This is a genomic window from Microcoleus sp. CAWBG27, assembly GCF_020883145.1.
GTDB lineage: Bacteria > Cyanobacteriota > Cyanobacteriia > Cyanobacteriales > Microcoleaceae > Microcoleus.
On record NZ_JAHREU010000006.1, the window covers coordinates 84,007 to 141,677 of the forward strand.

42 protein-coding genes, 1 tRNA gene and 1 pseudogene (2 of these 44 only partly in view) are annotated in these 57,671 nt (G+C 45.9%); 18 read left to right on the plus strand and 26 right to left on the minus strand.

Annotated elements, in window-relative coordinates; all coding sequences use genetic code 11:
* The 4 genes from QZ938_RS05650 to QZ938_RS05665 all read right to left on the minus strand — a co-directional run.
* Positions 1-544, minus strand: partial view of a hypothetical protein gene (locus QZ938_RS05650; protein WP_293347447.1) — the 5' portion only. The gene continues 17 nt to the left of window position 1, outside the view; only the first 544 of its 561 coding nucleotides appear in the window; the start codon lies at positions 542-544; its stop codon lies off the left edge, out of view.
* On the minus strand, positions 541-870 hold the full coding sequence (locus tag QZ938_RS05655) for a hypothetical protein (RefSeq protein ID WP_293347445.1): 330 nt from the start codon (positions 868-870) through the stop codon (positions 541-543). Before QZ938_RS05655 ends, QZ938_RS05650 begins: the two co-directional genes overlap by 4 nt.
* A gap of 306 nt (positions 871-1,176) precedes the next feature.
* Positions 1,177-1,602 carry a photosystem I reaction center subunit II PsaD gene (locus QZ938_RS05660; RefSeq protein WP_293182871.1) on the minus strand — a complete coding sequence of 142 codons (426 nt, stop codon included), beginning with the start codon at positions 1,600-1,602 and terminating at the stop codon, positions 1,177-1,179.
* Between the two features lie 312 nt (positions 1,603-1,914).
* Positions 1,915-2,415: a peptidoglycan-binding protein gene (locus QZ938_RS05665; protein WP_293341937.1), complete on the minus strand. Its 501-nt coding sequence runs from the start codon at positions 2,413-2,415 to the stop codon at positions 1,915-1,917.
* 967 nt (positions 2,416-3,382) lie between these two features.
* Between QZ938_RS05665 and QZ938_RS05670 the strand changes: the two genes are divergently transcribed.
* Positions 3,383-9,265 carry an AAA family ATPase gene (locus tag QZ938_RS05670; RefSeq protein ID WP_293347443.1) on the plus strand — a complete coding sequence of 1,961 codons (5,883 nt, stop codon included), beginning with the start codon at positions 3,383-3,385 and terminating at the stop codon, positions 9,263-9,265.
* A 185-nt stretch (positions 9,266-9,450) separates the two neighbouring features.
* On the opposite strand, the gene QZ938_RS05675 is transcribed toward QZ938_RS05670, so the two are convergent.
* From QZ938_RS05675 to QZ938_RS05685, 3 genes are all read right to left on the minus strand, one after another.
* The gene (locus tag QZ938_RS05675; RefSeq protein ID WP_293341931.1) at positions 9,451-11,445 is read right to left on the minus strand and encodes a DICT sensory domain-containing protein; all 1,995 of its coding nucleotides are present in this window, start codon (positions 11,443-11,445) and stop codon (positions 9,451-9,453) included.
* 181 nt (positions 11,446-11,626) lie between these two features.
* Positions 11,627-11,938, minus strand: a complete 312-nt coding sequence (locus tag QZ938_RS05680; protein WP_293148252.1) for a DUF2973 domain-containing protein — start codon at positions 11,936-11,938, stop codon at positions 11,627-11,629.
* Positions 11,939-12,096: 158 nt separating this feature from the next.
* Positions 12,097-12,426: a DUF2605 domain-containing protein gene (locus tag QZ938_RS05685; protein ID WP_293148249.1), complete on the minus strand. Its 330-nt coding sequence runs from the start codon at positions 12,424-12,426 to the stop codon at positions 12,097-12,099.
* A gap of 536 nt (positions 12,427-12,962) precedes the next feature.
* Between QZ938_RS05685 and thrS the strand changes: the two genes are divergently transcribed.
* From thrS to QZ938_RS05730, 9 genes are all read left to right on the plus strand, one after another.
* Positions 12,963-14,789 carry a threonine--tRNA ligase gene (gene thrS, locus QZ938_RS05690; RefSeq protein WP_293347441.1) on the plus strand — a complete coding sequence of 609 codons (1,827 nt, stop codon included), beginning with the start codon at positions 12,963-12,965 and terminating at the stop codon, positions 14,787-14,789.
* Between the two features lie 251 nt (positions 14,790-15,040).
* Positions 15,041-15,829 (plus strand): DUF4058 family protein, encoded by a 789-nt coding sequence (locus tag QZ938_RS05695; protein ID WP_293347439.1) that lies wholly within the window; start codon positions 15,041-15,043, stop codon positions 15,827-15,829.
* Positions 15,830-15,970: 141 nt separating this feature from the next.
* A complete protein-coding gene (locus QZ938_RS05700) occupies positions 15,971-16,768 on the plus strand; it encodes a DUF4058 family protein (RefSeq protein ID WP_293347436.1) in 798 nt (265 codons plus the stop codon).
* A 91-nt stretch (positions 16,769-16,859) separates the two neighbouring features.
* A complete protein-coding gene (locus QZ938_RS05705) occupies positions 16,860-17,078 on the plus strand; it encodes a DUF3285 domain-containing protein (protein WP_293148240.1) in 219 nt (72 codons plus the stop codon).
* Between the two features lie 222 nt (positions 17,079-17,300).
* Positions 17,301-17,825, plus strand: coding sequence for an rRNA maturation RNase YbeY (ybeY, locus tag QZ938_RS05710; protein ID WP_293347433.1), 525 nt, complete (start codon positions 17,301-17,303; stop codon positions 17,823-17,825).
* A gap of 161 nt (positions 17,826-17,986) precedes the next feature.
* Positions 17,987-18,496 carry a diacylglycerol kinase family protein gene (locus QZ938_RS05715; protein ID WP_293148236.1) on the plus strand — a complete coding sequence of 170 codons (510 nt, stop codon included), beginning with the start codon at positions 17,987-17,989 and terminating at the stop codon, positions 18,494-18,496.
* Between the two features lie 179 nt (positions 18,497-18,675).
* On the plus strand, positions 18,676-19,263 hold the full coding sequence (locus tag QZ938_RS05720) for an aminodeoxychorismate/anthranilate synthase component II (protein WP_293347430.1): 588 nt from the start codon (positions 18,676-18,678) through the stop codon (positions 19,261-19,263).
* Positions 19,264-19,715: 452 nt separating this feature from the next.
* On the plus strand, positions 19,716-20,498 hold the full coding sequence (locus tag QZ938_RS05725) for an MBL fold metallo-hydrolase (protein ID WP_293148232.1): 783 nt from the start codon (positions 19,716-19,718) through the stop codon (positions 20,496-20,498).
* Between the two features lie 169 nt (positions 20,499-20,667).
* A complete protein-coding gene (locus QZ938_RS05730; RefSeq protein WP_293148230.1) occupies positions 20,668-21,312 on the plus strand; it encodes a fasciclin domain-containing protein in 645 nt (214 codons plus the stop codon).
* A gap of 313 nt (positions 21,313-21,625) precedes the next feature.
* Here the strand turns inward: QZ938_RS05730 and QZ938_RS05735 are convergent, their stop codons facing one another.
* From QZ938_RS05735 to ribBA, 6 genes are all read right to left on the minus strand, one after another.
* The gene (locus QZ938_RS05735; protein WP_293148228.1) at positions 21,626-24,169 is read right to left on the minus strand and encodes a CHASE4 domain-containing protein; all 2,544 of its coding nucleotides are present in this window, start codon (positions 24,167-24,169) and stop codon (positions 21,626-21,628) included.
* Positions 24,170-24,650: 481 nt separating this feature from the next.
* On the minus strand, positions 24,651-25,202 hold the full coding sequence (locus QZ938_RS05740) for a hypothetical protein (RefSeq protein ID WP_293347427.1): 552 nt from the start codon (positions 25,200-25,202) through the stop codon (positions 24,651-24,653).
* 488 nt (positions 25,203-25,690) lie between these two features.
* Complete coding sequence (locus tag QZ938_RS05745; protein ID WP_293148224.1) at positions 25,691-26,695, minus strand: RNA polymerase sigma factor, RpoD/SigA family; 1,005 nt, start codon at positions 26,693-26,695, stop codon at positions 25,691-25,693.
* Positions 26,696-27,647: 952 nt separating this feature from the next.
* Positions 27,648-29,384: an ATP-binding protein gene (locus tag QZ938_RS05750; RefSeq protein WP_293347424.1), complete on the minus strand. Its 1,737-nt coding sequence runs from the start codon at positions 29,382-29,384 to the stop codon at positions 27,648-27,650.
* Positions 29,385-29,801: 417 nt separating this feature from the next.
* Positions 29,802-31,241, minus strand: coding sequence for a pentapeptide repeat-containing protein (locus QZ938_RS05755; RefSeq protein WP_293347421.1), 1,440 nt, complete (start codon positions 31,239-31,241; stop codon positions 29,802-29,804).
* A gap of 171 nt (positions 31,242-31,412) precedes the next feature.
* Positions 31,413-33,173, minus strand: coding sequence for a bifunctional 3,4-dihydroxy-2-butanone-4-phosphate synthase/GTP cyclohydrolase II (gene ribBA / locus QZ938_RS05760; protein ID WP_293148218.1), 1,761 nt, complete (start codon positions 33,171-33,173; stop codon positions 31,413-31,415).
* A gap of 421 nt (positions 33,174-33,594) precedes the next feature.
* Here ribBA and QZ938_RS05765 point away from each other — a divergent pair, with 421 nt between their 5' ends.
* The 3 genes from QZ938_RS05765 (at position 33,595) to QZ938_RS05775 (ending at position 36,048) form a co-directional block, all read left to right on the plus strand.
* Positions 33,595-33,873, plus strand: a complete 279-nt coding sequence (locus QZ938_RS05765; RefSeq protein ID WP_293347418.1) for a type II toxin-antitoxin system ParD family antitoxin — start codon at positions 33,595-33,597, stop codon at positions 33,871-33,873.
* 247 nt (positions 33,874-34,120) lie between these two features.
* A complete protein-coding gene (locus QZ938_RS05770; RefSeq protein WP_293347415.1) occupies positions 34,121-34,750 on the plus strand; it encodes a DUF4339 domain-containing protein in 630 nt (209 codons plus the stop codon).
* A 50-nt stretch (positions 34,751-34,800) separates the two neighbouring features.
* Positions 34,801-36,048 (plus strand): transposase, encoded by a 1,248-nt coding sequence (locus QZ938_RS05775; protein ID WP_293347412.1) that lies wholly within the window; start codon positions 34,801-34,803, stop codon positions 36,046-36,048.
* 81 nt (positions 36,049-36,129) lie between these two features.
* On the opposite strand, the gene QZ938_RS05780 is transcribed toward QZ938_RS05775, so the two are convergent.
* A tRNA-Phe gene (locus QZ938_RS05780) sits at positions 36,130-36,202 on the minus strand.
* 134 nt (positions 36,203-36,336) lie between these two features.
* Between QZ938_RS05780 and QZ938_RS05785 the strand changes: the two genes are divergently transcribed.
* Positions 36,337-38,997, plus strand: coding sequence for a glycosyltransferase family 39 protein (locus QZ938_RS05785; RefSeq protein ID WP_293347409.1), 2,661 nt, complete (start codon positions 36,337-36,339; stop codon positions 38,995-38,997).
* 228 nt (positions 38,998-39,225) lie between these two features.
* On the opposite strand, the gene cobO is transcribed toward QZ938_RS05785, so the two are convergent.
* The 3 genes from cobO to QZ938_RS05800 form a co-directional block, all read right to left on the minus strand.
* Positions 39,226-39,861, minus strand: a complete 636-nt coding sequence (gene cobO / locus QZ938_RS05790; RefSeq protein WP_293148198.1) for a cob(I)yrinic acid a,c-diamide adenosyltransferase — start codon at positions 39,859-39,861, stop codon at positions 39,226-39,228.
* Positions 39,862-40,204: 343 nt separating this feature from the next.
* Positions 40,205-40,783 carry a Uma2 family endonuclease gene (locus QZ938_RS05795; RefSeq protein WP_293148196.1) on the minus strand — a complete coding sequence of 193 codons (579 nt, stop codon included), beginning with the start codon at positions 40,781-40,783 and terminating at the stop codon, positions 40,205-40,207.
* Between the two features lie 325 nt (positions 40,784-41,108).
* Entirely contained in the window at positions 41,109-41,732 is a 624-nt protein-coding gene (locus tag QZ938_RS05800) for a hypothetical protein (protein WP_293347406.1), read from the minus strand.
* A gap of 112 nt (positions 41,733-41,844) precedes the next feature.
* Here QZ938_RS05800 and glp point away from each other — a divergent pair, with 112 nt between their 5' ends.
* The 3 genes from glp to rimM all read left to right on the plus strand — a co-directional run bounded on the left by glp (position 41,845) and on the right by rimM (position 45,118).
* Complete coding sequence (gene glp / locus QZ938_RS05805) at positions 41,845-43,119, plus strand: gephyrin-like molybdotransferase Glp (RefSeq protein WP_293347403.1); 1,275 nt, start codon at positions 41,845-41,847, stop codon at positions 43,117-43,119.
* A 231-nt stretch (positions 43,120-43,350) separates the two neighbouring features.
* Complete coding sequence (locus tag QZ938_RS05810) at positions 43,351-43,983, plus strand: response regulator transcription factor (RefSeq protein ID WP_293148190.1); 633 nt, start codon at positions 43,351-43,353, stop codon at positions 43,981-43,983.
* A 487-nt stretch (positions 43,984-44,470) separates the two neighbouring features.
* Entirely contained in the window at positions 44,471-45,118 is a 648-nt protein-coding gene (gene rimM / locus QZ938_RS05815; RefSeq protein ID WP_293347400.1) for a ribosome maturation factor RimM, read from the plus strand.
* Positions 45,119-45,306: 188 nt separating this feature from the next.
* Here the strand turns inward: rimM and QZ938_RS05820 are convergent, their stop codons facing one another.
* Together QZ938_RS05820 and QZ938_RS05825 are read right to left on the minus strand one after the other, a co-directional pair.
* Positions 45,307-45,768: a phosphate-starvation-inducible PsiE family protein gene (locus QZ938_RS05820; RefSeq protein ID WP_293148184.1), complete on the minus strand. Its 462-nt coding sequence runs from the start codon at positions 45,766-45,768 to the stop codon at positions 45,307-45,309.
* A gap of 358 nt (positions 45,769-46,126) precedes the next feature.
* The gene (locus tag QZ938_RS05825) at positions 46,127-46,432 is read right to left on the minus strand and encodes an RNA-binding protein (protein ID WP_293148182.1); all 306 of its coding nucleotides are present in this window, start codon (positions 46,430-46,432) and stop codon (positions 46,127-46,129) included.
* A gap of 369 nt (positions 46,433-46,801) precedes the next feature.
* Here QZ938_RS05825 and QZ938_RS05830 point away from each other — a divergent pair, with 369 nt between their 5' ends.
* Entirely contained in the window at positions 46,802-46,945 is a 144-nt protein-coding gene (locus tag QZ938_RS05830) for a hypothetical protein (RefSeq protein WP_293148180.1), read from the plus strand.
* Between the two features lie 236 nt (positions 46,946-47,181).
* Here QZ938_RS05830 and QZ938_RS05835 read toward each other — a convergent pair whose 3' ends face one another.
* From QZ938_RS05835 to QZ938_RS05860, 7 genes and pseudogenes are all read right to left on the minus strand, one after another.
* Positions 47,182-49,353 (minus strand): molybdopterin oxidoreductase family protein, encoded by a 2,172-nt coding sequence (locus QZ938_RS05835; protein ID WP_293347397.1) that lies wholly within the window; start codon positions 49,351-49,353, stop codon positions 47,182-47,184.
* Between the two features lie 706 nt (positions 49,354-50,059).
* Positions 50,060-51,814 (minus strand): nitrate ABC transporter ATP-binding protein, encoded by a 1,755-nt coding sequence (locus QZ938_RS05840; protein WP_293347394.1) that lies wholly within the window; start codon positions 51,812-51,814, stop codon positions 50,060-50,062.
* Positions 51,815-51,919: 105 nt separating this feature from the next.
* The gene (locus QZ938_RS05845) at positions 51,920-53,950 is read right to left on the minus strand and encodes a nitrate ABC transporter ATP-binding protein (protein WP_293148172.1); all 2,031 of its coding nucleotides are present in this window, start codon (positions 53,948-53,950) and stop codon (positions 51,920-51,922) included.
* Between the two features lie 137 nt (positions 53,951-54,087).
* Positions 54,088-54,957 carry a nitrate ABC transporter permease gene (gene ntrB / locus QZ938_RS05850; protein WP_293148170.1) on the minus strand — a complete coding sequence of 290 codons (870 nt, stop codon included), beginning with the start codon at positions 54,955-54,957 and terminating at the stop codon, positions 54,088-54,090.
* 181 nt (positions 54,958-55,138) lie between these two features.
* Positions 55,139-56,467, minus strand: coding sequence for a CmpA/NrtA family ABC transporter substrate-binding protein (locus QZ938_RS05855; RefSeq protein ID WP_293347391.1), 1,329 nt, complete (start codon positions 56,465-56,467; stop codon positions 55,139-55,141).
* Positions 56,468-56,647: 180 nt separating this feature from the next.
* The gene (locus tag QZ938_RS32990; protein WP_363318769.1) at positions 56,648-56,920 is read right to left on the minus strand and encodes a 2Fe-2S iron-sulfur cluster binding domain-containing protein; all 273 of its coding nucleotides are present in this window, start codon (positions 56,918-56,920) and stop codon (positions 56,648-56,650) included.
* 75 nt (positions 56,921-56,995) lie between these two features.
* Positions 56,996-57,671 (minus strand): annotated as a pseudogene (locus QZ938_RS05860) (ferredoxin--nitrite reductase); its annotated part runs 851 nt beyond the window's last position; the annotation flags it as partial.

Genomic DNA, 57,671 nt, shown 5'->3' on the forward strand with positions numbered 1-57,671 from the left:
GAAACCAACATCCCTCCGGCGATTGGTACTCGCCAACAGCCATCACCGCCATCGGCTTGACGGCGCGCAGCCCTTGTTGCAAACACCAGCGAAACAGACTTCCATACCTCAGCGGTAAGTGAAAAGCTAGCACATCTTCGGGACTGTACGCAGCAGCCCCCAAGAGCAAAACCTGCATATCTGCCTCGGTTTCGGCGACGCTGTGACCCAAAGCAGACACCGCACAAGTATAGGCCACAATCCGACCTTGCTGGCACGCAACTAAGGGAGAATAGTTATTTAGGGCGTCTTCAATGTCGGAAGTTCGATCGCACCCACAGACTTTTTCGCACAAAGCCGCGCATTCGCCCACATCCTCACTAGCCATCGGCCGCACCTCAAACCCATACTGCGGCGGGCTGCGAAACTTCCCCTCCATTAACACGAAAGCTTCCTTCACCTCAAAGCCCAGAGAAGAGTACAGCGACAGCGAGCCCATGTTGAAAGATTCTTGCACCAAACGGATTCCTACAGCGTCCTGTCCCCGTTCCAGTAAAGCTTTCATGATTTCCCGCCCTGTGCCGCGGCCTTGAAAAGTACGATGGCTACGCCCCGGCTTGCGCCTACGACACTCACAGGCCCAATACCGCGAATCGGGTTCCCTTCGTCCATAAAACCGCAGCCGACAACCGCACCGTCACTCTCGGCTACTATGCCAAAAAACGACGGACTTTCGATCAAAAAGCCAATAATCTCAGTTGAAAACTCTAGCGTCGGAAAATCTGTGTGAGGGAAGCAGTGGCGATCGGAAATACCTTTAAAAGCTTCATAATTAATGCGAGCGCAAACATCGATATCAGAAATCTGCGATCGCCTGATTGCGACATTCATTTTTAATTTTAACGATTAATTCTTAATTAGATTGAAAGTTGGCAGTATAGCTGAGTCCTGCCCTTTGCTGCCCAATTAACCCTAAAAACCTTTGTTTTCTCGCTTTTATCCGAGTTTCGATCCCCCTCAATCCCCCTTAAGAAGGGGGAGGAAAGAGAATGCTCTTGTCCTATCCTTTTTTAAGAAGGAGACGAAAGAGAATGCTCCTGTCCCCCCCTTAAGAAGGGGGGCTAGGGGGGGATCAGTCTTAACTGAGTCCCAAATAAGCAATATTACTTATGTTTTGCTCAGCAATAGAGCGATCGCTTAAGGATCGTAGGTCTTCTTACCTGTGAACTTCACCTTGATCGGATTGGGATTGCTGCCAATATTGCGAGGAACACTACCATTAGCAACACGACCTTCGTTCACCTTCTCAGGGAACACGCCATCCTTGGGATGCAGGTACTCAGTAGAACCGTCAGGAAAAACGCGGTAAATTTTGTAGTTCGAGATTTTGAATTTCGCCCGCAGTTGCTGGCCGCCCAAAGCGATACACTGCTCCTTCCGGGGCAGATACAGCAAGTTGTCGCCTTGACGCATAATCGCAGCGCCACCTGTAGGCATTTCAAACACTTGTTCCTTGGGGCTAGTCCAAGTGATAGCATACTTCTCTTCAACTAGCGCCTTGGTCAGCAAGCCGCCGGTGCTGCCGCCGAAGATGGGGGGTTGTCCAGTCAGTTCTTCTGCCATAGATATATCCAAAGGATTTTTACGGCATCCTATCATCGCCACTGTACCCTGTTCTCGAAATTGTAAGGAAAGTTAACAGTTTTTTGGCGATCGATCTTTTCTGATAATTGGGAATTAGTAATTAATAATTGATAATTTGTAATTTATACCAAACTTATAAAACAGAACTCTCTCTGCACAAATCCCGAAAAAATACCTCAAAAAAATGTAATGCTTTGGGTGCTGGTCGCGCACCCGAAGCATCGCACATTGCCCAATTCCTCACACGCGATCGCACAGATCTGCCCATATATTACCGAGCAGCACCTAACCCTAAGTCAAGAACCAATTAGGGTCATAGCCACGCGGAATTTGACTCAAAGCAGTCCAAGTTTCTTGGTTGACAATCCCGTCGGCATCGATCCCAAAGCTTTTTTGAAATGCGCTAACAGCCCGATCCGTCAAAGTGGCAAATTGACCGTCAATAGAGCCGCGATAGTGCTGGGAAATGGTCAGAACTTCTTGAACAGTAGTGACTGCTTCCCCAGAACTGCCGAATTTAAGTACCGGCATATTCACAGGAGCTTCAGTATAAAGCGCCTCCCAAGTCAGCGGCCCGACAATGCCGTCCGGCGACAAGAAAACCCGATACTGAAACAGTTTCACCGCAAATTCAACTGATGAGTTAAAAATTCCTTTTACAGGCTGCCGGTAAACCCGCAACTTGGTTAACATTTGTTCTAGTTCCAATACCGCTTGACCTTGAGAACCTAATTGCAGTTGTGGCTTAGTAATAGCTTGTTGGGTAGATTTCATCTTGGTTGTAAATGACATATTGATTTTCCTCTAGGTTTGAGTATTCCGATCGCAAAAAAGTTTTTCCGGGCGAAATATGGGCATCCTCAACTTTTCACGAATCAACACTGACGCCCGCCCGTGTCTCAACAGATTCGATCGACTGCAAGCCCTCTCCAGACTTGTGGCCCTTCCGACTTAACGCTCCCAATATCCCGGTAGTGCTCTGCCGCCCAACCCTTTATTTTGCCTAAAAGCCGGGTTTAAGACGCAAGCACGTCCTGAATCTGCTTTGATACTTTCGATCCTAAGGCCCAACACCGCCTGGTTGCATCACCTGTAAAAGCTATCTCGCGGGGTGAGAGGGGTATAGCAGCGGAGGCGAGTTCTGCTTTGAAAACTTTGTAACTTTATTCCAGCCAGCGAACCAATATTTTCTTTAAAAACCGAGTTTTTACGCAAGTTTTGTTGATCTACATTACTAACTGCCTACAAAAATAGTTTATAGCTAAGTAATATCCACAGCCTGTACGATCAAATGATATTAAAGTCCTCGGTAATGTCCACAATATGTACCTACAATCATATTGATTGTGCAAGTGTAAAAACCAAGTGTTTCTGTGATTCTTTGTTATGTCCAGAAATCTCCCAATCCTGCAATTGCTTTCCCCAACGACCCGCGACCAGCTATTTATCTACGCCCTAACTTTTATTATTAAAATTTAATAAAGTCATTTACAATGATGGTGGGATGCTGTATGATTTCATTTAAAGGCTGTAACACTTCCACAATAAAAAAATCAAGGGTTGCAATTTCTAGGTCGCTAGACCTCTTAAAACAAATACCTGCTAAATACGTAAGTAATTTTTAAATTGTGCGATCGTTCGATACATCGATCCAACCTGCGGGTTTGTAAAGTAGCGATCGCCCGCCATTCATCAGAGTTTCGTATGTGCCATGCTCTAATTAGGCATTGATTATAAAATCAACTGGGAAATATGTACTATGCTGCCAGCTTCAGGAATTTCTGGTTACAACTTACAAGAGCTGATTCACCAAGGAACTAACACAGTTATTTATCGAGCCATATCGACAGCAGAAAAACAATTAGTCATTCTCAAAGTCTTAAACACCGACTGCCCGACCCTAGAACAGAGCGCCAGTTTAAAACACGAATATCAAATCACAAAACATATCGACTCAGAGTATGTCATCAAAGTCTATCGACTCGAAATCCATCCTTTTTGCTTAGTGTTAGTATTAGAAGATATCGGAGGGGTATCCCTGAAATATTGGATCGAAAACTTAGAACATCAACCAGAATTAGCCGAGTCCGAAACCGACAATCTAGAGGCGAATGCCACGCATTACCAATTATCGATTGCCGATTTTTTAAATATAGCCGTATCCTTGGCAAAAGCTTTAGTATTGCTGCATCAAAATCAAATCATACATAAAGACATTAAACCGGATAATATTATCATAAATCCCCAAACAAAGCAAGTAAAACTTACTGATTTTAGCATCGCTTCGCGGTTGAGAAAAGAACAAACACACTCAAAAAATTCCGATCGCCTAGAAGGAACCCTGGCATATATGTCCCCCGAACAAACCGGGCGCATGAACCGTTCCATCGACTACCGCAGCGATTTCTACTCTCTCGGCGTCACCTTTTACGAATTGCTGACAGGACAATTACCATTTACCAGCAGTGACCCGTTAGAAATGGTACACTGTCACATAGCCAAACCACCAGTTCCCCTGCAACAACTCAACCCAGAAATTCCCATAGTGTTGACCCAAATTGTGGCAAAACTCATGGCAAAAAATGCCGAACTTAGATATCAAACTGCCACAGGATTATTGGCAGATTTAGAACGCTGCCAAAATCAAATAAAGAATTCAGGGACAATTTGTAACTTTATTCCCGGACAACTAGATGCCCTGAGTCAGTTGTCAATTCCTCAGAAACTCTACGGACGAAACACAGAAATAGCGCAATTATTAGAAGTCTTCGATCGTGTCTGCAAAGGCAGCGGTGAAATTGTCCTAGTCAGTGGCTATTCCGGCATCGGTAAATCTGCATTAGTTCATGAGATTGTCCGTGATATAACGCAGCAGCGCGGCTATTTCATTTCCGGTAAATTCGACCAGTTTAAGCGGAATGTTCCCTACGCTTGTTTCACTCAAGCTATGGGTAACTTCGTGCAGCAAATTTTGATGGAAAGCCCAACTCAGCTAGTAGCATGGCGACAAAGACTACTCAACGCTTTGCAGAAAAATGCTCGAATTGCGATCGATGCTATCCCAGACTTACAATTGATTTTGGGCGAACAACCTCCCGTACCCGAACTCGGTGCTATTGAATCTCAAAACCGCTTCAACGGAGTGATGAAGAAGTTTGTCCAAGCAATTGCAACAGCCGAACATCCCTTGGTAATGTTTCTCGATGACTGTCAGTGGATGGATGCTGGAAGTGTTAATTTGTATCAACACAACTGCACCGAAGAAAATCCTTACTTCCTGCTTATTCTTGCTTATCGAAATAGCGAAGTAAGTCCGAGCCATCCCTTTATGTTGGCAAATGAGGCAATGAGGGCCACAGGAATTGCGATCGCCCATATTCACCTGGAACCCTTAGCAATTTATGAAGTAAATCGATTGGTTTCTGACAGCTTAAACTGTTCTCCTAGAAAGGTCGCATCCTTGGCACAATTGCTGCTCGAAAAAACTCACGGTAATCCTTTCTTTTTAAAGCAGTTATTGAAGTCATTGTCTCAAGAAAAATTTTTGATGTTTAATATAGAAATTGCCGAATGGGAATGGGATACCCAAGAAATTAAACAGCATAATATTTCGGAAAATGTGGTTGACTTAATGATTCATAAAATTCGACATTTGTCTGAACAAAGTCAGGCTATTTTACAATTAGCTGCTTGTATAAACAACGAATTTAGTCTGGATATATTATCTGTGGTGAGCGAACAATCTTTGACTAAAACAGCACAATATTTGTGGGAAGCGCTAGAAGTAGGGTTGATTTTGCCTGTAGATGACGCCTATCTAGTACCACAAGTATTTGAGCAATGGGAATTAGAAAAGTTGGCTCCAATAATTGGCAAAGTGCGCTACAAGTTTTTGCACGATCGGGTTCAACAAGCCGCTTATGTGATGATTCCTGAGTCGCAAAAACAATCCGTTCACTGGAAGCTGGGACGTTTTTTGTTGGAGGGGAGCAATGAAGCTGAACGTCAAGAACAGATTTTTGATATTGTCAATCATTTGAACTTTGCTCGCGAATTCATTGCTAATCCTGAAGAACTTTCTGAATTAGCACAATTAAATTTACAAGCAGGTAAAACTGCTAAAGCTGCTTCGGCTTTTGAAGATGCGCTTACTTTTTTCCAAGCTGGGTGCGACTGTTTGCCTGTCTCAAGTTGGCAAGATAATTATAGCTTGAGTTTCGCGCTAAATTTAGAGCTGGGTGAAGCAGAATATTTAAATAGCAACAATGATGCAGCTCTAGCAGTTTTTGACCAGATTCTGACCAAAACTCATACTTTGTTGGAACAGTGTGCGATCGCAGAATTGCAAATAACTTGTCTGCGGATGAAGAATGACTTATCTGCCGCTTATCAGTTAGGGATTGAAACGTTAAATTGTTTGGGGGTTGAGATTGAACCTTACCCGGATGATGAATTTCTAGCCCGAGAATTAGCAGAGACGAAGAGGATGATCGGGCGATCGATCGATATATTAGCAGATTTACCAGAACTTACCGATCCGCTAAAACTGGCCGCTCATCGAATTTTAAAAGAACTTTTCCCGATCGCCTATTTTACCAGTCCCAACGCTCAATATCTCTGCGCGATGAAGTTTGTACAAACGAGCATTATGTACGGAAATTCACCATTTTCCGCCTTTGGTTATACTTTGTACGCCTTTACTTTGGTCAACAAATATCGCGAAATCAAGGCGGGCTGCGCCGCCGGAGAACTCTCGCTCAATCTCTACGAACGCTGTGACAATAAAGAGTTAGGTACTTGTATTTTTCATATGTGGGGGGCTTTAACTTTACATTATATGAAATATATCGATGAGTGCAAGCCTTTTATGCTAAAAGCTTTCAAGAGCGGTTTAGAAACAGGTAGTTATCAATGGTCGGGATATGCTTCGATTAATTATCTATGGGTCTGCTTTTTTGGCAACGAGTCTTTGATCAAAGCTACAGAAATTGCCGATCAATTTATTCCAGCGCTCTCAAAGGTCGATCGCAATATGCTAGCTTATCACTTGCTGACCAAAAATGCGATCGCCCAACTGACTAGCTCACCAGAAACCTACCCAGAGCCGGAAACCTTCATCGACGAACACCAGCTTTTAGAATTTGCCAAATCCTCAGCCGATCTTACCACTACTTTTGTCATCTATCTTTACAAGCTCACCCATGCTAATTGGTTTGGCGAAATCGATCGCGCCTTAGAATATGCTCTCTTCGGCGCGGAATTTTTGAAAGGCGGTGCCGGTCATTTTGTCAACCCGGTTTTTCGGTTCCATCACGCGATCGCCCTAGCTGCTGGTTGCACAAACGCCAATAATACAGACTACAAACTATACCGAAAACAGCTCAATATTAGTCTGGAGAATTTTCGAGATTTGGCAGAACACTGTCCTGCAAATTATCTGCACAAATATTCATTAATTCAGGCAGAAATCGCGAGGTTGTCAGGAGACAGCCATACAGCAGCACAACATTATGATTGGGCGATCGCCTCCGCCCTCAAAAATGGCTTCGTCCAAAATGCTGCCCTAGCCAATGAATTAGCTGCCAGATTTTACATAACACAAAATCGTGCCAATCTCGCCAAAATTTATCTCAATGATGCCCGTTTTTGCTATGTCGAGTGGGGTGCAACCGCCAAAGTTCATCAACTAGAACAATCTCATCCAGATTGGTTTAACAAAATCAGCGACGATCGGATCGCTATAAATACAACTGCGACTACCGCCACTGATGCCAATATTTTTGATTTGAAAACAGTAATCAAAGCTTCTCAGGCTATTTCTAGCGAAATCGTCTTAGAAAAATTGTTAAAAAAACTGCTGCATATTATTTTAGAAAATGCAGGCGCTCAAACCGGGTGTATTCTTTTGGAACGAGACGGATACTTGTTCGTTGAAGTGTCGGATAGCGACCCGCAGAATTATGCAATATTTGAAGAATTGCACCCAGTCAAAAATAACTACAAAGTCCCTCTTTCTATCGTCAATTATGTAGCAAGAACTCAGGAACCTCTGGTACTAATCGATGCAACTAAAGAAACACTTTACCAATTCGATACATACATTCAGCATCAGCAACCGAAGTCAGTTTTGTGCGCGCCAATTGTCTATCAAGGAAAGTCAATCGGTATAGTTTATCTAGAAAATAACTTGGTCGCTGGAGCCTTCACTGACGAAGGTTTGACACTTTTGGAAATGTTGACCGCACAAGCAGCAATTGCTATTGCAAATGCGCGTTCCTACGCTAGCGAACAAGATAAATCCCGCCAGTTAACTGAATCCCTACAAAACTTGCAACAATCTCAAGCCGAACTCGCTCAAAAAGAAGAGGAGTACCGCAGTATTTTTGAAAGTGTAGCAGACGGACTTATCTTAATAGATTTGGAGACTAGAAAATTTGTGGCAGCAAACCCGGTAGTGTGCGAAATGTACGGTTATTCTATGGAGGAATTCTTGAGCTTAAGTCCTTTAGAGATCCTGCACCCAAAGTGCCTACATTTATTCGATCAGTTTATGACAACCGTTAGCTTGCGCCAAGAATTTTATTGTGAAGCTGTCGTGCTGCGAAAAGACGGTACACAATTTGATATTGAGATCAGATCAAAGTTTTTTGAATACAGAGGGAAACCCCATGCTTTGTCAATTGGTCGCGATATCAGCCAGCGCAAAGTAGCGGAACAAGCTTTACAAACATCAGAAGCTCAACTGAGAGAGAAAGCTAAAAATTTAGAAGCCATATTGATCGAACTGCAACAAACTCAAGCACAATTAGTTCAAACTGAAAAAATCTCGCAACTCGGACAACTGGTAGCTGGAGTAGCCCACGAAGTTAACAATCCTATTGGCTTTATTTCTGGGAACTTGCACCACGTTCAACAATATATTGGTGATTTAATTAACTTGGTGAATATTTATCAAGAAAACTTTCCCGAACCGGGAGCAGAAATTGAACAGGAAATTGCATCGATCGATTTACAATATCTATTAGCCGACTTGCCCAAAACTACGGCGTCCATGAAGATGGGAATCGATCGCATCCGCGACATTATGCAATCTCTGCGGAACTATTCCCGTAGCGACAGTCAGGAAAAAAGAGCAGTTGACATCCACGAAGGCATTGAAACTACTTTAATGATTTTATCTCACCGCCTCAAGGCTAAGCACAACAGACCGGCAATTAAAATCATTAAACATTACGGTGAGTTGCCAACATTAAAATGCCATCCCGGGCAAATAAATCAAGTATTTATGAATTTGATTGCTAATGCGATCGATGCTGTGGAAGAATCCAATGCGGGCAAAACCTACGCAGAAATTGAACAAAATCCCAATATAATTATGATTTCTACAGTGGGTGTTTGCCAGCAAAAACTGGAAATCATCGATACAATTGTGATTCAGATTGCTGACAATGGAATGGGAATGCCGGAATCTGTCAGAGAAAAAATGTTTGCGCCATTTTTTACAACTAAAGCAGAAGGTAAAGGTACGGGATTGGGACTGTCTATTTGCCATCAGATAGTGACTGAAATACATGGGGGAACTTTGGAATGTTTGTCTTCGTTAGGAGGTGGAACAGAGTTTGTGATTAGTCTTCCGATTTAGGGGAGTCATGGGGCATGGGGCATGGGGCATGGGGCATGGGGCATGGGGCATGGGGCATGGGGCATGGGGCATGGGGCATTGGTCATTAGTCATTAGATCGGACGGCGGTTGAAACCGCGTCTACACAAACGAAACCTGCCTCCGCAGGTTGAAGAGCGGATGTAGGGTTTCAACCGCCCGGTCTTCTAAACAATTGGAATAGTAAAATGAAATTCGCTTCCTCGGTCTTTTCCTGGGGAATCTACCCAAATTTTACCGCCCCAGCCGGCAACAATTTGCTTGCAAATTGCTAATCCCAAACCGGTGCCGCCGGCGCTGCGCCGCAATGCTCCTTCTTCTTGATAAAATCGATCGAACACTACTTTCAAACTATTCGCCTCTATTCCCCGCCCTGTATCGGCTACGAGCACTTCCACCATGCGAGAACCGTTGAAGACAGCGCGCACTGTGACGCTTCCCTGGGGTGTGGTGAATTTGCAGGCGTTGTCTAGGAGTTTGGACAGTACCTCCACTAACCATTCGCCGTCTGCTTGCACTAATGGCAATTCTGCGGACACTTCGGCGATAATTTGTGGTAACTGTCGATCGACTCCGCCGCGCGATCGCACGCTGCTGAGGGCCAAGTCAACGCATTCTTGCAGCGTCAGCGATTCTACATTCCATTTAACTCGCCCGCTTTCTAAGTGAGAAAGTGTTAAGAAATCCTGGACGAGTTTCCGCATTCGATCGGCATCTCCGAGGGCTGTTTCTAACATGATTTGCCGCAATTCTTGGGGCATATCTGGCTCGGAGTTTAAACTTTCTAGACACACTTGAATGGTAGAAAGTGGGGTGCGGAGTTCGTGGCCTGTGATGGCAATTAGATTGCTGCGAGTGCGGTCTAATGCTTCTAATTGTTGGTTGAGTTCTTCTAAGTGAGCGTAGGTTTCGGCTTGAATTAAGGCTGCTCCGAGTTGGGTGGCGATCGCCTCTACGAGAGCAATTTCGTCTTCTTCCCAAGGCGAAGTCGATCGGCATTGGTGCATTTCCACCATGCCCAACACCCGCCCCTGATAAAGCACCGGCACCATTAACCAAGAGACAATCTGCCAATTTTTGACAATTTCGCCCAGGGATTTTGTATTGACAATCAGCGGGTGTTGTGCTGTCTCTTGGATGTAAACTCGCTCTTGCCGCCCTACCGCGTCCCGAAATATGGGATTTTCCTGCAACTGCCAAGTCTGGTTTAGGACAGAAGTAGCGCCGGCACGCAAAAATTCCCGATCGATTTTGACGGCAATATCTGTCGCCTTGCAGCGATAAATCAAACAGCGGCTTGCTGATAGGGCGGTTCCCAATTCTTGTACTGCGACTTCGACAATTTCTTGCGGGTTGAGAGACTGCCGCATGGCGGTGGTAATTAAGTTTACCAGGCGTTCTTTGCGTTCTTGGGCGGCGATCGCGCTGTATGCTTTCAGCAGTTTGTGCTGCCCTGCTTGCAAGTAGGTGACTAAGCGTTCGGCAAAAGCGTCGCTCAATTTGGGATTGGGAATTCTTGAGTCTTTTGGCGCTCTTTTCGCTGGTTTTGTGGTTTTGTCTGCGGCGGATTTCCGCGTTTTTTTGGGTTTTTTGCCCAGATTGTAAGTTGTGCGCGCTCGATCGATCTTTTCGGCCAATTCCGGGCGATATTTGAGAATTTTATCGAGCAACAATTCGGCAGCTTTGCAGCTTACCTCTCTGTCGAATGTCCAAATTCCTTCAAATCGACGAGCTTGATCCATCAACAGCGGGCTGCGCTCGTCCTGGTTGTCGATCGGCACAATTTTTTCTTGACAAATCAGGCAAGTTGAGTAATGTTGCCCAACTACCACTAAGTGCCACTCTTGACTTAATGTGTCCTCCGGTGCAAACGCCACAGTTTCGTGATGTTCCGAGGAATTTTTAAACTCAGTTTCCGGTGATGACAGCACATATACCTGAGAAGATCGATCGGCAATGCGTCGATAGCGGTGAGCTTCTTGGCGGTAGAAGCGCTCTCGCTGAAAGCTGGCAATAACTAGGGGTTCGTCGTCGGAACCCGCCAAAACCAAGTCTTCCATCGCGTGAGACAGCGCTGTCATGGAAGATTTGAAATAAATTTGTGCCCGCAGTTGGGGCAAAGCTTGCAGAAGTTCTGCTAGTAGCGAAATTGGGACGAGCATCTAGCCTTAAACGTGCATTTTTGCCGATGACAAAACAGGAGCGATCGACAGTCAGTTGAGATCGATCCCTTTTAAGTATCTCTCAAAACTAACTACAAATTGGCCGTTAGCGAGAAACTAACGGCCAATTATTTTTTTAGGGCGATCGCCCGTAAGTATAAATGCTGCGAACGCGATCGAATCAGGCTAGTTCGCCGCCTTCGTCACTGCCGCCGGGAGATGATTTGTAAAGAGCATCTAATTGTTCGCGCGCGTCTTGGACAGTCAGCGAACGCATAACTAATAGGGGTTCGTTGACAATATTTCCGTATTCGTCTAACAGTTCTGGATGGGGTACGGCTTGAGAGCGAGGATAGGATGCGTAGCGATTATTTGCCCTGAATTGTTGGGGGCGCTGGGACTCCATACCTACGGTGACTAGACTGCGGATTAAGTTACTGACGGCCAAAAAGGCAAGAACGGTGAAAGCTAAAATATAAAGCAGGTGTAACATTATTTTCTCCTCCGGGCTCTGATAGCCACACAGCAATTTACAAAAGTGTTTCAGCAAGTAATTACTTATTAACTGGAAATCTGTTTGAGCTTGTCAAGTGGACGCGACATTTCCCAAGGTTGGGAATTTGACTGCGGGTTGAACTTGAACTTGCCTTTTTATTTTCCAGGGCGAGCTGACTGCTCTTTCCGAAAGCGCGCCGATACTTGCCAGCATTCGGCGAGCAGTCTATGCCACGGCATGAGTGCTGCGGTTTCAATTGCAACTTGCCCTCCGGTTGCTTGAAATAGAGCTTTAGCAGCCACTAATTCTTGCTGAGCCTGTTTGACTCGTGCCAGCAAGTCGGATTGATCGTCGCCGCTCAGAAAATGAATTTCCTCAGTTTCTAAGAGAGTAGCCGATCGCTCGAACCAGTATTTAAAATCCTCTAACAGCGGTTCCAGTAGGGATTTGAGCAATTCTGATTCTGGCAAATTGGAATTAAGCATGGATTAAAATTGGGTTATTTATTTATTCTAACCTTAAACGCGCTTTACAAATTGTAACATAGTCTTAACAAAAATTCAATAATCTCACAAGAATTAGCAGGTGAGTGTCAAGAAATTTAACAGTGTCAGCAGTTATTTTTGAGTAAAAATCGGCAAATTATGTCCATATCGGCTCATACAGCGCGTGTATAGCTGAATGCTCTGCTATACAGAAAACAACAAAAGCAAACGTTTAAAAAATCAAGAACATCCATAGGTATTAAATTACATCAAACGTATTACCAGTCGGCTGTCTGACGATTAAGCAGCAGATTCCCCCTAGCCCCCCGAATCGTTGCGGGGGAACCAGAAACGATCGTCAAAGTCCCCCTTCTCAAGGGGGATTTAGGGGGATCCAGACTCAGCTAAAAGCGAGATTTTTGAAGTGTTCTAGTCTGAAGCTGATACCAACAGCCACAGCCGGAAGTCGTCGGTTGCCGTCCCAATCTGAGTAATATAGAAGCAACTGCAAAGAAATTAATTGTTAAATTCAGCCGATGTCTAGCTCAGAATCAATGAACGCTCCAGAAGAGTCCGTTAAGATAGAGTTGCCCCGCACGAGTGAGTCGGAACAACTAAAAAAAATTCGCCACACGACATCTCACGTTATGGCGATGGCGGTACAGAAATTATTTCCCAAGGCCCAAGTCACAATCGGCCCTTGGATTGAAAATGGTTTTTATTACGATTTTGATTGCCCGGAACCTTTTACTGAAAAGGATCTCAAGGCAATTAAAAAAGAAATGATCAAAATCATCAACCGCAAATTGCCTGTAATTCGCGAAGAAGTCAGCCGCGAGGAAGCGGAAAGGCGCATCAAGGAGATTAACGAACCTTACAAATTAGAAATTTTGGCAGGTTTGATCGAACCGATTACTCTTTACCATTTGGGTGACGAATGGTGGGATTTGTGCGCTGGGCCCCATTTGGATAATACCAGTGAGTTGAATCCAAAGGCGATCGAGCTAGAGAGTCTCGCCGGCGCATACTGGCGCGGCGACGAAACCAAAGCTCAATTGCAGCGGATTTACGGCACAGCTTGGGAAACTCCCGAACAATTGGAAGCCTACAAACACCGCAAAGAAGAAGCCCTAAGGCGAGATCACCGCAAATTAGGCAAAGAATTAGGCTTGTTTATCTTCGCCGATCCAGTTGGGCCAGGTTTGCCTTTGTGGACACCCAAAGGCACTATTTTGAGAAGTATTTTAGAAGACTTCTTGAAACAAGAACAAATCAAGCGCGGCTATTTGCAAGTAGTGACACCGCACATCGCCAGAGTCGATTTGTTCAAAATCTCAGGACATTGGCAGAAATACAAAGAAGATATGTTTCCGCTAATGGCAGAAGATGCAGAAGCGGCAGCAAACGAACAGGGTTTTGTAATGAAACCAATGAATTGTCCGTTTCACATTCAAATTTACAAAAGCGAACTGCGTTCCTATCGGGAATTGCCGATGCGCTTAGCAGAATTCGGCACAGTTTACCGCTACGAACAATCGGGAGAATTGGGCGGTTTAACCAGAGTGCGCGGCTTTACAGTGGATGATTCCCACTTGTTTGTAACGCCTGAACAATTGGATGCTGAATTCTTGAGTGTGGTGGATTTAATTCTGTCAGTATTCAAGAGTTTGCAACTGAAAAACTTTAAAGCGCGTTTGAGTTTCCGCGATCCAGAAAACTTAGAGAAATACATCGGTTCCGATGAAGCTTGGGAAAAAGCTCAAGGTGCAATCCGCCGCGCGGTGGAAACTTTGGGCATGAATTATTTTGAGGGAATTGGGGAAGCGGCTTTTTACGGGCCGAAACTCGATTTCATTTTCCAAGATGTGTTGGATAGAGAATGGCAATTAGGAACTGTTCAGGTAGATTACAATTTGCCAGAACGTTTTGATTTGCAATACGTCTCTGAAGACGGCAGCCGCCAGCGTCCAGTAATGATTCACCGCGCTCCTTTCGGTTCTTTGGAGCGTTTAATTGGGATTTTGATTGAACAGTACGCGGGGGATTTTCCGATATGGTTAGCGCCGATTCAGGTGCGGTTGTTGCCTGTCAGCGAGGAGTTTTTGCCGTTTGCTAAGGAAGTGGAAGCGAGGATGAAGGCGCTGAATATTCGCGCGGAAGTTGAGAGTAGCGAACGTTTGGGTAAGTTGATTCGCAATGCTGAGAAGGATAAAATTCCGGTGATGTGCGTCGTGGGTGCTAAGGAGGTTGAGGCGAATAGTTTGAATATTCGGACTCGGGCTTCTGGGGAGTTGGGCGCGATTGCGGTTGATGAGGCGATTCGGAGGTTGCAAGCTGCTATTAGTAGTTACGGGGATTTTTAAGCGAAATATTGTATCTGCTTGAACAGTAACAATAAAATTAGGTTCGATCGTTCGGACTTCAGTCCTTCTTTATTACAAACTTTTAAGAAGGACTGAAGTCCTCACTACAAACCGCGATCGAGACGCCCGTTACACATTTTTCAGAAGTGGCGAGACGCCCATTCCACAATTAACGCAGATGATAGTTTGATATTGTCTGCGTTTTTTTAATATGTTTGCTAAAATGATAGTAGTAAACGGAAGGTACATCCATGCCTAATCCATTTCCGGGGATGAATCCCTATTTAGAAAGTCCTGACTTTTGGCCTCAAGTACATCACTTGCTAATTAGTAGTATTTTTGAATCATTAGTGCCGCAGTTGCTACCAAAGTATATCGTCGATATTGAAAAAAGAATTTATGAGCTTAGCGGGGATAATTCGCTATTGGTGGGGATTCCAGATGTCACCGTGCAGCGCTCTCCAAGTCAAACAAACCCTACTTCTTCTAATGTCGCAGTTGCCGCACCGCCTGTGACTGCTTTGAAAGTAAGACTGCCAGTACCTGTGGAATTTAGGGAAGCGTATTTAGAGGTGCGAGACACAGAAACCAGGGAAGTTGTGACAGTTATTGAACTGCTCTCACCCGCCAACAAACGTCCTGGAAAAGGGCGAGAAATGTATGAAGAAAAGCGGGAAAAGGTGTTTGGTAGTCGCAGTCATCTGGTAGAGATTGACTTGCTGCGAAGTTACCAACCTCTACCAGTTTTTGGCAATGAGATTGAGGCAAGTTATCGAATTTTGGTGAGTCGGGCAAATCAAAAGCCTTTGGGGGATTTGTACATTTTCAATTTACCCGATATGATTCCTCAGTTTCCTTTGCCTTTGCGCGCGGGCGATGCGGAACCAATTGTAGATTTACAAGCGTTATTAAATGGGGTTTACGATCGCGCTGCCTATGATTTTAGAATCGATTATACCGCCGAACCCGTACCACCGCTTGCCGAACCGGATGCTGTTTGGGCTGATGCTTGGTTGCGGGACAGGGAATTGAACGCATGATAACAGTGGCTGAGCGCATTAAAATCAAAGGAACCGGGTTTTTCGCAATTTCTGGGTGCTGTATCGATATTCTCGAAAAAACCCGGTTTCTGGCCACCCCTGCATAAGTCCTAAGTAAGTCAATCAACAGGAGTTAAATCAATGCCTAATCCATTTCCGGGGATGAATCCTTATTTAGAAAACCCTGACTTTTGGCCAGAAGTACATAATAGGCTGATAGTGGCGATCGCAGATGCTTTAGTTCCCCAACTTGTGCCGAGGTATCGAGTGGCGATTGAAAAGCGAATTTATGAAATTAAGGGAGAACAATCTCTGTTAGTCGGGATTCCTGATGTTTCGATCCAGCACAATCCGATTCCTAGAAATTTAAGTACATCTAATGTAGCTGTGGCTACACGAACTACTGAACCTTTGAAAGTAAGATTAGCGATGTATGAGGAGGTGAAACAAGGATATTTGGAGGTGATAGATATGGCGACCAAGGAAGTTGTGACAGTAATTGAGGTGCTTTTACACGCTAATAAACCATCTGGAAAAGGGCGTGAAATGTATGAGGAAAAGCGGGATAAGGTGTTGGGAAGTCGGACTAATTTTGTGGAGATTGACTTGTTGCGGGGTTGGGAACCTCTCCCGGTTTTTGACAATGACAATGCAGCGAGTTATAGAATTTTGGTGAGTCGGAGCAATGAAAGACCGATCGCCGATTTATACTTATTTAATCTAACAGATGCGATTCCTTGTTTTCCGTTGCCTCTGCGTGCAGGCGATGTTGAGCCGATCGTCGATTTGCAGGCGTTGCTGAATATAGTGTACGATCGCGCCGCCTATGACTTTACCCTCGATTATACTGCCCAGTTAGTCCCTGCACTTTCAGAATCCGATGCTGTTTGGGCCGATTCTCTGCTGCGCGAAACCAGCCTCCTGCCATCCGAAAGCTAAAAAATCCTACACAAAACGTTACATATTTGTTAACATCGTGGCGAGTCTGTCCTCCGCAGCCTCTGGTGTTAACCTTCTAAAAATAATCGCTATGACTCAACCTCCCTCGCCAACAACCTCCGAAGAGTCCGCCCCCGAAACTCCGATCGCCCCCACAAACAATGCACCTCCACCGAGTTATGTCAAGCTAGCGATGCGAAATATGGTTCGCAAACGGGCGACTTCTCTGTTTCATTTTGCTTTGACTGCTGCTGGACTTTTGGGCGTACTCGTCGGTTTGGCTTTTCTCGATCGCTATTTCAACTCTTAGAATACCGGTTGAAACCGTTTCGGTACAGACACTCACGCAATCGCCTGCGGGTTAAATACCGGGGGGTTCGATCCGATCGTGCGATCGACCCATTGCAATCTTCACCAGATTATTGTAATCTGCCTGCTAAAAGCAAAAAGTCGAGCTAAAAGCAAAAAGTCGATTAGCCCAATTTTCACTTATCAAACAATTCAATACATCCCTTGACAAAAGAACCGAAAAATGCTAATTGAGGTGAACGTCGAAGACTGTTATGGCATCGCCGACGCTGACAACCTCCCGGAGAATCAACCCAGCGGGGAGATTGCCGCCCAAACCTGGGAAAATTGGTTTAGCGTTTGGCTAGAAAACCAGGAAGCAGATGTGCCAGAGGCCCCCGGCTACGAAGTCAGTCTGCGTTTAACCGCCGATGCCGATATCCAAGCCCTCAACGCCCAATACCGCCAGCAAGATCGATCGACCGATGTACTAGCTTTCGCAGCTTTAGAGGTAGACTGTCCTCAGCTAGAGGAAATGCAGTCATCGGAACCTCTATACTTGGGTGATATCATCATCTCGATCGACACAGCGCAGCGACAAGCCCAGCAGCAGGGACATCCCCTAAAGACTGAACTAGCTTGGCTGGCATCCCACGGTTTTTTACATCTTTTGGGCTGGGATCACCCGGATGAAGAGAGTCTGACTCAAATGCTCGATCGACAAGAAACACTGCTGCGCGCGATCGGACTTGAGATCCAAACAGCATAACTGACATTGAGGGTGACTCAACCAATCATGTCAAACCAAAGATAATTTCCTGAAATCATACCAAAACTTTACTAAAAACTTAGGAAAGTTAACTAGACTTAGTGAAGGAAATTTTCAAAGTCTAGCTTTCGTTAATCTCTGTAACTTAAAGTTGGTTGTTTATGACACTAGATCAACCGTCAATTACATCAAACATCCCACCGTTTGCGATCGTGCCTTCAGATTCTGCCATGCCTACAGTCCACGAACCTAAAAAAGCCTTGAAATACAAGCGAGAGCTTTCCTGGAAAATCGCATCTAGTTTAGCTACGAGTTTTCGGTATGCTTGGGGTGGGCTAACCTATGCTTTTGAAACTCAGCGCAATTTTCGGATTCACACTGTTATAGGAACTTTAGCGATCGGACTCGGACTATTTTTGCACCTCAAACCTGTAGAAATATCAGTGATCGGCGTCACAATTGGTATAGTTTTAGCAATGGAATTGTTGAATACGGCGATCGAATCAGTGGTAGACTTAACCGTCGGGCAATCTTACCACGAACTCGCCAAAATTGCCAAAGACTGCGCTGCCGGAGCCGTTCTGGTATCGGCAATGGCTGCGGCGATTGTCGCTGGTGCACTGCTGCTTCCTCCGTTGTGGGTAGTTGTTCAAATTGCGATCGTCCGTTAGTAGCTTATTCCGCAGGCAAATCTTAGGTTTTAGATGACCAATTTGAGATTTTTGGTTTTATTCCTACATATTGCAGCTATTTTAATCTTGGGCATCTATCTAAAATCTTCCTACTATTGCATTCCGGCAGCGAGTCAATCTAAAATCACAAATCTAAAACCTAGAATCCCACTTAACCCGTGATTATAGTCATCGATAACTACGACAGTTTTACATACAATTTGGTACAGTATTTAGGAGAACTCGGTGCTGATTTGCCAGTAGCAAAAGAAGTCCAAGTCTACCGCAACGACCAAATTTCCTTATCAGACATTCGCCGATTGCAGCCCGCAGCAGTAGTGATTTCTCCAGGCCCGGGACGGCCGGAAGATGCGGGAATTTCTCTGAAATTGATCGAAGAATTGGGGCCGACTCTGCCAATTTTAGGCGTGTGTCTCGGACATCAAAGTATCGGTCAAGTATTCGGCGGCAAGATTGTTTCCGCACCAGTATTAATGCACGGCAAAACTTCTCAGGTAGAACACGCAGGAGTCGGAGTTTTTGTAGGTGTAGAATCGCCGATGCTGGCGACTCGCTATCACAGTTTGGTAATTGAAAAAGAGAGTTGTCCAGAAGTTTTGGAAATTACGGCTTGGGTGGAAGATGGCACGATTATGGGCGTGCGGCACCGGGAATATCCACACATTGAAGGCGTACAGTTTCACCCGGAAAGTATTTTGACTGCTTCGGGAAAGCAATTATTGCGGAATTTTTTGGAACGGCTTTAGTTGAATTTCTATGAAATTGTAGGATGCGCTCTTAAGCTGTTGTGGCATTTAGGTGTTGCTGATTTGATGTAGGAAAATTCTTTTCTATTATACTGAAACCTCTGTAAAGACGTAACAATGCTACGTCTCTACATTCCAATTCATACCTGAATTCAGCAATGCCGACTATTCATTGCTCCAATCCTCTTCTTTCTAGGTAGAGGTCGCTGTCAACTGTCAACTGTCAACTGTCAACTGTCAACTGTCAACTGTCAACTGTCAACTGTCAACTGTCAACTGTCAACTGTCAACTGTCAACTAAGAGGGCAGGCCCGCACCATCCACTGCCCCTACAACATATCAACTGTCAACTGTCAACTGAATGAAGGTAAGACTCGATCGCACATTTCGCACCTGGCGGCATTTTGTGATATAACAACAAACGACCAACACCCGATAACCGCAACCACAAGATGAAACGGCGACAATTAATACGTTACGCACAGACGGGTTTGCTAGCAGCTTTAGCGACTGGTTTGCCATCTGGATGGGAAAGCTATCAAGCTCAAACTGCTGGTTCTTTGTCGGTTCAGTGGTTGGGGCACACTTGCTTCTTGTTTGCCGGTGGCGGTGCGAGGGTGCTGGTGAATCCTTTTCGCCCCCTGGGCTGTACGGCAGGCTATCGTTCTCCTAAAGTCCCCACAGATTTGATTCTGATTAGCAGCAGATTGCTTGATGAAGGGGCGGTAGACGGATTTTCGGGCAATCCCGGCCTTTTGTACGAACCGGGCACTTATAGGTCTAACGGGCTCAGGATTCAAGGCATTCGCACGCAAAAAGACCGTGAGGGAGGAAGGCGGTTTGGGGTGAATGTGGCTTGGCTCTGGCAGCAAGCCGGTGTTAAGATTTTACACTTGGGCGGAGTTGCTGGCCCGATCGGCATTGAAGAACAAATCTTAATCGGGCGGCCGGATATTTTGCTAATTCCCGTGGGCGGAGGGCCGAAAGCTTATACTCCGGCGGAAGCGAAGCAAACGGTGCAACTTCTCAAACCGAAAATGGTAATTCCCACGCATTTCAAAACCCAAGCCGCCGATGCTGCTGCGTGCGATTTAGTATCGCTAGATGAATTCTTGGGCCTAATGGATGGTACATCGATACGCCGATCGAATAACGACACGATTTCGGTCAAATCTTCTGACTTACCGCAAACAGGTTCGGTGATTGAGGTTTTGAGTTACAGATTTAGCGGTTGAGCCTCTTTTTCCCTGAGCTTGCGCTATAGTAAGGAAGTTTTGGTCGATCGACAATCCCAGCTCATTTTATCTCTACCGAGTGCCTTTCCCAACCTTACCTTTTGCGGAAATTTGGCTAACATAACAATTCACGTTCACTGTTTTATTGTCATAAGGAAAAGCAAGCGTAATGAAAAATCAAAATTTACCTACCTGGATGAAACAACTCACAGGTTTCGCAGGAGTAATCGGCGCTAGCGCGTTGATTGGTTTCCCCGCTTGGGCTCACATCAACTCCAGCACAACTGTTAGCAATACAACACCAACTCAACAAGTTGCAGGAAATGTGAAAATAGCTGCTTCACCAGCACCAACAGCCTCACCGAAATCAACCACTTCACCAGCACCAACAGCCGCTACGAAGGATATTGTCGCTATTGCATCTGGCGACGCTCAATTTAAGACATTGACTAAGGCTTTAACAGCCGCAGGTTTAGTTACAACTCTCCAAGGCAAAGGCCCTTTCACTGTTTTTGCACCGACAGACGCGGCATTTGCTACTTTGGGCAAAGCAACTGTGGATGATTTGCTCAAACCAGCAAATAAAGCCAAACTTGCCAAGATTTTAACTTACCACGTTGTTTCTGGTTCAGTTTTATCTACCAGCCTCAAATCCGGCGATGTTAAAACCGTGGAAGGCGGCTCGCTGAAGGTGGTAGTTGCCGCAGGCAAAGTTACTGTTAGCGGCGCTAATGTTGTGAAAGCTGATATCAAAGCTAGCAACGGCGTTATTCACGTAATTGACAAAGTTTTGATGCCCCCTGATGCGAAGTAGGACGAGCATTTTGGGCATCAAATGATGTTAAATTAGGTACGTTGTTGGGCTTCAGCCCTCTTTATCTATACGTCTAAGAGGGTGTTTGAAAACTCCTTTCGTTGGTATCAAAAGACCCGATTCTCCTAACCACCTTTCCAACGGAGAACCAGAATCCAACTCAAAGTCCCCCTTGGAAAGCGGGATGCGAGGGGAATCTGGTATTAAAAGGGTACAACTTTTGACGTTTCAAACACCCTATAAAGAGGGCTCGCATCCCAACAACGTACCTTTATTTATTAATGTGACACTAACCCAAACGTATTGGGACAGATTACAATAGTGTCGGCAACATGAGAGTAAAAGTTGACCCCTTGCCTAACTCGCTATTAACAGTAATTTCTCCCCCCAGCATCTCAGAGTATTTCTGCGCTATAGCCAAACCCAAACCCGTACCTCCGTACTTGCGGGTAGTCGAAGCATCAGCTTGCGTAAAAGGTTGAAATAACTTTTCTAGCTGTTCCGGAGTCATCCCAATTCCCGTATCAGTACAATTAAAAATTAACTCTTCAACATCCCAACTATTCTCGTCATTTTGATTTTTTTTAACGCTGAGTGTAACAATCCCTTGCTGAGTAAACTTCGCTGCATTGCTGAGCAAATTAAATAAAATTTGAGTTAACTTAGTTTTATCGGAATGCAATTGGCCAATATTAGGATCGCATTCAACATTCAGGCGATTGTTGTTTCGGAAAAATAACGGCTCAACAGTTTTTACTACATCTTTAATTGTCTCGAATACGTCAAAAGTTTCTAATTCAAGTTCCCCGTGACCTGCTTCAATCTTCGACAAATCCAGAATATCATTAATCAATCCCAGTAAATGGTTGCCTGCATTGTGAATTCTTTCCAAATCCGACACAAAGTCTTCTTCGCCAATATCTAAAGCATCTTCTTGCAGAATCTCGCTGTAACCGATAATCGCATTCAGAGGAGTTCGCAGTTCGTGGCTCATGTTAGCCAAAAACTGACTTTTAGCCAAATTAGCTGCTTCTGCTGCTTCTTTTGCCTTATAAAGTTCTGCCTCGGCTTGCAAGCGGTCGGTTACGTCGTGAGCCAGCACTAATTCAGCATTTCTGCTGTCAAATATCAGGGTATAAGAAGTAACTTCTACATCAATAATTGTGCCGTTTTTTGTCTGGTGCTGCCACACACCCCCAAAATCAATTCCGGCATCTACTTGGGATATATTTTCTAGCAATCTGGACAGTTCTTGGCGCGGACGAATATCCGCAACGGTCATGTGGAGAAATTCGTCGCGAGTGTACCCGTAGTGCTCGACAGCAGCTTGATTGACGGCTATAAATTCCAGAGTTTCTAAGTCGTAAACCCACATCGGATGGGGGTTGTTTTTAAACAAAAGTCTGTAGCGTTCTTCGGAGGCTCGGAGTTCGGCTTCGGCTTGCTTGCGCTCGGTAATGTCGCGGACAACAGTGCAAATAATCTCGCGGCCGCCGTAGGAAATCAGGCTGGCGCTTACTTCCACGTCCATGCAGGAACCGTCTCGGCGGCGGTAGAGAACTTCGCCAATTCTGAGTTGTTTCTCTCTTAGCAGGAACAGGATATTTCGGTCAACTAGGTCTTTGGAATAGGCGACGATATCGTAAACACTCAGTTGCGAAATCGCATCAAGACTGTAATCGAGCAAGTTTCTAAAGGCTGTATTGGCTTCTAAAATGCGTTTGGTTTGAGCGTCCCACAGGAAAATGCAGTCTGTAGCTTGCTCGACAACGGCTCGGTAGCGGGCTTTTTCCTCAAGTTGTTCGCTTTCGGCGCTGGCGATCGTCCCGAGCATTCCATTGATAGTATGGGCAAGGTCGGCCAACTCGTCTGCGCCCGTGACCGGCAGTCGCACCGAGAGGTCTTGGCTGCTGCTGACGCGGTTAACTGCTTTCGCCAAACTGCTCAACCGAGACAGCACCAAATGCTCAATCAGCAGCAGAGTGCAGCCGATAAATCCTATTCCCGCTAACCCCACAGACACCAGCAGGTACATTAAACTGATTTGACCTTGGCGGTAGATTTCTCTGGGCATATCCACCCGTAGAAGTAGCGCCGGTCGATCGTAAATATCCTGGATCAAAGCATAACCCGCCATCAAATCTTCGCTGACAGAACGCACGAAAATCGTTTTTTTCCCCGACAGTTTCTGCCGTGCTTTCACAAAATCAGCGGGTAAATCACGCTCATCAATGCTGTGTACAATCAATGGCAAGCGAGTAATTTTAGAAAGCTTCTCAATGCCCGCAGCATCCAAATTGCGCCCGAATACCAGCGTGCCCCGAATCGGGCCGGTGCTTTTTGTAGTGAGAATTGGCCGGGAACTAATCAGTATCGGCCCTGAGGGCAGCAGCAGGATACCAGCGAGGCTACTTTTGGGATTGGGGTGCTGCAACAGCGGGTCGTTGAGAGAAATATGCTCTTTTAATGCTTCTGGAACAGGCGTTAGTTTCATCTTGTCGCTGTCTAAACCCGTACCGTAAACTATTTTGCCAGAAGTATTGACAAATATGGCTAGATGAACTCTCAAATTATTCAGCCCTTCTGGAACTAAATTCGAGGCAATGAATTCTGAGTTGCGGTTTTGGATAAAAGTGTAGGTGTCATCCCAGGCAGACCAGTCAGCAAAGCGCGAGTTGAAGTCGTCTGCGGTTTGCCCGAACACGCTGAGAACTCCCTTGACAACCTGTGTGGCTTCTTGTTCCTCTGCTTTGACAAGGCTGCCCAAAAGGATGCTGGAGGAGGCTGCATAGAGAATGCCAGTCAGTCCAGCGATGGTAATGCCAACTATTGATAGTGTTTTCCGACGCAGTTTCATCTTGCCGAGTGTGTGATGTCAGTCTGAAATTCTCAACTCAGGAGCAATTTTACTGCTGTTTCCTGAATCCTGGCTGCTGGCGCTGCACCAGTCTGCCGGGAGGGAGTTTTGTAGGGCGCCCCGTAGCCTCACATTTTCTCGGATATTTCCAGTTTCTTGTGTGACGCACTCTACTGCTGCCTTGTTAAGGAGTATACAGCGAACATCCGCTAACTTCAGGCATAGGGATGAGACCTGGTTTTTTGTTACACAAGATCTTGACCAAACTGGAAAATCCCCTCAAAAATTAGGTTGGGTTGAGGCACTCCTACCGAACAAATAGGTTTTTGTTTCGCTTTGCTATACCCAAGAAACCAAGAAAATCGCGCAGGTACTGGTTATACCAGTTTCAGAAATGAATGCAACTGTAGGGAAACTCCAAACTCTTATGCAGTAAATCATTCCCAATTATTTAATCCCCAATCGAAAATCGAAAATGGTATTAGTTTCCCCACACCTGCTGTTTGTGAGCTTCCTTGCAAATACCCAAAATGCGCCGATCGTTGTTGCTGACGGCGGAAATAGGGTGATACTGTTGCAGGTTTACAGAGTAGGGAGAGCGAGTGCCGTCGTAAGTGTCCACTACTGTTAAATTTAACTGAGTTCGCTCCGCACTGCCGTAAAAACAGTAAAAAGCAGACCGAGGCAGGTAAAAAGCGCCGACTACTTTACTCTGTCGCATTTCAAATACAAAATATTCTTTTTTAATTCGATCGGGCTGGCTGGACTGGCCGTAGAGGTAAATACCGTCTGCTAAACCTGTGCTAGCGGTATCTGGCGCAGCATTTGGGAGGGATTGCGAGGTCAAAATGCCGGATTTGATGTCCGATTGCTGTGCCTCGCCTAGGGGAAATTCGATGCTGAAGTTACCGGGCGAGAGAGCAAGGGCGATCGCCTCTAAAGTGCTTGTTAATACGATCGAATAAGTCAAAACCACTTGCTTGCCCCAAAATTTCCCATAGCTGCTGCGCTGCCCTTCTTGTACCTGTTTCAAACAGATCTTACAGAAACCGGGTATTTAGCTTAATCCTGAATATTAACTTGAATTTTAGATCGCCCGCCCGGTTCCTAAATTCAAATCTCAGATTAGTTTTGATAAATTGCGATCGCCCATCAAGTGCGATCGACATCTTAAATATAGCGCTTTTCAAATCTTTCGAGGTACTCGTCAGCCTACCAATTACCCATTGCTATCTGTACCTGACTCAGAGGGTTAGTAGTGCGGACTTCAGTCCGCTTTCTAGCTGCGGACTGAAGTCCGCACTACGAACATTTACAGAGGGTTAGTAGTGCGGACTTCAGTCCGCTTTCTAGCTGCGGACTGAAGTCCGCACTACGAACATTTACAGAGGGTTAGTTATTTTGGTCGATCGACCGGACAGGATATCACTTGAAAATTGCTTGCTATCAAAATATCCTTCCTGGAAGCGCTTGCACAAAAAAAGAGTTGAGATTTGGAGAAAATCTCAACTCTTTTAGTGACTAACTAGCCAAGTATTCTCGGACTTGAGATTGACGCCGCCGCAGGTGGGCGAGGGCTTGATGTTCTAGCTGTCGCACCCGTTCGCGGCTGAGATTCAGGCGTTCTCCGACTTTCGCCAGAGACATTTCGGTGCCGTCTTCCAAACCGAAGCGCAGAACAATTACATCTCGTTGCTGGGGGGTCAGTTCTGATATCAAGGTATTGAGGTCTTGCCGCAGCAATTCCGAAGTAATGTAGTTGTCTGGAGATGCTGTTTCGTCTTCTAAGAGTTCTTGCAGTTCGGTATCTTGGTTATCTCCTACGCGCAAGTCCAAAGAAACTGGATGTCTTGCCATCAGCAGGTATTCCCGAATCTGGGAAGGTTGCAGTTCCAGGGCGGTGGCAATTTCCGCAGGCGAGGGAGAACGGCCCAACTGCTGGGTGAGTTCCCGCTGCACTTTTTTGATTTTGTTGAGTTTTTCGGTGATGTGAATTGGCAATCGAATGGTGCGCGCGTGTTGGGCGATCGCGCGAGTGATTGCTTGGCGAATCCACCAGTAGGCATAGGTAGAAAATTTGTATCCCCGCATCGGGTCAAATTTTTCGACTCCCCGTTCTAAACCGAGGGTGCCTTCTTGAATTAAATCCAAGAATTCCATATTGCGTTTCTGGTACTTTTTGGCGATCGCAACTACTAGGCGCAAATTCGCTTCAATCATCTTTTGCTTGGCGCGCCGCCCTAACTGCAAGATCCGGTTCAGTTCGGCTTCGGTCAATGCCATTTCGGCCGCCCACTCTTCATTCGTCAGATCTCGCTGCCATTCTTTAGCCAGCGCTTGTTTTGCTTCGATTAATTTCATCATTTGCTGTACCTGCTTCCCGAAAACAATCTCTTCTTCTCGGGTTAGCAGGGGTACTCGACCGATCTCGTGCAGATAGGTACGAACCGTATCCGTTGAGGAGTATGGCCGGCTGCCCATGCGATCGGCTTTCACTGTTTTGGTTTTGGGGGTGGTAGTGGACATGGGTGAGTATTGCACTCCTTGTAACAACAGATAAAAAGTTGGTGATACCCTGTCCCACTTTTACAAGTGGGATAAAGACTGCGACAGGGGGGATGTTACCCCTCCTGTTTATCGGTGACGATCGGTAGAAGCTTGTGGTATTGGATTACTTTTATGCTTGATTTTCCAGTAATCCCCGTCGATTTTCCGTAGCTTGCTAGCTTTTACGGCTAGTTCTAGGCGAAGTGAATTTGAGTTTACTTTTCTCAATATTATTCCAAATTTTGAGGCTCGTAAAGGGTAAAAACCTCTGTCTTAAGGTCAAGATTCTACATTTTTCCTTAAGGTTTTCAATTCCCTGCTAGTTTTAAGTGGAACTCAACTTCACAATACTCATGCAAACAGACTCAAGCAAACACACTCATGCAAACAGACTCATGCAATTCGAGGGCTTTGTTTTGCTCTCTATTCCATCATCGCTTGAATTTTTCTCGCTGCCTAGATGCTGCGATGCGAGATAACCGAACTCGATCGCCGTATTCGCTGCAACTTACCGTTTAAAATATTTCTTGACATTTTTATTTAAATATGCTAATCAACTTTTGCTGTCAGTGAGTAAAGATATATTAAGAGCGGGATGTTTGGCTATTTGAGTTAAATTTTGTCGATCGACTGAACAATATTTAACCTTATCCGTATTTTGTGAAGTTAGGGGTGAGGGGTGAGGGGGTGTGAGGGGAAAAGCCCTTGCCTAAAGCCGGAAAATATTTTTTTTGAATGTCGATCGCCCTTTCTGAGACTTACGCGCGGGTAACAAGAAACCGGGTTTTTCTTCACAATACTTCTAATCAGCCCACTGAAACAGTAGACTTGAATTGCATAAGTCTTCGATCGCTCCTTCAACCGCAGATGTCAGGCAGATAAACGCAGATAATTTCAGGGGTTTTTCCGATTTTTGCAATTCAAGTCTAATCTAAAATCCCAAATCCATCTTAGCAGATTCTGCCTCGGCAAACACTTGTTCGTCCGGCATTTCTTGCCAGTCAATATCCCCAATTTCTTTGTAGAATTGCTCATCGTAGGGACGAGTCTGGACAACTACCGGCATCGGTACGGCGTGGCCCAAAACTAAAGCTTGCTGTTTTGAGTCGAGTTTGGCTAAAACCGATCGCAAACTCTGCCCTCCTGAAACGCCCGTAAAGATAGCGTCGATGTCTTTATCGTCGTTTAGCAAAGCTGTGATCCGCGTGCCGACTTGCGACATGACTTCCCCGTCGATACCGGAGGGACGTTGATCTACAATTAACAGAGTTACGAAGTATTTTCGCATTTCGCGGGCGATCGTCCCGAAAATGGTCGATCGCACGATCGCCGGATCGAGAAAGCGGTGGGCTTCCTCAATGGTAATCACTAACGGTTGCGGGCGATCGCACGGATTTTTACTCATCAAAAACTTCTCAGCTTTCCGCACGTAAGCTCCGTGAATCCGGCGAGTAATCACATTTGCCGCCAACATATAGGACAGCAAATCTGAGTGCGAACCAAACTCGATTACTACATTTTTCCCACTATCCAAACACTGCAAAACTTCTGTTACATAATTTTTGGGACAGCGTTTGCGAATGTATTTCAAATCATTTAAACGCTCTAATTTCCGCTGCAAAGCCATAATCGAAGATTTATTTCCCCGCTTTTCTTCGCAAAACATTTGAATATCTTCGTTGGTCATTTCCAGCAACTTGTTAATCCAACCCTTGCCCAACTCATTTCGCAAAATGATCGCATTTTCGATACTAGCTTCCGAAAGATTTAACTCCCGCTGGACTAGCGAGATATCTTCCACTTCAATTTCCTCGAAACTCAAAAACAACTCTTGAGCATCGCGAACTCCCCGGCGCTTGGTAGACTCTGGATCGAGAGTATAAATCTGCATTTTATCGGGAAACAACTGCCGCAAACCTTTAACAGTGCTAAATTGTTTTCCTTCCGAAACCGCTTCCCACCCGTACTCAGAGTGCATATCAAAAATTAGATTGACAGCAGCTTGCTTGCGAATAATCCCCGACAGCAGCAAGCGCGTCAAAAAAGATTTTCCCGTTCCCGACTTGCCAAAAACTCCGTTGCTGCGTTCCACAAATCTGTCTAAGTCCAAGCACACAGCCACGTCCATGTCAATCGGTTTGCCGATCGCAAAATTGCGGCGGTACGGGTCATCTTCCCAGCCAAAAACCGCCCTAAAATCGGTTTCTTTGGCATCAAACACCTGGGAAAAGTGGCTGGGAATCGTTTTCACCGGCAGCAATTCCATATCGGCGCCACTTTGCGGCTCAAAAGAACCCAAATTTCCTAACGCCAGCTTTTTATCGGGGACTCCGTTACCTGTGGGATTGAAGATGGCTTGAGATTTTTCTTTTTCCGCAGTCAGCATCAACATCGGCGCCAGCTCGATCGTACCGTAGGTGCTGCTACCTGCGAGGACTGCGAGGAGAAAATCGTCGTTGGGGTTGGGAGGGTTGGATAAAATCCGACTGCTGGATGTTCCGAGAGACACGTCGGTGAGCATACAGAAAAAGTGCGATCGTACCCCCCGCACTACTAAAAATTTCCCCACCCTCATATCTTCCACTGAAACGTCGGCGTGTAGTCGCACTTCTAATCCCTTGCTCAGGGAACCTTGAATAACAGAGCCTAACGGTTTGTCAGTAGTCATTAGTCAGTTGTTAGTTGTTAGTTGTTAGTTGTTAGTTGTTAGTTGTTAGTTGTTAGTTGTTAGTTGTTAGTTGTTAGTTGTTATTTGTTAGTTGTTATTTGGGGAGCATCCCATTTTTGAAAAAAGCATTTTTTATTATAGTGCGAGCGTCCCCGCTCGCGAGCAGTATAATCGCGAGCGGGGACGCTCGCACTATATGCAAAACTGAGATGCTCCCGTTAGTTGTTAGTTGTCAGCTTAAGATCTCGCGGGTCGTTGGGTTGTTAGTTGGGAGTTGTGAGTTGTGATTCGCCTGTTGTGCTTCGTTTTTGTTTATTTGTGATTTCCTAATTATTAGCAACTGTCAACTGTCAACTGTCAACCGCCAACCGCCAACCGCCAACTGTCAACTGTCAACTGTCAACTGTCAACTGTTAATTACCATTCCGATTCTAATGGTAGTTCAAAGAAACTCGGATTCAGATCTACATCAGTCAAATCCGTTTCGCTCAAATAAGCATCGGTCAAAGATACCCCTTTTAAACTTGCGCCTTTAAGATTTGCACCTTTAAGGTTAGCACCTCTAAGATTAACTCGGAATAAATGAGCATCGCTCAAGTCTACCTCAGTTAAATCGGCTCCCTCCAAATTTACTCTCATCAAATCTGCTTTTCTGAGATCTGCTTCATTTAACTTAGCGCCGCTGAGGTCGGCTTTTGTCAAGTCTACACCTCTCAAGTCGGCGCCGCTCAAGTTTGCGAACAGCAAAGTAGCTCCGGTGAAATCTGTTTCCCTCAAATCGGCATCGCTCAAATTAGCGCCACTGAGGTCAGCCCTTGTTAAGTCTACACCCCGGAGGTCAGAAGAACTCAAATTTACTTGGTGCAAAATTGCGCCGCTTAAATCAGCTCCTCTCAAGTCTGTTCCCTCCAAGTTTGCACCTTTGAGGTAAGCTTTTTTTAAGCTAGCTTTACTGAGGTCTACATTTTTGAGATTGACCGAACTCAAGTTAGAACCGCTCAAATTAGCTCCGCTTAAATCTGACCCGTTTAAGTCGGCTCCGGTTAAGTTGACCCCTTGCAGCGATACATTGGGAGCAATTAAATAAGCTCCGCCAAGACGGGGGTCAATGCCTTCTGAAAAGAATGTTTGGTTGCTGTAAACAGCTTTTTCTAAAATCGTGCCGCTCAGACTGGCTTCCCTCAAGTCTGCGCCGCTAATGTTGGCTCCTGCTAAGTTTGCCCGATCGAGCTTTGCTCCAAATAAAATAGCTTTGTATAAGTTTGTCCGCCGCAAATCGGCTCCTTTTAAATCGGCTCCGGTCAAATCTACCATAGCCAGATTTAAGCCCGGGAGCGAGGCATTGGGAGCTAGCAAAATTGCTCCCAATGCAGCGGGGTCAATATCGTCGGGAAACATTGTCCGGTTGTTGTAGACTGTCTTGTCTAAAATAACGCCAGTCATCTGAGAGCCTCGCAAATCTGCTCCACTGAGATTGGCTCTGGTTAAGTTGGCTTGCTGGAGATTGGCTCCCACTAAATTGGCCTTGATCAAACTTGCTTGTTTGAGGTTGGCTCCCGTGAGTTCTGCTCCTACGAGAGTAGCTTCTCGGAGGACAGCACCGGTCAAATCGGTTCTGGTGAGGTTGGCTAAATTCAGAAATGACTCAGCTAAATCCGCCCCGCTAAGATTGGCGCGGGTGAGATCCGCTTCGATCAGATCTGCATACCTGAGAATTGCGTCGCTGAGATTGGTTTCTCGGAGATCTGTTCCCCTGAGGTTTGCTCCCCGGAGTTCCGCACCGCCGAGGTTGGTGCCTTTAAGCGGTTGTCCCCTGAGGTCGAGCCGGTGCAAAAAGTCACCAACGTTCATTTCCATATCGATTTGCCTCTTGATTCTTCACGCCTGAAGATTGGGTCTGAAGCCTCCCCCTAAAGGGGGGAAATCAAACAAAATGATTCATTGCTTCAATCCTCTTCTATCGACGGCTATGGGTAGCTGTTAACTGTCAACTGTCAACTGTCAACTGTCAATTGTCAATTGATGACCTTAGCTTGACATTTCGAGGGCAGAATCGGGAATAGCGGAAAAACTATAGATTTTTTGAGGTTGAAGCTTCGCACAGGCGGATGCGACTTGTTCCAGGGGCAAGCTTTCGCGATCGAGCTGGACTTGCAGGGTTTTGAGCGGATCTGCGCCGGAGGAAACCATGAATTCTAATGTTTGCAAGTCGGACTCTGTGCTGATAGATTCAAGAATTTGGCCGATCGCCTTGACGTAAGGATGGTTTGTCTCCGAGTACCAGTCGGGAGCTGCGAGTCCGACTTGATCGAAGCCTAAATGAACGATGAGGGAACCTTCTCCAAACAAAGCGATGCCCACCGGCCGTGCTTCTTCTTGCAGCAGTAAGTCGTGGCTAGCGGCCAATTGCCGCAGTTTTTCGAGGTGTTCGTAGCGATTTTGGATGGCAGAATCTTCCTCTTTTCCTTCTTCCCTCGAACCTCTTGCTTCTTCCTTCTTCCGACTTCCATCCGACTTCGTTTCGTTCCACTGAATCGCTACTGTGACTAAATAAGTTTGCAGCAGCATATGACCTAGTTTTTCGGCTTTGGTTGCCAGATAGATCGAGTTGTAATCTGTGGCTTCAATGAGTAAGGGGACGCGATCGACTACTTCAATGCCGTAACCTTTCAAACCGGCAATTTTGCGCGGGTTGTTGGTAATCAACCGAATTTTTTCCACTCCCAAATCGTTAAGCATTTGTGCTCCAACGCCGTAGTTTCGCAAGTCGGCGGGAAAGCCCAAGCGTTCGTTAGCTTCTACGGTATCGTATCCGATATCTTGCAGCGAGTAAGCTTTGAGTTTATTGACCAGTCCAATCCCCCGACCTTCTTGGCGCAAGTAAACTATGATGCCGCAACCGGCATTTTCGATCATTTTGAGTGCCGCTTGCAGTTGCATCCGACAGTCGCACCGCAGGGATCCCAAAGCATCTCCGGTCAGACATTCCGAATGCACCCGCACCATCACGGGTTTGTCTTTAAATTCTGCCGGCTCGCCCTTGACAATGGCAACGTGTTCTGAATTGTCTTGAGTGTCGCGGTAGGCGTAGATCGTAAACTCGCCGAATTCAGTCGGCAATTTGGCGACGGTTTCGCGGCGGACAAATCGATCGTGCTTGAGGCGGTAGCTAATTAAGTCAGCAATGCTGATGATTTTGAGGTTGTGGGTTTTGGCGTATTCGATCAATTCGGGCAACCTCGCCATCGAACCGTCGGGGTTTTGAATTTCGCAGATGACGCCGCTGGGATAGAGGCCGGCGAGTCTGGCGAGGTCAACTGATGCTTCGGTGTGTCCGGCGCGTTTGAGGACGCCACCGTCGATCGCCCGCAGCGGGAAAATATGACCGGGACGGCGCAAATCCTGAGGTTTGGTATCTGGGTGGATGGCTACTTGGATGGTGCGGGCGCGGTCTTCGGCGGAGATACCGGTACTGACGCCGTTGACTGCATCGATGCTGACGGTAAAGGCAGTTTGGTTCTTGTCGGTGTTTTTGCTGACCATGAGAGGCAGTTCTAGGCGATCGAGTCGATCGCCGGTCAATGCCAGACAAATCAAACCCCGGGCCTGTACTGCCATGAAATTGATATTGTCGGGGGTGGCGAATTGGGCGGCACAAATCACGTCGCCTTCGTTTTCGCGGTTTTCGTCATCGACTACTACCAGCATCCGACCTGCTTTCAGGTCTGCGAGGGCGCTGTCAATTGAGTCAAATTGAAAGGATTGAGTTGAGGTGTTGTTGTAGGGCACTGAGGAGTTCAAGCTATAAACAGTATTGTTATGGAAATAGAATCTATTATTGATTGTAGCCTGTTGTTTCCGGCTGGGTGATTCTCCGAGCCAGATGAGTTTAACACCATTTTTGAGCTTGCTTACTAGAAATACTGCTTTTTGTCAATCAAAAATTGCCAGAATATTTCATGAGTTCGATCGAGATTGCGAGGCTTTTAGGGGAAGAGAAGGAAAATTATGTTGACTCTAAATCAGAAATTTTCCGATATTAATGCGATCGTTATAACGCGGTTGAGTTGTTGATTTAGCAATTGTGGCGATGACGAAAGCAGCGACAAGCGATCGGATTTGCAATTGTCATGTATGATTTTGGGGCGATCGCTCTGACCGAATCTCGCGCTATTCTTAAAACATGGATCAGTCTGAGGGAGGTGGCGTAATGAATATTACTTTAAGTCCAGAGCAGATGCAATTGATCGAGGCGCAATTGGCCCAGGGGTCGTTTAGTTCGCCCTCCGAAGTAATCACCAAAGCCCTCCATACTCTGGCGCAAACCCAGAAGCATTATTCGGAGTGGGAGGAGGAAGTGCGTCAGTCCATTAAGGAAGCGGAGGCGGAACTATCGCGGGGTGAGGGAATTCCCTTAGAGAGTGTGCGAGAACAATTGCAGGAAAAGTTTTGCAAAGCACGAGAGTGTGTCAAAAACTGTGAAACTTAGTGAAATTTCCGAATATGCGACATATTTACCAAAATTTTGAGGCAATGTTTCCCGATGAAAATAGAGCGTTTATTGACAATTTCAAATATTTGGGTTGATCGAATCATCAAGTCTGGTCTTTTTACAAATACAAAAGCTGACCCTAACATCTGATAAAATCTTATTATCACAACAATACTTTTCTACCAGATGACCGCAATATTGTTATGTTCTGGGAAAATAGTGATACCCATCATCTACCAGAAAAATGACTAATTCTAAGCTGTCGCGCCGCAAAGTGCTACTTTTAGTTACTGGGGCTTCAGCTCTAGTCGCTTCTATTCCGGTTTACGCTCAAAAAAAGAAGCGACCTCGTGGCAATCGACGGTATTACGGAGATAAAGACTACTCAGATTACGACAACCGCTCTAGTCCAACTCCTACACCAGCCCCGACCCCAGCGCAGCCAGAAAAATACAGCCCGCCTCATCCTGCGTTAATACCTGCCGTTGGGGGAGGCGTTTTTAGTTTGTTTGGTGTCGTAGGTGCGTGGCTTTGGAAGATCAACCACAAAGCCTCTCAAAAATTGGCAACTTCTTCGCCTTCTACAAATCGTGGCAAGACGATCGATCCCATAGAGCAAGAACTCAATCAGATGAAATTTGAATCGGGTATGAACCGAGTCAAATCCGTGAGACGGGTGGCATCACCTCCCGAGGCTTCTGAATGGTATGTATTTCGCAGCGGTCAACCTGAAGGGCCATATACCAAATTGCAACTATTGGAGGTTCAGAAGATTACCGATCGCACCAAAGTGAGACTTGGGGAAGCTGAGTGGCAGCGGGCTGGTGAAATTCCAGAATTAGCAGGGTATTGTAAAACTTCATTGACTTTATAGCCATTAATAGCCATGTATAGTATAGTATAGTCAAAAATCACGGCTAAACAATGCAGCTCGTTTCCAAGCACATTATCGATCGAAACCACTGGCTATACAAGCAGCTAGATAATTTGTGCTTTCTTTCTAAGAATCTTTTCAACTACGCTAACTACCTAATCCGACAAAAATTTATCAGCTCGGGAGAATACCTAGATTATTACAAAATACAGAAAATATGTCAGGGAAAGACTGACTATCTAGCATTACCAGCCAAAGTATCTCAGCAAGTATTATTGAGATTGCATGAAAGCTGGAAATCATTTTTTGCAGCTACCAAGGAATATAACCTACATCCAGATAAATTCAAAGCCCGACCCAAAATACCCAGATACAAACACAAAACATTAGGCAGAAATGTCCTGACTTACACCGCTCAAGCCATCAGTAAAGAATGGCTCAAAAAAGGAATCATCAATCTCTCTTTGACCCAGATATTTCTGACGACTAAAGTTAGCCAAGTAAATCAAGTCAGAATCGTCCCAAAAACTTACCATTACTCGATAGAGGTAGTTTACGAACCCAAGGATGTAACTGGCTCATTATCAGGTGTTGAAGGGATAGCAGGTATTGATATTGGCTTAAATAACTTAGCGACAATTACATCCAATCAAAAAGGGTTGGTTCCGCTAATAATAAATGGCAAACCTCTCAAATCAATCAATGCCTACTATCACAAAAATAAATCAGTATTGCAGTCATACTTGAAGGGGGAGAGACAAACATCAATCAAGATCAATCATTTAACTCACAAGCGTAATGTAAAAGTAGATAATTACCTGCACAACGCAAGTCGATTCATCATCAATCATCTGGCAGCTAACCGAATCGGGACACTGGTGATTGGTAAAAACGATAATTGGAAACAGGGAATAAATCTCGGAAAGCGGAACAATCAGAATTTCACAGCAATACCTCATGCAAGGTTTATTGAAATGCTAACTTACAAAGCGCAGTTAGTAGGAATAGTTGTGAAAGTTATTGAAGAAAGTTACACTTCAAAGTGTTCTTTTTTAGATAATGAACCTTGTGTCAAGCATTCAGAGTACAAAGGTAAACGAATTAAGCGAGGTTTGTTTCGTGCTGGTGACGGCAGACTGATCAATGCGGATGTGAATGGCAGCGCTAACATTGTCAAAAAAGCATTTCCCAACGCTTTTGCTGAGGGAATACAGGGCGTAGTAGTACGTCCAGTAAGGGTCACACCTTACAAAATGGTTGTCCGAGGCAAGTGTAATATTTGCCTAGAAAACCTGTAACTATCTGACTCAAAAATAATTGACTGCACAGCCCGTATTTTCCCCAAATAAAAAGCCCTCAACTTTGTGAGGGCTTTGCGATGCCAAGACGGAGATTTGAACTCCGGACACGTGGATTTTCAGTCCACTGCTCTACCAACTGAGCTATCTCGGCTTGTTTTTTCGCGCTTAACTACCTTAGCAGACACATACGGAATTTAGCAAGCACTTTTTCAAAATAATTTTTAGAGCGCCCGGAACCGCCCACCTGTAAGCTAAAAGCTGCACGCCTAAAATCCAAAAATCGCAATGGCACAGCAACATCGGGACAGCGGGGGCAACAGTCTGCCACTCTTGGGGATAATTTGGCTGCTGGCAGCAATTAGCGATCGCCTCTGGTTTGCCTGCGATCGATCTGTACCCGCCTGGGATCAAGCAGAATACCTCACTAGCACGCTGAATTACTTACAGGCGTTGCAGCATCCTCAGTGGTTTTCCGGCGACTGGTGGACAAGTTTCTGGCTGCTTTCGACGAAGATTCCGCCCTTGGTGTACATCTTAACGGTGCCGTTTCTGCATATTTTTGGTACTGGGGGCGATCGGGCAACCCTCGTTCATTTATTATTTAGTGCTATTCTGCTCGCCTCAGTCTACAATTTGGGCACCAAATTATTTAACAGGCAAGTTGGTTTGTGGGCTGCTGCTATTTGTGTTTTGTTACCGGGACTTTATCGCTTCCGCTTGCAATTTTTACTAGATTTTCCCCTAACTGCTGCGATTACTTTTTGTTTCTATTGTCTGACAATGTGGAAACAACAAGAAAATGTGGCAGCGGATTTTGTAGTGTATATAACGGAGAGAAAAAATCAGGAAAATCGTAAAGCATTTTACCTGAATCGATTATCTTTCTTTTGGGCGATCGCTTTTGGAATTTCTCTCGGCTTATCAATATTAGTTAAACACACTACAGTATTATTTTTGTTTGCACCGATTCTGTGGTTAGCAGTTGGTGCAGTGCGGCAAAAAGCTTGGGGAAGATTAGCTCAATTAGCTGGTGCTTTGTTGCTGTCTGCTGCCGTGTTTGGCCCGTGGGCAAAAACCAATTGGCTGTTAATTTTGACCGGGGGAAAACGGGCAACGTTCGATTCTGCGATCGCCGAAGGAGATCCGGGCTTGAATACGATCGGTGCTTGGATTTACTATATTCAGCACTTACCAGAACACGTTTCCTGGCCTCTGTTACTGATTCCCTTAGTCGGATTTATACTCTATTATTGGCGAAATCGAGCGGACAGTCAGTCAATCTTGTACCTTGATTCCTGTCGGTGGCTGGCGGTATTTTGGATAGGAGCTTATTTAATTAATTCCCTAAATATCAACAAAGATGACCGATATGTGATACCTTATTTACCAATACTAGCAATATTTTTAGCCTACTGTTTAACCCTGTGGCCGCAGCGTTGGGGAAAGCAAATTCGTTGGGGAACAATTGGCTTAGGAATTCTAGCGATGCTGTTCCATATCTGGCCGCTGGGAGGTGGTTTGGGACATAACTCCGTTCAAATTGTTAGTCCTGGCAATTCTAGCTATCCTTACTTAGGGAAAGAGTGGCCGCACCAAGAAGTAATTGCCGAAATTATTGATACCGAACCTTATTTGCAATCGACTTTGGGCGTGTTGCCTTCCACACCGGAAATTAACCAGCACAATTTGAATTATTACGGTGCTTTGGCGAATTTTCAGGTTTACGGGCGACAGGTGGGAACCAATTTAAAAGAAGTGCCGCAAGATGTGCGATCGCTTTCTTGGTTTGTTACCAAAACAGGCCCGCAAGGTTCGATTCGGGAACGGATTAAAAAAGCTCAAAATGCAGCGGTGGCGGCGATTGAAACTGGCGGTAAGTTTAACTTGCAAAAAAGTTGGGTTTTGCCTGACAATACTAATTTGAATCTTTACCGCAAGCAGTTGCACCCGGTGGAAGTACAGCCGTTGCCGGAAGCGCGATCGCAAGTACAATTAGAGCAAGTAACTGTTTTGGCAAAACCGGTTCCCGGTGTGGCGTTGCCGGTGACTTATATTTGGTCTGGGCCTTGGCAGCAGTTGCAGTCTGGTTTAGTCTTGTTAACGTGGCAAAATCAGCAGTCTGGTGATATTCGATCGGGACAGACTGTGAGGATTTTACACGATCGCGCGATCGGGCAGGCAACTTTGCATCCGGGAATGCTCGAAGCCGATCAATTTGCTGTGGGGTTTCGAGTAGTCGATCGCACGGCGATGCTAACTCCTGCTAATATTGCACCGGGAAGCTACAATCTGCAAGCAACGTATCTCAATCGCCAAACCGGGGAAACTTATCCCATCAACGTGCCGCAGGTAACGCTTAAAATCGACGCTCAGCCCGAGGTTATTGCTTCCCAGACTCGCACGGACAACAAAGATCGGAAAAAGTTGAAAATCGTCGAGCAAGTCCCAGAAAATGAAGATACGCCCGAGTTAGATTTGGTAACTCAATTGCGGGCGATGGCGGTTAATTTACCCAAAGGATTGCCCGGTTTGGAACCAGTATTCGAGCAGATTGGACGCATCAATCAGTACGATCCAACTCAAGATTATACCGTGCAAGCGGAACAAGCCTTAGCATATCGGCTGAAGCAGGAACCAAACAATCTAGAATTCGCCTATGCTTTGGCATTTTCTAGAGTATTGCAGCAGAATGTCGAAAGTGCGATCGCGGCTTTAGAAAAAGTTACGCAACTCGACTCTCAAAACCCCTATGCTTACGCTTATCTCGCCTTCGTCCAGATTTACGGCTGGCACCCAAAAGCCGCCGAAACAGCTTTAAAACCCGCCCTCGCCCTCAATCCCAACCTACCGGAAATTAGAATTTTAAACGGTTTAGCCGCTTTAATGCAAGGCAACGTCATTCAAGCGTGGCAAGATTTGCAATTCTTGAAAAAATTGAAGATTTAGCAATTAATACCAATTTTCAAGGAAATAACAGTATTCTTGTCCCCCCCCTTAGCAAGGGGGGGTTAGGGGGGGTCGAAGAGTGTTGCACAATTTTAGATAAATGGTATAAGATTAATAGACAAGATTTGCATAAGTCTTCGAGCGCTCCAGAAACCGCAGATGTCAGACAGATAAACACAGACTAACGCAGATAATTTCAGAGTGTTTTCCGATTTTTGCAATTCAAGTCTAATACTCAATACCAGCTTGAGCTTTAATACCTTGTTCTCGAAATGGATGCTTAACCAAAGTCATTTCCGTCACCAAGTCGGCGCGTTCAATTAATTCGGGTGGCGCGCCTCTGCCGGTGAGAATTACATGAGAGTCTTTGGGTTTTTGTTCTAAAGCTGCGAGCACTTGTTCGACTTGCAAATAACCCAACTTTAATGCTATATTGACTTCATCTAGCAAGACCAACCTAAACTCAGGATTGCAGATAAAAGTTACAGCTTTATCCCAGGCTTTTTGAGCAGTAGCAATATCTCGATCGCGATCCTGCGTATCCCAGGTAAAGCCTTCACCCATGGCATGAAATTCTAGCTGATTTTCCCAGAGTTCAAAAACGGCTTTCTCTGCCGGTTCCCAAGCTCCTTTAATAAATTGTACTATGGCGACGCGGTAGCCGTGACCGAGCGATCGCAAAACCATGCCTAAAGCAGCCGTAGTTTTGCCTTTACCGTTACCCGTATTCACAATTATCAAACCTTTATCTTCAGCCGCATTAGCAATTCGCTGCGCCTGAACTTCTTGTCGGCGCTGCATTTTTTGTTTGTGTTGTTCGGCTGTTAAGCCCGTCGTTGTAGTTGTTTCTGTATTGGTTTCCATGATATTTTTTTATTTTAACCGCAGATGAACACTGATAAATGCAGAATGTCTAGTTATAGCAGTTCTCACAAAGATAAGGTACGTTGTTGGGCTTTAGCCCTCTTTCTTTAATAAGCCCGTCGTCGTAGTTGTTTCTGTATTGGTTTCCATGATATTTTTTTATTTTAACCGCAGATGAACGCAAATCAACGCTGATAAATGGAAAATGTCTATATAAGTCCTCGCATCATGTTCATAATTTTTGTATGGGGTTCTTAAAGACCGTGGTTGCCCGGATAGATAAGGGGTAGGCACGGGGGCACTACCCCTACAAATCTTCATCAATCATTTAGGAATCCTATATTTACATCCATATTGTTTGCAAGTTTAGCACGAAACCGGGTAAAATATCTTCTCCCGAAAGTTCTGCGGGACATTCCAAAATTTCTTTTTCTTGTCCTTGGCGGTAGATTTCAACTCGGCGCGTTTTGCGGTTGATTAACCAGCCGAGTCTTACTTGGTTGTCCATGTATTCTTGCATTTTATCTTGAGCATCTTTTAAACTGTCTGTCGGCGACATTAACTCTAAGACAAAATCTGGGGCAATCGGAGGAAACTTTTGTTTTTCTTCGGGAGTGAGTGCATCCCATCTTTCTTGTTTAATCCAAGAAACATCGGGGGAACGATTGGCACCGCTGGGGAGTTTGAAGCAAGTTGAAGAATCGAAACAAACTCCTAGTTTAGTTCGTCTGTTCCAAATTCCAAAATCAGTAGCTATTTCAAAATTGTAATTTCCGGTTTCTCCTCCTGTGGGTGACATGACGGTTATTTCTCCTGTGGCGTTGCGTTCAAATTTGACCTCGGGGTTTTGGCGACACAGTTGATAAAATTGGTCGTCAGTGATTTGGGCGATCGCATTAAAGTTGATAGTAACTGCTAGCATGATATTTTAGAGGCTGCACTTGGACTATTGTAACCGCAGGTGAGTGGCGAGCGATGCAGATTGTGCAATCATCTCTCTTATCTCTCTCTGTGTTCTCTGCGCCCTCTGCGGTTAAATCATTCCGATCCAACAGGAAGCGATATAATTTGGGCGATCGCATTAAAGTTGATGGTAACTGCTAGCATGGTATTTTAGAGGCTGCACTTGGACTATTTTAACCGCAGATAAAGGCCGGGCGATGCAGGTTGTGTAAATCGCAAACCGGAGAATGCTATTTTTGAAGCCGGAAGATTTTTGGAGATACTGCTAGCATTCTATCACAAAGTTATAATGACGCGTTCATCTTGTTATGAAAACTTTTTGCCAGAACAGATTTGCAGATATACCAATAATAAAATGTAATGTTGATTTCGCTCAATAACTTGGGAACCCCTTCTAACAAACTAGCTAATATTTTGTCTTCTAACCTCAGCGCGTCCATACCGATCGCAAAAAACAACAATCCCAATCCAGCCAACAAGATTTTGTAGGGAGTAGACTGTAATTCTCGCCGAAAAAACCATCCGTAGGAGAACACAAATATAGCGTACAACAAACTCACTCCTAACTTAGGAATTCCCAAGGCGCTAATATATAGATGAATTCTGTAAATTTCATTGAGCAGAAAAGCGCCTGTCAACAAAGCAGAGAACAGAATAAATCGAGTTTCCGTAGGACGTAGTTGCATAGTTTTAGCCAATCCATAGCTAAAGCTACAAACAATAACTGGCACAACAGATAATACTTGAAATGTGCGAGTTAATAAGGCGACATTGGGATTGGGGGAGAAAAAAGGGTGAAAGAATAAATCGCTGACTTGCAAGCCTGAAAGTTGAGTCAAGACAACCAGAAATCCCACCAGCAATAGAGACAAACAATTGAGTCGCAAAGCTGAGCGAAAAATAGTCATAAGCGAAGCACGACAAAAGGACGGTTTACCGCAGACGAATCAAAAAATACATTTCCACTATAGCTGCTGATTTGCTAAACTAATAAAAGTCTTGTTAAACTGGGTGACACTGATGCTGTCCGTAAAAGAAGCAGAATCTATCGTTCTAAATTTGGCGCAATCCCTCGACAGTCAGCGGGATGTAGAAATTGTAGACTTGTTGGCAGCATCGGGGCGCATTTTGGCTGCACCCGTCACCGGTTCCCTCGATTTTCCTTATTGGGACAATTCGGCAATGGATGGCTATGCCGTGCGGTTTGCTGATGTGGAAAATTGCAGTGCCGAAAAACCTGCGGTACTGGAAGTAGTCGAGGAGATTCCAGCCGGATATCCGCCTCAAACTACGCTACAATCGGGCCAAGCATCCCGAATTTTTACGGGCGCGATGATGCCGGATGGTGCTGATACAGTCGTTATGCAGGAAGAAACGAGGCGTGAGGGCGATCGCATTTTCATCTTAGTTTCTCCTGAAAAGCCGCAAGCATTTGTCAGACACAAAGGTGCTTTTTATCAAGCAGGAACAACTTTACTAACTCCGGGTACGGTTATCAACGCCCCAGAAATGGCGGTATTAGCAACTGCACAGTGCATTCAAGTTCCTGTTTATCGGCGTTTGCGGGTGGCTATTTTTTCTACGGGTGACGAATTGGTATCGCCAGACCAAACTTTGACTTACGGTAAACTGGTAGATTCAAATCAGTATGCTTTGACAGTGTTGTTGACTCAAATGGGATTTGAACCGATTCGATTGGGGATTATTCCTGACAGTAAAGATGCGCTAAAGGATGCAATCGCTCAGGCTATTTCGATAGCAGATGTGGTGCTTTCTACGGGCGGTGTTTCTGTAGGAGATTACGATTATATTGAGCAAATATTGGCCCAGTTGCAAGGCAAAGTTCACATTAGTTCTGTGGCGATTAAGCCGGGTAAACCTTTGACTGTCGCTGTATTTAAACGAGATGAAGAAAAATCCGATTTGCCGATTGCGAGTTCGGATTGTCTCTATTTTGGTTTGCCGGGAAATCCAGTTTCGGCTTTAGTATGCTGTTGGCGGTTTGTTGTGCCTGCTTTGCGAAAGATGTCTGGGCTGGGCGCGGATGCTTGGGGCCCGGAGTTTGTGCGGGCTCGATGTGATGTTGAATTGCGATCGCCAGGCAAGCGCGAAACTTATGTTTGGGGTAAACTACATTTAGTTGCCGGATTCTGGGAATTTGAACCTGCAAGCGGCAGCCAAAATTCAGCAAATTTAATTAACCTCGCAAATACGACTGGTTTAGCAGTTTTGCCCGCATCGGAAACCTGGATTTGCCCTGGCGAATTTGTAGAAGTTTTAAAAGTTAGTCATTAGTCATTAGTCATTAGTGCTGTCCCCGCTCGCGAACGTTATTAGTGCTGTCCCCGCTCGCGAACGTTATTAGTCATTAGTCTCTGCTCCCGAACCTTAATCATTAGTGCGAGCTTACGTTCTCGCCCACAGTAGTCATTAGTCAGGGATGCACGAATTGTTTTTCTTTCTTTCTTTCTTCCTTCTACCAACTGTCAACTGTCAACTGTCAACTGTCAACTGTCAACTCTTCCTATGAAAATTCTAATTGTTGAAGACGATCCGATGATGCAACTGGGATTAGAGCAAGTTTTAGCCGATTCCCCAGAAATAGAAATAGTAGGACAAGCAGAAGATGGATATTTAGGCGTAGCAGCCGCACTGAAGCTGAAACCAGATATTATTGTAATGGATATCGGTTTGCCACGACTGGATGGCATAGCAGCGACGCAGCAAATTAAAGCACAACTGCCGGAAGTTAGAGTGGTAATGTTAACTTCTCATACCGCTGAAACTGAAATTATTGCTGCCCTTTCTAGCGGTGCTGATGCTTATTGTATTAAAGGTGCTTCCGTAGACAGGCTGTTAGCAGCGATTGCAGCGGCAGCAGAGGGGGCTACTTACCTCGATCCTCAAATTGCTCGGACTGTCATCGATCACCTCAAACCGCCTACACCAGCCTCTACAACTACTTTTGGCCAATTGTCACAGCGGGAATTAGAGGTGTTAAAGTTAATGGTGGAAGGTAACAGCAATCCGGAGATAGCGGCGGCACTTTATTTGAGTCCAAATACTATTAAAACTCATGTTCGCGGTATTATGAATAAGTTGGCTGTGGACGATCGCGTGCAAGCAGCGGTTGTCGCACTGAGAAGTGGGTTGGTGTAAACAGTTGACAGTTGACAGTTGACAGTTGACAGTTGACAGTTGACAGTTTGAGAGTGACCTCTAGCCTTAAGTTCGAGTATTGGAGTAATAAATAGTCTGATTTTAATTTCTTCCTCAAAGGGTTCCGACTTTCAACCAATTCTTTCTGGTAACTGATTTAATAACGGATCTAACTCACATCTAGCACCATTCTCAAGAACAGGCAAGATGCCTGTTCCACAAAAGATGAATTTTCTTGTGGGACGGGCAGGATGCCCATCCCTGAAATGCTAGTTGAGAATGGTGCAATATCTCAGATGTAACGGATATAAAGAACTTCGGCAAGGGATTTAACTCATTGATGTTTGAGGCTCGATGTAAGAAAAATGCCCTGTTTGGCCAATGCCCTGTTTGGCCAATGCCCTGTTTGCCCAATGCCCTGTTTGGCCAATGCCCTGTTTGCCCAATGTCAACTGACTAATTATTAGCAATTTGAGTGATAAAATTTATGAGTGAGTGGATAGAAATCGGTACAATTGTAGCAGCTCAAGGTTTATACGGGGAAGTGCGAGTCTATCCCGATTCGGATTTCCCGGAAAGGTTTATTGAACCGGGGAGGCGGTGGCTTTTGCGCCCTAAGAAAACTGAACCGGAACCGATCGAATTTTTGGGGGGTCGTTACATTCCGGGCAAAGGGTTGTATGCTGTAGAGGTGGAGGGTGTAGAAGACCGCGATGGCGCTGAAGCACTACGGGGATGTAAGTTGTTAATCGAAAAGGGCGATCGACCTTACCTCGAACCTGATGAGTTTTACGTCCAAGATTTGATCGGCATGGAAGTGTTTAACCAGTTAACTGGCGAAATCTTAGGCAAGGTAAGCGATATTATCCCCGCAGGTAACGACCTTTTAGAGGTAGAAACTAATCTCACAGCGCCGGAAGTTGTCCCCCCAGAAGTATCTAAGCCAAAACGCCCGGAAACTCCCACAGCAAACGCCGATCCCAGAAATACCCGCAAACCACGGAAAATCCGCGTTAAAGAACCTAAGTCAACCAAAATTTTGATTCCGTTTGTGCAAGAGATTGTGCCAATTGTTGATTTGGAAAAAGGCAGAATTGAAATTGTGCCTCCTGCTGGTTTGCTGGAAGACATCTAGATAAGACGGAGGTTTCAACCGCCCATTTTTCTAGAAAATACAGCCAATTTTTATTAAAGCCAAGCCAGAGTTACTATTAGTTATTAACAATCCCCAATTACGAATGATAAGGTTCGTAGTGCGGACTTCAGTCCGCAGCGAGAAAGCGGACTGAAGTCCGCACTACGAACCATGCCCCATTCCCAGTGTTAATCTTTTCCTTTATTGGCCAACCGCACGATTAAGTAACTGATGGAAAGCGCAAAAATTGCTGCCGCTAAACCAATTAAGTCGGCTGCTGTTTTTTTTTCTAGGTCAAGAATGATAATTTTTCGAGATACTGCTATCAAAGAAGTTACAATAACTAGCTCTACTTGAATTACGTGCTTTTTCAGATAAGCTGTAATATTTTCCAAGATTTCCAGGGCAATTAAAACATTTAAAAACAACCCGAATATGACAAACAACGTATCTTTTAATAAAAAAGTCTCGTGGTCGTTAAACAATTCTTTTGCTAAAAAAAGCATCAAATCGCAAACGCTGACAATAATTACCAAAATCATCGCCAGTGAGAGAATTTTAGATATTATGACTTCTACATTTTCTGTAAAGTGCAGAAAATCTTCATCACTGCCTGACTTAACAATTTGCCTAAATAGTTTTTTCAGCATACCCGTGATTTAGCGATCGTCGATCATTCTGTCATTCTTCGGTACACTTGGCAATCCCGAAACTCTGTGATTGCTTGTTTCCCTCGGAAAACCGGAGTCTGAGGAAGGTTATTTTTTCTGTCGGTCATTATTTTACAGGTTTTCGGGTCAGCTCCGAAATCGATCGCACGCAGTCCATTTCCCGATTCAGAAATTTTACCAATAAAAAAACCTCAAACTCTAGCTTATCAAGAGTTTGAGGACTTTCAGACGCGGTACGATCGCACAATCAACTACTTATTCTCAACAGATAAGGATTGTTGACTGCATTTTCGCCCTGTCGAACACACGGTCAAGCTAAAAATTTAGCTTGGGTGTTTTAGTAGCGGCGAGAAGAGCGGTCGTTGTTGCCCCAGTTGCCGCTGTTGGAAGAACCGCGCTCTTCGCGGGGTTTTGCCTTGTTGACTTTGAGGTCGCGACCCATCCACTCAGCACCGTCAAGAGCCTCAATGGCTGCTGCTTCTTCTGCTTCAGTAGACATTTCTACGAAAGCGAAACCGCGCATCCGACCTGTTTCGCGGTCAGCAGGCAATTGAACGCGCTTTACTGTGCCGTACTCTCCAAAAGTTTGGTTGAGGTGCTCCTGCGTTACTTCGTAGGATAAATTGCCGACATAGATTGACATTGAACATTCTCCAGAATCGAGGTTGTAGAGATTTAAATCCGGAGGAACGCCGATCGAACGAACTGTACTGCCGAAAATAAAGCCTTATAAAAATAGCATAGCACCTATAGGTGCAAACTGCAATTTTTCCGATCCGCTCGATCGACAAAAAATCAGGAATCAGGAATCAGGAATCAGGAATCAGGAACAAGGAATCAGGAAAAACCCCGAATAAAGCAGGAAAAACTAGAAAAAATAAATTTAATTTTCTTGATTCGCGAACTCTGCGGGAGAACGCAGCTTGTCGGGTGCTTCAACAGTTGACAGTTGACTGTTGACCGCTTGACAGTTTGATAGCGACCTCTACCTGGAAGTCCGAGGATTGGAGTAATGAATAGTCTGATTTTAATTTCTCCCTCAAAGACTTGGGGCTTTCAACCAATTCTTTCTGGTAATAACTCAAAATTACTCGATAACCTTTCCCAAAAACAGGTACAAGCCTCGGACTTAAGTCGTGGAGATCCCAAAATTTGAGACCCTTCGACAAGCGAACGGCCAACGCCAAAGTTCCAACTCCCAGATTGCATCTGTGGAGTAAATCGAAAAATGGAAAATCGAAAAATAGAAAATCGACTGACAAAGGTCTTGATTGCTGTAGAGTACCCTGCGATTGTGCCTCAGCCATAGCTAAGAAACTGGGTTTATTGACAATAAAACTAGAATTTTATTTGAGTCTGTGGCAAGAAACCAAGGTAAAGTTGGACGGCAACTCAAGAATTGACCGTGACGGTGGATTTTGCCCAATTAAACTCCCCAACTTCTGCGGCCACTTCTGCCCCAATCAGCACTAACTGCACCGCACAAGCTTTTAACTCGGGCTGTTTGGAATCTGGACAACTTGCAGCATGAGTCATGGCATTGGCTTCAGCACTTTCTGCCCACAGAGAACCCCAGTGCATCGGTACAAATAGCGTACCAGGGGCGATCGCCTTGGTGACTTTTGCGGGAAACTGAGCCTTACCGCGGCGCGATCGAACTTCTAGCAAATCCCCCTCCTTAATCTGCAATTTAGCAGCATCGCGCGGGTGAATTTCCAAAAACGGATCTGGGTGCAATTTATTAATTTTCTCTGTTCTCCCCGTGCGCGTCATCGTATGCCAGTGTCCGTAAAGTCTTCCCGTTGTCAACACAAACGGATAGTCGGGATCTGGTGGTTCTGCTAGTCCCCGGGAGTGATAGGCCGAAAATCTCGCCCGCCCGTCAGGAGTGTGAAAACGCCTGTCAGTATACAGCCGTTTAGCTTCAGTCGCTGGATGGGGAGGCTGATTTTCGGGACAGGGCCACTGTTGGGGGCCTTGAAGGCGCAAATATTCATGGCTGAGGCCTGTTACGTCGCAGGGACGATCGCGTGTCAACTGCACGTATTCTTTGTATATATCGGCGCTGCTGTCGAAAGCAAAGTGTTCGGCAAAACCCAACCGGCGGCCGACTTCTGCAAAAATCTTCCAGTCGTCGCGCGCTTCGCCGGATGGCGGATCGAAACCGGGACAAAACGTCACGCGGCGTTCGGAATTCGTCATCACTCCGGTTTTTTCGCTCCACTGGGTTGCCGGCAGCAGGATGTGGGCGTAGGCTGAGGTTTCGGTGGGATAGTAGGCTTCTTGATAAATCGTCAAGGGCGATCGCAACAAAGCAGCTTTTGTCCGTTCCAAATCCGGCATACTCACCACTGGATTAGTTGCGGCAATCCACAGCAACTCAACATCACCCGTTTCTAAGCCGGTAATCATCTCCCAAGCATTGCGGCCTGGATTCGGCGAAATGGTTCCGGGTGCGATTCCCCAAAACTCCTCGACTTGGGTTCTGTGTTCGTCATTTTTGACAAAGCGGTAGCCTGGAAGTAAGTGAGAAAGTCCTCCAGCTTCCCGGCCTCCCATCGCGTTTGGCTGGCCTGTGAGGGAAAACGGGCCAGATCCCGGTTTGCCGATTTGACCAGTCATCAAGTGCAAATTAATTAGCGATCGCACCTTTGCCGTGCCTTCGGAGGACTGGTTAATTCCCATCGACCACAGAGACAAAACCCGTTGTGACTGTTCCCAATAGTTGGCAGCAGTTTCTAACTCGCTGACAGTAATGCCGCAGCGCGAGGCTACAAACTCCGGCGTGTAGCTGCTGACAACTTCAGCAAAAGCTGAAAAATTTGCCGTGCATTCTTGAATAAACTCAGGATCTATTGCTTGCCTCCGCAACAGCAAATATGCAATTCCATTGAGCAAATCTATATCCGTACCCGGTTTAATTGCTAAGTGCAAATCTGCTGCTTCAGCAGTCGGAGTCCGCCTCGGATCTACCACAACCATCTTGACATCGGGATGCTTTTTGTGGTACTTTACTAATCGATTGAATACAATTGGATGGCATTCCGCTGTATTGCTGCCGATAATAAAAGCGCAATCTGTTAATTCTAAATCGTCGTAACAGCAAGGCGGCCCGTCCGAACCAAAACTTTGAACGTATCCCGAAACCGCTGAAGACATACACAAACGAGAATTCGCATCAAAATTATTAGTGCCCAGACAACCTTTCATGAGTTTCTGGGCAACATAATAATCTTCTGTAGCGAATTGACCTGAACCGTAAACGCACATAGCGTCCGGGCCGCTGGTGCTGCGAATTGTTTTGATGCGGTTAACAATGGCATCGAGAGCTTCGTCCCAGCTAGCGCGGCGGAACGGTTGGTCGAGAGAATCTCGCATCATCGGATAAAGTAGCCGATCGCTGCGAATGGACTCTGTTACCGTTGCTCCCTTGATACAAACCATGCCCTGACTCGATGGGTGATTGCGATCGCCCCGCACTTTCCAAGTTTGTTTTTTGTCGGGAACAACTTCTAGACCGCAACCTACACCGCAGTAAGGGCAAAGAGTTTTTATAGTTTCCATCTGGTGATTTTAGATGCTAATTTTTGAAAGCTCATGGATAATTCGTAATTCGTCATTATAGTCGGAACTGAGGACTCCGACAAATAATGTATCAATAATTACTAAATTATCGCAAAAATGCTTTACACAAGCCGAAAATACCCTGATTTAAAATTAACCGCTATCTTAGTTAAAGTCGCGATCGCTCTTGATTATAGCTAACTTTATCCGCTTCTCAATCCCCTCAAACAAGATGAATTGATACCTAAGTGTTGCATCCCAAGGGATGGAGGATAGGAGGAATGTTTGCAGGACTCAGACAGCACGCGGTTTAACAGTTGACAGTTTGTAGGGACGGTGCGCCGGTGCCCGCCCTCTTGGGAAGAAGTCCGAGGATTGGAGTAATGAATAGTCTGATTTTAATTTATCCGACTCCGGCGGGCGGGCTTTCAACCAATTTTTTAGGGTAATACTTTTGAGTTATAGCAGTTCGATCGCGCATATTTGCGGATGGTTGGGGCGATCGGCAATCGAAAAAAGGGTAATTGGGAAAAAGGTAATTGACAATCATAAAAAAGTTTGCGGTTTAAAAGCTTAGAAACCCATCACTAATTACTCATTACCAATTACCCCTGACCAATTACCATTGCCCTAAGCGTGCCTCATCTATCTGAGAAAGGCTATAGTTGTTCGTACCAATCTCAGATTGAGTGCGGGAATATGTTGCCTATTTCGCGGTTTTAACTTCTAATACGCCACCGCCGCCGCTGGTGGGGCTAAAAGTTACTTGGAAATCAGCAGTTTTTTGAGCGCCTGCTGCGGCACCGGCGGTCGCTTGTAAAACGGGCAGAGGAGTTTCTTTGAGGAAATCTTTAGCTGCTTTATTTGTTGGCTCGAACTGTACGATATCTCCGTTTTGTTTCACTTTGACTCGATAGGTCAAACTTTGGGTAAATGTCGGAGTTGTCTTCCAATTTTCGTCAATTCGTGCATACAACTGATTTCCGATCGCATCAAGTTCAGCTTTGTCCGAAATTCCTGAACCTGCACTGCTTGCTGCCTTGGTGGGTGAGGTTGCAGGACTGGCAATGGATGCAGGACTTGCAGCAGCACTCGGTGCAGGACTGGCAATGGATGCAGGACTTGCAGCAGCACTTGGTGCAGGGCTGGCTGCAATCGGTGCAGGGCTAGCAGCAATTGGTGCAGGGCTAGCAGCAATCGGTGCAGGGCTAGCAGCAATTGGTGCAGGGCTAGCAGCAATCGGTGCAGGGCTAGCAGCAATTGGTGCAGGGCTGGCTGCGATCGGTGCAGGGCTGGGGGGAGAACTGACAACCGCCGCCGCAGTTGGTGCCGGTGTAGTTTCTGCTAGCTTAGCTTGCTTGAGTTGGCTGGAAACAGCAGATGTATTGACAGCAGCTAAAGTTGCCATTGTTACCAACCACGAGACTGCCAGGACAGCACCTTTGATTGGCGAGGCTTCTACGGGTTGTGCAGCGTGAGGCACAAAGGATACCGGTGGCATGGGCTTGTCAGCAGTAGCCCCAGGCTTTTTGCTAGCGGGTAATGGCAGGACGACGGGTGCCATTTCTGAGTCCGTTGTGTCCTCTTCGTGGTGGGCGTAGCGAGAGAACAGGAATTCTAAAGCAAAGTTGCGGAGTTCGTAATATTTCGGATCTTCCATAATCCGCGTGCGGTTGCGGGGACGGCTGAAGGGAATGTGCACATCTTCGCCTATTGATGCAGCAGGGCCGTTGGTCATCATCACGATGCGATCGGCTAAAAACAAAGCTTCATCAATATCGTGAGTAATCATGACGATCGTAATTTTGTACTCGCGCCAGATTTTCAGCAATTCTTCCTGCAACTCTTCCCTGGTAATCGGATCTAGTGCTCCGAAGGGTTCGTCCAAAATCAAGAGTTTGGGGCGAGTTGCCAGGGCTCGGGCGATCGCCACCCGCTGTTTCATACCGCCCGACAACTGGCCCGGTCTTTTGTTGCAAGCTTCTGTCAGCCCCACTAATTCCAGGTTATCTTTGACGATCTTGTCGTGTTCCTCTGCGGACTTATCCCCGTAAACAGTTTCAACACCGAGGTGGATGTTTTCAGTAGCAGTCAGCCACGGTAACAGGGAGTAGTTTTGAAACACCACCATGCGATCGGGGCCCGGTTCAGTAATCCGCGCACCTTCGAGAGCAACTTCTCCGCTTGTCGGCCCGTTAAATCCCGCAATCATGTTCAGCAAAGTTGATTTGCCACAGCCAGAGTGACCGATCAAACAAATAAATTCGCCTTCATTAATCGTCAGGTTCACACCGTCGAGAATCACGAAAGGTTTTTCTGGTTCTTTCAGGTTTGGGTAGACTTTTGATACATCTTTAATAGTCAAAAAGCCTGATTTCTTACTCTGAATCTTCGTTGCCGGGGGCGCTTTGATAGTTTGCATATTTTCAGGATTTGGTTGGGGGTTTGCGGGATTAGACATGAGAATTTAGGATTAAGGGTTAGTAAGAGAGGTAATTAGGAAGCGGGAAATGTGGAGTCTTGTTTCCTGATTCCTTACTCTTCACTCCCTCTTCCTATTTGGTGATTATGCTGGCTGTCTGATGGAACACTGACTGCCTATTTGTTCAATTAAGATTTCTTCAATCCGAAGATCGCGCTTGATTTTGACGTTCTGAAGATAGTCGATCGGGTCGTCTAGATTAAAGACAGTGCCGTCAAATAGTTCGATCGTCCGGCGAGCTCTAGCGATATCTGGCAAACCCAACTCGCGCACTGCTTGACCGAACACATCGGGCCGCAAAACTCGATCGACCACTTCCACCCAGTTTTTCGGGAACGGAATCAATCCCCAGCGGGCCATCTGCGCCATCACCCACAACATTTCTAGGCGGTCTGGACAATTGGTTTTGTCAACATAGAACTGGTTGAAATTGTAGAGCATTTCGGGTTGTGCCTCCGTACCGGAGTTGTACGGGTCGATGAAACCCGGACGGATGTCTTTTGGATCGGCACCGATGTATTGTTCTTGGCAAATCAATTCTAGGATTTCTTCGCGGTTGCGGCGATCGTCGCAGTATTCGCAGGCTTCCAAAAGCGCTTTGACGAGGGCGACGTGGGTTTTAGGATATTTCTGTGCCCAATCTTCGCTAACGCCGAGAACTTTTTCGATGTGTCCGGGCAGAATATCGAGGGAACGGGCGATGGCAAAACCCGTACCGTCGTTGACTGCTTTGGAGTTCCAGGGATCGCCGGCACAATAGCCCTGGATGTTGCCTGCTTTTAAATTCGATACCATCTGCGGGGGCGGAATCATGGTCAAGGCCACATCCCGATCGGGGTCAATGCCACCGGCAGCCAGCCAGTAGCGGAACAGCAGATTGTGCATCGAGGCGGAGTGTACCATGGCCAAGGTTTGTACCTTGTCGGGGGTCTTGGCGATCGCAGCTTTGAAATCCTTTAATGTCCGAATGCCTTCGTCGTAAAGGTGTTTCCCGAAAATAATCGAGTTGCCGTTGCGGGACAGGGTTAAGGCGCTGTTGACGGGAACAGGGGCTTCGCCGTCCATACCTAACAGCATGGCGATCGGCATTCCTGCGACCATTTGCGCCGCATCCAGCCGTCCTTGGCCGATACCTTTAGCAATTTCTTTCCAGCTAGGTTCGCGCACGAGGGTGACTTCTTCTAAGCCGTGGGCTTTGAAGAATCCTTTCTCTTTGGCTACTACTAAGGGCGCGCAGTCGGTGAGGGGAATAAAGCCGATGTCGAGGTTGACTTTTTCCAGGCCGTTGCGGGCGATCACCACGGATGGGGCTTGTTGTTTGGCCCGGCGCTGTTTCACCCGTTTTTGCTGGTTGAGGAAGTAAACCATTTCGTTTCGCAGCGCGTAGTAACTCGGATGGTTGACCACTTCCATGCGCTTGCGGGGCCGAGGAATGTCCACTTCGAGGATTTGTCCGATTTGCGCTTCCGGGCCGTTGGTGAGCATTACAATGCGATCGCTCAGCAACAAAGCCTCATCTACGTCGTGAGTTACCATCACGCTGGTGACTTTGCTTTCTTCGCAAATGTTCATCAATTGGTCTTGCAAACCGCCGCGAGTTAAAGCATCGAGGGCGCCGAAGGGTTCGTCTAGCAGCAGCAATTTCGGGCGGATAGCGAGGGCACGGGCGATCGCAACTCTTTGTTTCATCCCCCCAGAAATTTCGCCGGGACGTTTGTTGGCTGCCGCCCCCAGTCCCACCAATTTAATATGGTATTCGATTACCAACTCCCGGTCTGCTTGAGAGTTACCGCTGTAAATTTCATCGACTGCTAGGGCAATATTTTCGCGAACAGTCAGCCAAGGTAGCAGCGAGTAATTTTGAAATACCACCATTCTATCCGGGCCTGGATCGCGGACTTCCCGCCCTTCTAAAGTAATCCCGCCCTGACTTGCTGTGTCCAGTCCGGCGATGATATTTAATAGTGTAGATTTACCACAACCAGAGTGTCCGATTAAGGTGATAAATTCTCCCTTTTTGATTTTAAGTTCGATATTTTTGAGAGCGATGTATTGCTCGCCATTTGGCAAGTTAAATACGCGATCTACGTGGTCTACTTCAATAAGAACTGACATGATTTTTCCGGTTAATTTGTATTTTGTAGTAGATGCTGATTATTTGTTGTTTGTTATTTGTTGCTAGTTATTTGTTATTTGTGCGCTCTCTGCAACCATTCACAAATAACAAATAACTACTAACGAATAACGCAATTCTATTTTTGTTCTTCAGGAACAACTTTAGAAGCGACGAAACCAACGAGTCTGTCTAAAATCAAACCGACGATTCCTACATAAAGCACTGCCAGAATCACGGCGCTGAGTCGAGAACTGTTATAAGCGTCCCAGATGAAGAAGCCGATGCCGACACCGCCGACTAACATTTCCGCAGCCACAATCGCCAGCCAAGACAAACCGATACCAATTCTCAACCCTGTGAAGATATAAGGAACCGAAGACGGTAGCAAGATTTTCCAGAAGTATTTTTGGTTGGGGAGGCGCAAGACTCGGGCGACGTTTCTGTAATCTTGAGGTATTTGTTGAACGCCTACTGTGGTGTTAATCAGAATCGGCCAGATTGCTGTAATCAAGATTACGAAAAGTGCAGAAACTTCGTTAGCTTTCATCCCCAAGCCTTCAAAGGGATTGAACTGTTGAAATACTGCCAGGGCGATCGGTAGCCAAGCCAGGGGCGGGATTGTTCTAAATACTTGAAATAGCGGGTCTAAAGCATCGAACATTAAAGAGTTTGTACCGATTAATATCCCTAAACCAATGCCGAGAACTGCTGCTAGAGTAAAGCCGATCGCCACCCGCTGCAAGCTAGCAGCCAGTTGCCAGAATAAACCTTTGTCAGTACCACCGTTATCGAAGAACGGATTGATAATCAAATTCCAGCTTTCTTGGACGGCTTTAATCGGGCCGGGCAAGGTGGATGTGGGGTCGTGGCAGAGGATTTGCCAAACTACCAGCAGAACTGTAATCGCAACTAGCGGGCGGATTATTTTTTTGCGGTTTTTTTGAACCAGATCCAGCACAAAATTTGCTGGATTTTTACTTTTAGAAACAGAGAGGTTTGTTGCCATTTGTCTATTTTCAGTACAGTGAATAATCGATTATTTGTAGATACTTTGAATTCAGAACCCTATCGGCTGTGGTGGGTTGAGTTGCGAAACCCAACGCCACTAACTTTTATGATTTGTCAACTGTCAACTAAGAGGGCGGGCACGGGGACACCACCCCTACCAACTGTCAACTGTTCACTAATTAGGCTTTCTTGATAGCCAGACTCTTCAGATATTCTTCAGGTTTTTCCGGATCGAACTTCACGCCGTCAAAAAATGTTTCGACACCACGAGAAGTGGTTGCAGGAATTTGGGCTGCAGGAACGCCAAGTGCCGTCGCTGCTGCTTTCCAAATATCCTCGCGGTTAACTTTATCAACCGTGGCTTTGATGTCGGTAGTTGCCGGCATATAACCCCAGCGAATATTTTCGGCGATGAACCAAGCATCGTGACTCTTGTAGGGATAGGAAGCATTGTCAGCCCAGAATTTCATTGCTACTAAACTAGCTGCTTCAACGCGGCCAGTACCATAGTCAATTTGTCCTTTCATGCGACCTGCAATATCTGCAAGTGGTACTTTCAACCACTTATCTTGAGAGATGATTTGGCACATCTCATCTTTATTTTCTGGCTTATCGCACCACTGCTGGGCTTCCAGTACGGCCATTGTAATTGCTTTAGTAGCTTTAGGATTTTTCTCAACCCAATCTGCTCTTAAAGTTAAGGCTTTTTCTGGGTGATCTTTCCAGAGCTCTCCCGTTACTAAGGCGGTGTATCCAACTTTTTGAGTAACTAGCTGGGCATTCCAAGGTTCGCCGACGCAAAATGCTTCCATGCTGCCGGATTTCATGTTAGCTACCATTTGAGGTGGCGGTACGGGAATAACAGAAACTTCTGTATTCGGGTCGATGCCACCGGCTGCTAACCAATAGCGCATCCACAAATCGTGGGTGCCGCCGGGAAAGGTAACAGCAATTTTTTGATTGGCGAGGGCTGCTTTGAGTGGTTTGCTGTCTGTACCTACTTTTAAATCTAGGTATTTTTTGCTTACGGAGATGGCTTGACCGTTGGTATTTAACCGGGCAACAATGTTCATCGGCACTGGTTGATTGCCTTTGGTAATTGTGCCTAAGGTCATCTGGTAAGGCATGGGGGAGAGGATGTGGGCTCCGTCAATGCCGCCTTTGTCGGAACCGAGTTCTAGGTTGTCGCGAGTAACTGGCCAAGATGCTTGTTTGAGGATTTGTACGTCTTTCATGCCGTACTTGGCAAATAACCCTTTTTCTTGGGCGATGATTAAGGGCGCTGAGTCGGTGAGGGCGATGAATCCGAGTTTGGCGGTGGTAACTTCGGGGGCGTCGGCGGGGTTGATGTTGACTGCTGGGGCGGCGGTGGGTGAGGCGCCACCGGCTGCGGGGGTAGGGCTACCGCTAGTAGTGCTGGAACCGGAACTGCAACCGTGGGCGAGGAGGGTGCCTGCTGCTGTTGCTCCGGCGGTGATGATGAATTTTCTTCTAGAAAGGTTGCTCATTTGTCTTGAATTGTTGGTGTACTTTGAGATACTCGAAATGTGAGATGCCTGATGTGAGATTGGTTTACGACCTTCGCAATGACATAATTTCGATCGCAAGGAGAGAATATCATTCGCAATGACATAATTCTGTTCGCAATGAGATAATTCTTTGGGTCTCTCGAATCTCACATTGTGATGTTAGGCGTCGATCGACACTTTGCCGATCGCCCGCGCGCTGCAAGCTAAGATGAACCCTGGTTCTAAGTCGGAGGCTGCGTCAGGTTGGCTGTCGTAGACGGTTTTACCTTCTAGGAGTTGCTGCTTGCAAGTGCCGCAGGTTCCGGAGCGACAACTGCTTTCGAGGTCGATTCCGGCGCGTTCGGCAACGTCGAGAATGAACTCATCTTCGCTGCAAGCCACTTCTTTGCCCGATCGAGCGAAAATGACAGTAGATGTCTGAGGTTTCGCCATCAGAACTGTTTCGTCTCTCTCAACCGTCAGTTGCAGTTGCCGGTTCAGGGAAGCGACATCACCTTGAGATTGATTGGGAACAGCCCCAAACTTATCAATTAACAGTTGATGCAGCACCGGTTTCAAATCTTCGCAAGGAATGCTTTTTTGGACGCAAGTACCCAAATGAGCGTCTTTGCCAACAGTCCCTCCCATGTAGATGTCCACACCTTCGAGGGTTTTGCCGTTCTTGCGAACTTTTGTACCCATCAAGCCGATGTCGGCTACCTGGGGTTGAGCGCAGGAATTGGGGCAACCAGTCCAGTGAATTCTGACCGGTTTGGGAACGGAGAGTTCGGCTTCCAGTTCCCGAATCATTGCCACGGATCGGGCTTTGGTTTCGATGAGGGCGAAGTTGCAAAACTTTGAGCCGGTGCAGGAAACCAAGGCGCGTGTTAGGGGTGCGGGGTCGATCGAGAAACGCTGTAACAACGGTTCTTTGACTAGGGATTCGAGCCGCGAGTCGGGAACGTTGGGAACAATTACGTTTTCTTCGACGGTGAGCCTGAGTTCGCCACTGCCGTAAACCTCAGCGATTCTGGCCAAATCGTACAAATCCGCTGCTTGCAGCCGTCCGACGGGAACGTGCAACCCTACATAGTTGAGCCCTGATTGTTTTTGCGCGTAGATGCCGATGTGGTCGCGTTTGTCCCAGATGATTTCATCTTTGGCTGCGGCGGGGGGCAAAGTGCGACCTACTTGTTGTTCGACT

Coding starts and splice junctions, on each gene's coding strand:
- QZ938_RS05655 (WP_293347445.1), bottom strand. CDS start 870: ATGAATGTCGCAATCAGGCGATCGCAGATTTCTGATATCGATGTTTGC.
- QZ938_RS05660 (WP_293182871.1), bottom strand. CDS start 1,602: ATGGCAGAAGAACTGACTGGACAACCCCCCATCTTCGGCGGCAGCACC.
- QZ938_RS05665 (WP_293341937.1), bottom strand. CDS start 2,415: ATGTCATTTACAACCAAGATGAAATCTACCCAACAAGCTATTACTAAG.
- QZ938_RS05670 (WP_293347443.1), top strand. CDS start 3,383: ATGCTGCCAGCTTCAGGAATTTCTGGTTACAACTTACAAGAGCTGATT.
- QZ938_RS05675 (WP_293341931.1), bottom strand. CDS start 11,445: ATGCTCGTCCCAATTTCGCTACTAGCAGAACTTCTGCAAGCTTTGCCC.
- QZ938_RS05680 (WP_293148252.1), bottom strand. CDS start 11,938: ATGTTACACCTGCTTTATATTTTAGCTTTCACCGTTCTTGCCTTTTTG.
- QZ938_RS05685 (WP_293148249.1), bottom strand. CDS start 12,426: ATGCTTAATTCCAATTTGCCAGAATCAGAATTGCTCAAATCCCTACTG.
- thrS (WP_293347441.1), top strand. CDS start 12,963: ATGTCTAGCTCAGAATCAATGAACGCTCCAGAAGAGTCCGTTAAGATA.
- QZ938_RS05695 (WP_293347439.1), top strand. CDS start 15,041: ATGCCTAATCCATTTCCGGGGATGAATCCCTATTTAGAAAGTCCTGAC.
- QZ938_RS05700 (WP_293347436.1), top strand. CDS start 15,971: ATGCCTAATCCATTTCCGGGGATGAATCCTTATTTAGAAAACCCTGAC.
- QZ938_RS05705 (WP_293148240.1), top strand. CDS start 16,860: ATGACTCAACCTCCCTCGCCAACAACCTCCGAAGAGTCCGCCCCCGAA.
- ybeY (WP_293347433.1), top strand. CDS start 17,301: ATGCTAATTGAGGTGAACGTCGAAGACTGTTATGGCATCGCCGACGCT.
- QZ938_RS05715 (WP_293148236.1), top strand. CDS start 17,987: ATGACACTAGATCAACCGTCAATTACATCAAACATCCCACCGTTTGCG.
- QZ938_RS05725 (WP_293148232.1), top strand. CDS start 19,716: ATGAAACGGCGACAATTAATACGTTACGCACAGACGGGTTTGCTAGCA.
- QZ938_RS05730 (WP_293148230.1), top strand. CDS start 20,668: ATGAAAAATCAAAATTTACCTACCTGGATGAAACAACTCACAGGTTTC.
- QZ938_RS05735 (WP_293148228.1), bottom strand. CDS start 24,169: ATGAAACTGCGTCGGAAAACACTATCAATAGTTGGCATTACCATCGCT.
- QZ938_RS05745 (WP_293148224.1), bottom strand. CDS start 26,695: ATGTCCACTACCACCCCCAAAACCAAAACAGTGAAAGCCGATCGCATG.
- QZ938_RS05750 (WP_293347424.1), bottom strand. CDS start 29,384: ATGACTACTGACAAACCGTTAGGCTCTGTTATTCAAGGTTCCCTGAGC.
- QZ938_RS05755 (WP_293347421.1), bottom strand. CDS start 31,241: ATGGAAATGAACGTTGGTGACTTTTTGCACCGGCTCGACCTCAGGGGA.
- QZ938_RS05765 (WP_293347418.1), top strand. CDS start 33,595: ATGAATATTACTTTAAGTCCAGAGCAGATGCAATTGATCGAGGCGCAA.
- QZ938_RS05770 (WP_293347415.1), top strand. CDS start 34,121: ATGACTAATTCTAAGCTGTCGCGCCGCAAAGTGCTACTTTTAGTTACT.
- QZ938_RS05775 (WP_293347412.1), top strand. CDS start 34,801: ATGCAGCTCGTTTCCAAGCACATTATCGATCGAAACCACTGGCTATAC.
- QZ938_RS05785 (WP_293347409.1), top strand. CDS start 36,337: ATGGCACAGCAACATCGGGACAGCGGGGGCAACAGTCTGCCACTCTTG.
- cobO (WP_293148198.1), bottom strand. CDS start 39,861: ATGGAAACCAATACAGAAACAACTACAACGACGGGCTTAACAGCCGAA.
- QZ938_RS05795 (WP_293148196.1), bottom strand. CDS start 40,783: ATGCTAGCAGTTACTATCAACTTTAATGCGATCGCCCAAATCACTGAC.
- QZ938_RS05800 (WP_293347406.1), bottom strand. CDS start 41,732: ATGACTATTTTTCGCTCAGCTTTGCGACTCAATTGTTTGTCTCTATTG.
- glp (WP_293347403.1), top strand. CDS start 41,845: ATGCTGTCCGTAAAAGAAGCAGAATCTATCGTTCTAAATTTGGCGCAA.
- QZ938_RS05810 (WP_293148190.1), top strand. CDS start 43,351: ATGAAAATTCTAATTGTTGAAGACGATCCGATGATGCAACTGGGATTA.
- rimM (WP_293347400.1), top strand. CDS start 44,471: ATGAGTGAGTGGATAGAAATCGGTACAATTGTAGCAGCTCAAGGTTTA.
- QZ938_RS05820 (WP_293148184.1), bottom strand. CDS start 45,768: ATGCTGAAAAAACTATTTAGGCAAATTGTTAAGTCAGGCAGTGATGAA.
- QZ938_RS05825 (WP_293148182.1), bottom strand. CDS start 46,432: ATGTCAATCTATGTCGGCAATTTATCCTACGAAGTAACGCAGGAGCAC.
- QZ938_RS05830 (WP_293148180.1), top strand. CDS start 46,802: ATGAATAGTCTGATTTTAATTTCTCCCTCAAAGACTTGGGGCTTTCAA.
- QZ938_RS05835 (WP_293347397.1), bottom strand. CDS start 49,353: ATGGAAACTATAAAAACTCTTTGCCCTTACTGCGGTGTAGGTTGCGGT.
- QZ938_RS05840 (WP_293347394.1), bottom strand. CDS start 51,814: ATGTCTAATCCCGCAAACCCCCAACCAAATCCTGAAAATATGCAAACT.
- QZ938_RS05845 (WP_293148172.1), bottom strand. CDS start 53,950: ATGTCAGTTCTTATTGAAGTAGACCACGTAGATCGCGTATTTAACTTG.
- ntrB (WP_293148170.1), bottom strand. CDS start 54,957: ATGGCAACAAACCTCTCTGTTTCTAAAAGTAAAAATCCAGCAAATTTT.
- QZ938_RS05855 (WP_293347391.1), bottom strand. CDS start 56,467: ATGAGCAACCTTTCTAGAAGAAAATTCATCATCACCGCCGGAGCAACA.
- QZ938_RS32990 (WP_363318769.1), bottom strand. CDS start 56,920: ATGGCGAAACCTCAGACATCTACTGTCATTTTCGCTCGATCGGGCAAA.